Origin of the sequence: Methanoculleus nereidis, assembly GCF_032944295.1 — an archaeon.
GTDB classification, from domain to species: Archaea; Halobacteriota; Methanomicrobia; order Methanomicrobiales; family Methanoculleaceae; genus Methanoculleus; species Methanoculleus nereidis.
This window is the reverse complement of record NZ_JABFFQ010000001.1, coordinates 664287-721957: the sequence shown is the minus strand read 5'-3', so window position 1 is coordinate 721957 and position 57671 is coordinate 664287. Positions and strand designations below refer to the sequence as shown.

The window sequence follows — 57671 nt, the reverse complement described above, 5'->3', positions numbered from 1 at the left end:
CGAGGTTCGGACCGGTCATGAAGATGTAAACATCGTTGTTGTCAGTGTTGGTACCGGAGAGAGTAATCTCCTCACCAATGTAGTAGGTACCGGTGCCGGATGCCGTGACGGTGACCGCACCTGCCTCAACCTTCACCTTGACTTCGTCGGACTTGTCGCCCGGCGCAAGTTCTTTGACCTCGATGGTGTAGGTCTTCGCATCGGTCGACGTAGTGGTGTTGAACTCGACAGTCCGGGTTCCACCAGCAGTGGTATTAATGATCGCCTCGTTAGCGAAGGTGGTCGGATTCAGAATTTGATACACACCGATCTGACCGGGTACAATCATCGGGGTGGTAGAACCAGCGCCCACGGTGGTCGTGACGTTCAGGTAATACGCCTTGCTCGACTCGCCGGTGACCGTCACGGTGAACGCGTTGTTGCGGATGACGGTGTCCTTGTTGGCAGTGACGGCAAGCGACCCGGTGGTGACCTCAAAGGTCACGGAGTTGGTGCTGTAGCCCTTGTCGTAAAGCGCACTGCCGGACTTCCAAACACCCTGAGCGGTGTAGGTACCTGTCGTAGCGTTGCTCAGCGCGACGAGTCCAGTGTCCGCCTTCTGGGTGCCGCTAAGGTCCACATTGAGGGCCACGCCCTCGAACGTCGTCACCGTACCGCCGGCGGGTGTGGTAACCCGGACCTCTACATCAGCGTCTCCCGACGGAAGAGTTCCAACATTGTGCTGGATCTCGAACCGGATGCTCTGGCCCCGGGTTACAGCTTTCCCGTCCACAGAAGTGGTTCCAGTTCCCTGCAGAACATCAAGGCCCACTGAGGGAGTCTCAACGAGAACGGTTCCAGCGGCTGCAGTCGGATCTGTGAAGGGGGCGCCGGTGAAAGCATACCAGGCTCCGGTCGAAGACCCAACTGCCGCTGAAGTCAGATCAAAATCCGAGACGTCAGCTACCGCAATGGTCTTGCCGACGGTCGCGCTGGTCGCACTTGAGACACTGCTGTACCAGACCAGAGTCCCGGAAGTACCAGGTCCTGGACTGCCAAACAGAGCATCTACATCGAGGTCGTCCTCGCCTACATAGATTGTATCGCCATCGCTAACACTCCGTGCCGCAGCCGGTGCAACGACCAGCGCAGCCGCGAGGATCATGGCGACAATCATCAGTTTTGTCATACTCTTCATACTATACCTCCATTGTGATGACATGAGGGAATGTGAACGCGAGGTACTCGACAGACGTCGAATACGGGTTCACCACGCTCTATACTCCGAATCACGGAATATGTCACAATATTTGTGGAACACTTAATATATCCTTTGTGGTCGACCGGGGAACTGGCGTCCCGAAAAGGCACCACAATGCTGGAAAACGCCCCGAATGCGCCAGGATCACGCTTCATTCCCGGATCACCGGGATTCATAGGTATGCGAGGATAAAAGTTTTACTCCGGAAAAAAACGAGAACCCCGGACTCCAGCGGCGCCCACTCTACCCCGTAAGCCCCTGGGTTTCCGCGGCGCCGCAACCCGGTCGCCACCCCGGGAGGGAGCGCCGCGGGTGCCCGCCCCGACCGCACCCAGGCCAGCGGCCCCGGCCGGCGCCATCTGCCGGAGCATCTATATACCAGACCCTCCCCAGTGCGGAGCCTTTTCTACCCCGGCCCGCCAACTACTCTCTATGCGGATCATTCGGGCCCCCACACTCGCACGGGCACACGAACTGGCGGTCAGGACCGTCCTCGAGAAGGGATGGGTGCTGGAGACCGAGAACGACGAGGCGACGATCGAGTGCGAGGAGCTCGCGCTCGAGGTGGAATCACCGGAAAGCGTTCCCATGGCAAGCCCCGCCTCCCGGTTCCAGCAACGGTTCCTGGACGCCTACGCCGAGAACCTCCTGCACGGCTCCGACGCAGAGTTCGAGTACGACTACCACCGGCGGCTCTTCGACTGGGGGGAACAGCTCACGGTGAACGGCGAAGACGTCCACGTCGACCAGATCGACTACATCGCCCGGAAACTCGGGCAAGCCCCGAACTCCCGGCGGGCGGTCGCGATCACCTGGAACCCGGTCGTCGACGAGAACCTCGACGACTGCCCCTGCCTGCAGCTCGTCCAGTGCCTGCTGCGGGACGGCAAACTCCAGATGAAGGTCGTCTTCCGGAGCAACGACATTCTCTCCGCCGCCGGCGCGAACATGTATGCGCTCGTCCACCTCCAGAAGGCGATCGCGGATCGGCTCGGCGTGCCCTGCGGGCGCTACACGCATATCGCGCTCGTTCCCCACGTCTACTACCGCCGGGATCTCAACGATATAGAACCGTTTTGCAAATCAGGTACTGCAATCCGGCCCGTTGCCGAGGTCTGCCGCGCCTGCGGGAAGTGCCCCCGCTCGTCCGGAGCATGATCCCGGGCCGTCACTTTAATTAAGATTCACAAACAACATTTTAGAGCCCAATAGCCCGGTAGTGTAGCGGTCAATCATGTGAGACTCTGGATCTCGCGACAGCAGTTCGAATCTGCTCCGGGCTACTCGAATCTTTTTCTCCGATACCTGAAAACCCATGCACCGGAGGGTAGTATATGGCTGATTACAACCTCGGCTGCACCGTGCGGCTCGACGACGAACAAACGCTTGTCCTGCTCGCAGAGCTCTACGAAGAAGGCGCAATCCGGCACATCCAGGTGCAGGCCGTCCCTCTGCCGCAGCCCCTCTTCAGAAAACACCTCGCACGAGTCGCCGCGGCCGGCATCCCCGCCGTCGTCCACGCGCCCCACCACGGCCACGGCGTCAACCCCTGCGCCCCCGCCGCCTATGACGACCGGCCGGCGAACGAGATCGAGGTATATATAGAAGAGGCGATGAGCCAGACCCTTGAAGCCGCCGACACCCTCGGCGCGGAGACGATCGTTCTTCACGCGGGGAGATATGAACCGGGAGGCCGCTTTGCCGCCGTGGAAACATTCGCCGACTTCCTCGACCGCCACAACGATCCCCGCCTCACCCTCGAGAACCTCCCCGCCGTCTACGCCGGCTACCCCCTCCTCGGGAACACCGCCGGAGAACTCGCGGCCCTTGCGGGCACAAAGATCACCCGGTTCTGCCTCGACTTCCCCCACCTCGCCTGCACCGCAAACTACCGCCACCTCTCGTTCGTGGAAGAGTTAGAACGGTTTGAGTCCCTCGACGTGGCCCTTCACCACCTCTCGAACATCCGGCAGGGCTCGATCACCGACGAGCACCTCGCACTCGACCACCCCGACAGCGGTCTCAACCTTTCGGCGGTCTTTGCCCGGCTCCGCCGGCACCCCGATGTGCCGACGACCCTTGAGTACAAGCAGGACTCCGCGGACGTCTACGCCCGGCAGGTGAAGGTCTTTGCCGGGCTCTGGGATCGTGCCGGGGAGTGAATCACACCCATAGCACATCGGGGCCACCCTGAAGAATTGGCCCAACAGCAACAGTCGTAATCCCGCTCGGCCGGGGAAAGCAAAATCCTATATGCGGGGGCAATCCCATTGAAATATATAATGATCCTTGAGTATATCAACGCGGCACTCGAACACGCCAACTACGAGATTATCGAGGACGATGAACCGTATTATGGAGAGATCCCGGAACTTCCCGGGGTCTTTGCAACCGGCAGGACGCTGGAAGAGTGCAGGAGAAACCTTGCAGGCGTCATCGACGAATGGTTGATCATACGACTCCGGCGCGGCCTCCCGATACCTCCGATCGCCGGCCGCACAGTGGGAGAGATCGTCAGGGTTGATACGGGTGCCGGAGCATAGGATCAGACCCATCTCATGGAACCAACTCGTAAAGAACCTTCAGGCCCTGGGATTCGAGGGGCCGTGCCGGGGAGGCAGACACCCTTTCATGGTGAAAGGAGATCTCGTTCTAACCATCCCAAACCAGGTCAGAGATCAGCGTCGACCTGCTCGTGCGCATCCTCCGGCAGGCGGGCATATCCCGTGAGGAATGGAGCCGGCTCACCAGGTAGCGATCTATGTCACCTTTTTTGTGGTTGTGAGACTGAACGACCGTCCGGGGACCCCGGATGGCGATATTGACTATATGGGGAAATGGGACAGACGACCAGCCCGATCCGGCCCCCCGCCGCAGGAAACGTTAATGTGAGAGCGATTCCCGTCTAAAACCTACAGGACTTCCGGGCACGCCCCGGGAGGTGAGAGCGAATGAACCGTTTTGTCCGGCATGCGGTTGAGCGGGCGAAGACCGTTAAGGGGTTCGAGAGGGTCCGCTTCATCATCCTCTACGGCTCCGTTGCCGAAGGGCGGGCGAGGACGGGGTCGGACATCGACTTCTGCATCTATTACGACGCCGGCCGCGAGGAAGCAGCCCGGTTCAGGTTTGCAGCGCTCTCCGATCTTCCCGACGACCGCTATGACATCCAGATCTTTTCGCACCTGCCGCTCTATGTCAGGACGGAAGTCCTCCGCGGAAAGGCAATCCACTGCCCCGACGAGCGGTTCCTCTACGACGTCGCGTACCCGACGATCCGGGAATTCGACGACTTCAAGCACCGGTTGTACAACTACATCGGCAAGGAGGCGACGGTGTGACGGGCGAGATCCGGGATACGGCAACCCGTATCAAACTCCAGGAGATTGGTCAAAGAGCGCCTCCCATTCAGTCGATACGTCCAGCGTCATAAAAAGTGCATCTCCTTGTATACTGCAATCAACCCCGCTTCATCGAGTCGGCAGTCGATGAGATCAAGGAATTGCTGCCGGGAGAGATTGAGTTGTTCCGCCATGCGAGAAAGCAACTGGTCGCTAATCTCCTTTGTGCCATGGGAAACCCATGTACGGATTCCCGTGTCACAACCGTTGTAGCTAAATACCAGTTTGATATGTTTTGACATCCTGGCATCGAACCCCTTCTTCATGAGGCGGCGCACGATGGCCTTGTTTTTTCGGGGCACGATCAGGTCTCTCCGGGTACGAGTGCGATGAGCTTCCTCCTCAGGTCGCGGGCACCTCCAAGTAAAGCACTCTCATCCTGCAGAACGAAATCGTTCCAGTTTTCCTCAAACTCGTCAATAATGTCCTTCAAACCTTCAGAGAGATCCGAGGCGACGACCAGTAGTCGGTACTCGTGATTATACAGGATATATTCCCCTTCATCCATCTCAGCCGAGATCTCGACAGGATGCTTGAGTTCCCGGATGACTCCATTGATTCTGACATGAATAAGAGGAATTTGCCATGGAGGCAACTCTGTTTGCGCCTGGGAGGCCAACCTGGAGATGAGATCGCTGTAGGTCTCACGGGGATGGGTCTTGAGATGGTTGAGTTGATCCTTTACTCCCGTTGCGATCTTAATTGATGTCATCTCTGACATACTACCGTGTACCACCACAGTAGTATATATCAGGTTCGATCACCGGTACCTCAGACCTCAACGCCATCAAATCAAGCCGGTCGCGATCCCCTTCGTCTTGCGGGGTTAAAAGGGCCGAGCGGAAAGAGCGCGGCCAACAGGTGTGGGGATGACACGGCACAATCATTTTGGTCGTGGGTGACAGGGCAACTATCTAACGCATTCACCCGCCGCACAAGCCCGGAACGGGTAGATCCCTCAGGCTTCGCCGCAACCCGGGTCAGACCGTCGGATTCCTCCCGACGCCCTACCCCCTCATGCCAGAAGCGCCGCGATGATCCCGGTCAGGAAGATCCCGTCGAACGTCCCCGCCCCGCCGATGCTCGCCGTCGGCGCCCCCAGTTCCGCGATACGGTGGAGGTTCAAGAGGTCCGCACCGATCAGGGTGCCGAGCGTCCCGCTCACGTAGGCGATGATCACCGCCGCGGCCGGGACGCCGCCTGCAAAGAGCGAGAGGATCAGCGCCGCAAAGAGCGCCGCGAGCGGCGGGATGAAGAACGGCGTCGCGATCCCGAGCCCCGGCACCGGGCGGGCGACGATTTTTGTTACGACGGTCACGACCGCGACCCCGGCAAGCGCAAGGGCGAAGAGGTGGTAGCCTTCGCTGATCACAACCGACTCGTAGAGCAGGTAGAGCGATATCGCCACCGGGATGAGGGCGCCGCCGACGTTGATCGCGAGGACCGTCCGCTGCGCCTGCTGCGGGATGCGGTAGAGCCGCCCGTACATCACGGCGTAGCGGTCGTAGGCCGGCACCCCCGGCCGGCCCTCAAGCGTGCTCACCGGGATGTTGATGAAACTCCCGATGAGCGTCAGGAAGAGAATGAGGAGCGCCTGCCACCAGGAGAACCCGAGCCGCGTGAACGTCGCCCCGATCGCCGTCAGAAAAAGGATCGGAAAGACGATGACGGCGAGGAGAAAGAGAACGAGCAGTCCGAAGAAGAAAAGAAGCATCAGCGGGGAGAAGGGGTTGAAGACGACCCGGTCCATGTGAAGGGGTTGCCCTCCCTTCTAATATATGCTACCCCCGGCGGGAGCAGACGATCGCGGCGTGATCGTGGTGGTAGGGGTCGAGCCACCGGACGTCCGTCACGTCAAGATGCTCCTCGAGCCCGGCCCGCGCCCCGGCGAGCACCTCGGCCGGCTCCCGCCGGACGTCCACGCTCCGGGTCTTGAGCATCAGGATGAGGTGGCCTCCCGGTTTGAGGAAGGGGAGGTTCCGCTCCGCGATCTCGACCTGGTTGGGCTGCGCCACGTCCTGGTAGAGGATGTCAACCGCCTCCATAAACGGCGCATACTCCTCCGGCCGGTTCGCGTCGGCCATGATCGGGACGATGTTCCTCCTCCGCCGTGCAACCTCGAGAAGATCCTGCATCGGCCGGGGCGCAAACTCCACCGCGTAGACGGTCTCGACGTAGTCGGCGACGTGCGAGACCGTGGTCCCGTTCGCTGCGCCGAGGTAGAGCACCCTTATTTCGGGGGTGAGTTCCACACCGCCGCCGAGGGTGTAGAGCGCCGCAAGCTTGCTCCGGTAGGGGTCCCAGACCCGGTAACCATCGAGCGTCCGCTCCCCGTAGACCCCGCCCTCGCCGGGAGAGACCAGCACGTTTCCAAGCCACTTCATCATGCCTCGACCCCCGCCTCGTCGATCTGCGCCTGGGCACTTTTGAGGAACTCCGGCACCGCCTCGCCCCGGTAGTAGTCGAGCCGGGCGGCGATGGCGAGTTTCGCCGCGAGCACCCGGGCCACCCGTCCCCGCACTGGTCTCGGCGCGTTGTGGACCCGCCGGTGCTGGAAGATGATCCCGTGCTTGGGCGGCGGCGTGCCGCCCCGGAGGTGCGAGAAGAGCGCCCGCTCCGAGCCGATAACCTGGATGGTGCTCCCCGGCATCCTCGCAAGCGTCTCAAGCCCCCCGGCTTTGGAGAGGAGCCTGGCCGCGACCAGCCCGCCGATGAGAGCGCTCGTATTCGGCATCACCTCGTCGGCCCGGGCCGAGACCTCCCGCATCAGGCGGCTCCTCGTCCCGGCGAGACGGTCGATCTCGTCGGCAACGTCCGAGAGACCCCCTCTTGCTCCCTTCCGGATGATCCCGAGCATCTTCTTCGCCGGAAGGGAGCGGTACTTCCGGGAGAACGACGGGTTCGTGACCTGGTACCACTCCGCGGCACGCTCCTGGAGAAGATTGATGACGTTATCGAGCTCGTCGAGCATCCTCACCATCTGGAGGAGCTCGACGTCCCGGCCCTGGTATGATTGCGCGATCCTCTTCCGGGCAAGGGTGGTGCAGACCGACCGGAGCAGGTCGACGTACTCCTCCCGGGTCCGGACGACCCCGCAGTCCCGGGCAACCTCCCAGTCGATGGGAACAAATGAATCCATACCGGTGCGGAGCGTGGCCGCCCGCTCCGCGAGCGCGGCCGGATCGGTGCCGGCGGTCCGGCACCCCTCCTCGTCGACGTCCCCGAACCAGTAGCGCTGTAGCATGGTACGGTATTGGTGCCCGGCCGATATAAGAGCAAACCCCGCTGGCCGTCAGGCGAGGCCGAAGGAGTAGGCCATCACCGGGACCATGATCGCACCCATGCAGTAGACCCGGCGGACGTTGACGAGGGACGGAACGCAGCCGACCGCCGTTGCGAGGAGAAGGACGAGCCCCCCGAACGGGCCGCAGAGGAAGAGGGAGAGGCAGACGACAAACGCGATGACGCCGTAGTTGAGGTTCGTGACGTTCAGGCCGGAGAACCGACCGGCAGTGCGCGAGAAGAGAAGGGTCAGGAGGTAGGCGCCGACCGCGGCCATCGCGCCCGCGAGGAGGATGGCGGTTGCCGGCGGCATCTCCTCGAGCGCTCCGATCGCCGCCATCACCCCGTTCCGGGTCCGGGATACGGCGTAGAACGCCGCAAGCCCGAGGAAGGCGTTCACGGTGTTCGCGGCGCTGGTCGCGAGGATGTACTCCCGGGGGTTGGAGTCGTAACCGACGACCGAGGTCAGGAGGGCGTTTGCCGTGGCGCTCGAGAGGCCCGGGAGCCAGCCGACGAGAGCGCCGGCGGCGGAGCCGAGGAGAGAGCCCCGACGGACGGCGCTCCGGGAGAGGTCGAATCCCCGGAACTGCTGCTCCGGCATCGCCCCGTGCGACGCCTTGAGAAGGACCGCGACCCCGAAGAGGCCGGAGAGGAGAGGCATCAGCACCCCGGACTCCCCACCCGCCGGCCAGGCGAGGAACGCGTAGCCGAGAGAGAAGAGCCCGAGAATTCCCGAGACCGCGAAGACCGCAAGCGCCCACCCGGGGGATTCCGAGACGACGATGAGGTAGCCGGCGACGGCGAGAATGACAAGGCCGATGCCCCAGTCGATCGCTGGCTGGAGAGAGGGAAGCACCAGGACAAAGGCAAGCGCGAGTGGGAGCGAGAGGGCGACACCGGCGGCGCTCCCGAGGGCGGATATCCGGACGGCCTCCTCTCCCCGCCCTTCGAGGCAGAGGGCGTGCGCGGGAAGAACCGCAAGCGATGTATCGGCGTCGGGGATGCCGAGGAACGTGCTCGGGACGCAGTCGAGAAACGTGTGCGTAACGAGGGTGGAAAACATCGCGGAAGCGACGAACACCGGGTCGAACCAGGCGAGCAGGAGCGCCTGGAGCGAGAGGAGGACACCCGCCATGGTGTTTGCATGGATGCCGGGGACGAGGCCGCTCACGGCGCCGCAGCCGATGCCGAAGACGGTGCCGAGCACGATTCCGGAGAGCACGATAATTACCGGTTGGAACAGCCGGGGATAAACCAACCGAATCGTCTCCCACGATACAGTCATATTCCACCGGGACGAAGGTTGTAGCGATGAAGATCGCCATCACCCGGCTCGAGAACAAGGCGGCGGGAGACCGCGCCCTCTGCGCAACGTATGGTCACGACTGCTACACGGTCTCGCCGCTGCGGGCGGATCTGCGGCCTGAACGGGTCGATACGTTCGTCGAGGCCGTCCTCCGCGGCGAGTTCGACTGCCTCTTCTTCTCAAGCGCCCTCCCCGCCGCGATCGTCGGGCCGAAACTCGACCGGTGGCCCCGGGTGATCGCGATCGGGCCGAAGACCGCCGAAGTCCTCAAGGAGTCCGGAATCGAGGCGGAGGTCCTCCCCTCGTTCTACTCCCGCGACTTCGTCCCCTACCTCGGGGACTGGCTCCGGGGCCGGACGGTCGGGATCCCGCGGGCAGACGTCCCGAACCCGGGCCTTCTCGATGCGATCGCCGCGGCCGGGGGGATGGTCAGGGAGGAGCGGGTCTACGCGCTCGTCCCCACCGGAGCCGAACTCGCACTTGACGCCGCCGACGCCATCCTCTTCACGAGCGCCATGTCCTACCGGGAGGCACGCTGGCAACCCCGCGACGACCTGCTCCTCGTCGCCATCGGCGAGATCACCGCGGATGCCATGCGGGCCGGCGGGCATCCCCCGGCGGTCGTCGGGGACGGGTCGCTCGCAGGAACCTTTGAAGCGCTGAACCGCTACACGGAAGGCAGGTGAGACCGTTGACCGGCCAGAACTATTCCGTCCCCGACTCCGGGATCGTCGTCATAGACAAGCCCCGGGGGCCGAGCAGCCACCAGGTGACCGCCTGGGTCGGGGACATCCTCGGGCGCCGGGTGGGCCACGCCGGAACGCTCGACCCGCAGGTATCCGGGGTGCTCATCGTCATGTTCGGCGGCGCCGTCCGGCTCGCCCCGGTCCTCCTCTCACACAACAAGGAGTATATCTGCCTGATGCGCCTTCACGGCGACGCAACCCGGGAGGCCGTAGACCGGGTGGCGGCGGAATTCACCGGCCGGATCTACCAGCGGCCGCCGAGAAAAAGCGCGGTCAAAAGGAGCCTCAGGATAAGGAAGATCCAGGAGATCGAGGTCCTGGATATGGACGGCAGGCTCGTCCTCTTCCGGGTTCGGTGCGACGCCGGGACCTACATCCGGACACTCTGCGTCCATATGGGCTACGCGCTCGGGGTCTGTGCCCACATGGAGGAACTCCGGAGGATTCGCTCGGGATCCTTCGACGAGACCGTTGCCGTAACGCTCCACGCACTCGCTGATGCCGCGAGAGCGGCCCCGGAGGGGAACCCCGAACCCCTGCAGGGGATGATCCTCCCCCCGGCGGCCGCCGTCCAGGACCTCCCCCGGGTCGTCATCCGCGACACCGCCGTCGACGCCGTCTGCCACGGCGCGGTGCTCGCCGGGGTGGGAGTCACGGAGAAGGTGGGCGGGTTTGCAAAAGGCGAGACGGTTGCGATCGTGACAGAGCGCGGCGAACTCGTGGGACTCGGGAGAGCCCTCATCAGTTCCTCGACGTTGAAGCCGGGAGAACCCGGGTTCGTCGTCGCCCCCACCACCGTCCTGATGCGGCCCGGCACCTACCCCCGCGCCTGGAAGGCGCACGCCGGGGCGTAAACAGAGGTTCCCGGCCCATGCCGGGAGCTACTATTAATAGAGTATCCCGCCAACTAATGATGCACATTGCTGAGGTAGTCTAGACCGGTAGGGCGCGGGCCTGGAAAGCCCGTGGGGCGTTGAGCCCCTCGGGAGTTCAAATCTCCCCCTCAGCGTTTTAAAACAGAGTCGATTCTTTTATCGGATCATTCACAGAGGCAGCTCTGCAGCTGCCCGTCACGATCCTCCGGGTTGTGCTGTATTATTTACCGTTTAGCCTGAGGACCGTCAGGTCCGCCCCCTTCACCCCACAGGTTAACATGCAGAAAAGCTCCCGTGGAGAATGATACCATGAAGATCCGGGTGAGCAGGAATGGTCCATACATCGTGACCGGGAGTGTCCCGCTCATGGTGATGGAGATCTCTCACGATGATGAGGGCGACTGCCGTTCATGGCAAAAGGTACGGGAGTATCCCCTGCGGGAAGAATATGCCCTATGCCGCTGCGGGCATTCGAAGAACAAACCCTTCTGCGACGGGACGCACGCGAAGATTCACTTTGACGGTACCGAGACTGCCGGGGATGAACCATATCTTGAGAACCCCACCGTCATCAGAGGGCCGGAACTGGAACTGGCCGATTATGAAGGGCTCTGTGCGCACGCACGGTTCTGCCTGCGGGCCGGGGGGATCTGGAACCTCACGAAGCGATCCGATACCCCGGAAGCCCGGGACACGGCGATAGATGAGGCATGCAACTGTCCCTCCAGCCGGCTCGTTCTCCGTGACCGAAAGACCGGTGAGGCGATCGAACCCGCTCTTGAAAAATCCGTTGTCGTGATCGAAAACCCCGCCAGGGGCGAACATGGGCCGCTCTGGGTCCGTGACGGGATCCCTGTCGAGTCCGCCGACGGGAGAACCTACATGATCAGAAACCGGGTTACCCTCTGCGGGTGCGGGAGATCGCGGAACAAACCGTTCTGCGACGGGGACCATATCGGGCATTGAGAGGAGGGTGTCCTCCTCCCGGCAGAGACATTTCGGGGCGAGTTCATTCTGAAAAAGGGTATCCCGCGAATCCCCTGTGTCAGATCGACATCCCGATCAGCATCATCGAGAAGAGCACCAGATCGTAGACGGTGTGCGTGATCGCTGACGTCGTTGTGTTCGTATACCGCCGGATATAGGCGAATATAATTCCCGCAAGGAAGACCGAGATGAGGCCGTCCCAGCTGTACTGGAACGCGTGGAGCGATGCAAAGAGAAGCGCCGGGAGGAGGATGCCGAACCGGGGCTGGAGCAGGCCGCGGATGCTCACCTCCTCGCCGAACCCCGCCGCGATGGATGCCACGACGATCCCGGGCAGGGTGAGCGTTCCGGCAAAGAGCAGGTTGACGGCCTCCATATCGGTGACCGGAAGGCCGAGCCAGCCCACAAGCGCGGCGAGCACCGGGTCGATGAAGTGAAACGCGGCAACGAGCGCGAGAGCCGCGGCAACGGCGAGAACGATCTGCTTCCCCGTCGGGCGGACGAGCCCGAGCCGCTCCAGGGTCTCGCGCCCCGTCCGCCGGACGCATGCCCCGGCGATGAAGAACGAGCCGATGAGCGTCCAGAAGAGGGTATAGGCGTTCAGCGTGACCGTCTCCGCGAGGAGGTCGCCGGACTCGAGCAGGAGGTCGAGGAACGGCTCCGAGAGGAAGGGCGGAACCCCCGCGGCAAGGAGCGGTACGGGCGGGATGAGGATCATCGCAAGGATGACCACGAGCGCGACCGTATGGAGGAGTGAGTCCGGGTCGAACGGGAGATACCCCGCAAGCCATCCCCGGAACCGGCGTGAGAACCCGATGAGGCTTGCGGCCCCTACCGCAAGAACGCCGAGGAGGAGAAGCGCAACCCCCGCGGCCAGGTCCAGGTCGACCGTCTCCGGATCGATCTCCCCGGCCCCAAGCGCCTCCGCCGGCAGGATTGCTATCACCCCGAACCCCGCCGCAACAGCCGCAAGCCCGGCCACCAGGACCAGGAGCCAGAGGATGGCGGCCCACCGGAACGCAGGGTGCCGGGTGCCGGCGAGATAAACGAGCATCGCAAGAATGACGAAGAGCGCCACATCGAGCGCCGAGGTGAGGAACGCCCCCGCTTCCCCTCCGACGTCCCCGAAAGCCGCGGCCAGGATAATGAGGGCGAAGAAGGCGATCAGCAGTTCGGGGGCGTGGAGGCGGCAGAATTTCAGCGGCATGATTTCCTCGGTCCGTTGGTCGGAGATGCTATCCCTGTTGGTCCGGCGGCATGATGAACGTAACTCACCGCCATCGAAGCCTCCCGACGACGAACCAGCCCAGGACCCCCATAACCGCGAGGACTCCCGCCTGCAGCAGGAATAACACCGGCAGCGGCCACCGGCCCGCAAGGACCGCTCCCGCGAACGGCCCGGCCGAGAGCCCGACGGAGAAGAAGGTGTTATACATGCCGTAAGCGGCGCCCTGCGATCCCCGGCCCCGGTAAATGCCGGCGAGGATCGGCATCGCCGGCACCAGGGCACAGCTCAGCGCGACCCCCAGCGCGAAGATTGCGGCGGCGGTGAGCAGGAGGGTCTCTCCCTGCATGGCGGCGACGAGCGCGGCCCCCGAGAGAAGGAGCCCGCCGCCGATGAGATAGCGGCTGCCCCCGTACCGATCGTAGATCCTTCCTGCAGCCGGCTGGGCGAGAATGGCCGCAACCGCCAGCACCGCAAAGACGAGGTCGATCGCCGCCGGGGACGCCGAGAAGGCGGCGTGCAGGTAGACCGGGAGGTAGGGATCGACGACGCCGTAGGTTCCGGAGACCGCGACGATCGCGGCCGCACAGGCGGCGAGCGGGAGGAAAGCGCCCCGGGGCAGCATAGGGGATCGAACCGGACCGCCTTCCTGCCTGCAGGTGCGTAACGGGACGGCGAGAACGAGCAGGCCGACAGAGGCCACCAGCACCGCCGGGACGAGGAAGGTCGCCATGTAGCCCGCGTATTCGAAGAGCAGCCCCCCGGCGACCGGCCCGAGGATCGTCCCGACCCCGACCGCCGAGAGAGCGATGCCCATCTTCTCCCCGAGCCGGGAGGGATGGCAGGTATCGGCGAGGAGCGCAAGCCCGGCGGACCAGGTGGCCGCGGCCGATACCCCCTGGACAGTCCTGGCGACGACCAGGTGCGTGAACGTGGTAGAGAACCCGAAGAGAGCCGTCGCGAGAGCGAGGAGGAGCATCCCGACCACGATGAGGGGACGGCGGCCCACCCGGTCGGAGAGGAGGCCCATGGGGATGGAGAAGATGAGGAGCATGGCGGCGTAAATCCCGAAGACGACCCCGATGACCTGTTCGTCCACCCCGAGCCGGGGTGCGTACTGCGGGAAGACCGGGATGAGAAGACCGTAGATCATCATGTCCATGAAGATGACGAGCACGACCAGTACGAGAATTGCGTCCGGCGATGCGGCAATGCGGTTCCTGAGTGCTCGGAGCCGGTGGGGCCCCCTGGTTGTCATAGTGATCTATCCTCTCCCCGGAGATTGGTGCCGCCGGCATATATCGATACCAGAATAGGGATTTTGCCGGGACCGCCTCACCAGAATCCCCGGTAGTACGCGAGCTCGCGGGCATAGGGGCGGAACGCTTCGACAAGCGCCGCCGCTTCGTCGTCGGGCAGAGGACCGCTCCGCCCGGCGGCGGCAAGCGCCTGCACCTCTGCAGGTGTCGAACAGCCGACGATCGCGACAGAGATGTCCTGGGCGAGGGCGTACCGGACGAGGAGTTCCGGTGTCACTCCTGCACCGGGGACGAGGTAGTTCGACCCGCCGAGCACCTTCATTCCGATGACTGCGACCCCCTGCTCCCTCGCGGCGGGGAGCGTCGAGGAGAGGAAACCCCCGAGCGCCCCCTCCACCGGGTTGACGGGCATCATTACAGCGTCGACCGGCCAGTTCTCGACCGCGTGCGAGAGGACATCCGGGTCGTGGTGCCCCGTCACCCCGATATGCCGGACGATGCCCCTCTCCTTAGCCTCGACAAACGCCTCGAGAGCGCCGCCCGCCTCCTCGATCTCCCGGATCTCGGAGAAGGTCCGGACGTCGTGGATCTGCCAGAGGTCAAGGGTCTCGATGCCTATCCTCTGGAGGGTCTCAAGGAGATCCATCTCGGCGCCCGCGTGTGCCCGGCTCGCCGACTTGCTTGCCTGGAAGATCGGCGCCCGGAGGTCGGGACGACTCACCCAGACCTCGCCATAGTAATCCTCGCTCCCCGCGTAGGCCTTCGCCGAATCGAAGTAGACGACCCCCTGATTAATGGCCTCCATGATGACGGCATTTGCCTCCTCGTGTCTCCCGTACGTCCTGAGAACCCCCTCTCCCCCGAGTCCGACGCACGTGACTTCCCGCCCGGTCTTTCCGAACCGGCGCATCTCCAGTCCCGCCATGGCCCACTCCTATCCGCGCCCGGCTATAAAAGGTTTCAGCCGGGGAAAGGGTTATCCGCCGCAGCCTCCACCGAGAGGCATATGCCGACAATCGTCTGGTTCAACATCCCGGCCGCCGACCCCGGCCAGGCGCGGGTTCTGCGAGGGATGGAGTATACTATTGGATTCAAAACTACGTACCTACAAAAAGGGGTAACCGGATCGGGAGGGGATCCCCATACACTCCCAGCAGCCCAATCCGAACAGCACGAGCAGCCCGTGCCGGTTATCTCTCACCCCACCGCCTGGATCACCGCCACGCGCCACTCCATCCCGTGGAGCCCGGCCGTCGTCCAGGTGATCTCTTTCTGCACCGTCTGCCCATCGGCAGTAAATTCGTAGGTCGCGGTGCCGTAACGCTCGTCGGCGACCAGGTGGGCCACGTCGAGCAGCTCGGGGTAGTCCGCGTAGAGTGGATCTTCAAATGTCATCTTCCCGATCTGGGCCGGGTCGGTGTCGTAGAGCACCCGCCCGTCCGTCTGGATGACCATCACCTGGTACGGGGTGCCGTTCGCCGCCGGGCCGGCGACGCCGGCGATCAGGTCGTCCGGCCGGAATACAGTGGCGGCGAACCCGACGAACCGGCTCCCGTCGGTTTCGTCATCAAAGATCGGTGCGGCGATGACCGTTGCCGGGAACCCTTCTACAACCGTGATCATCTCGCTCAGGATCGGCCGCTTCGTCATGAGGATGTGACGGACATGGCTCTGGTTCCGGATCTTCGTGCCCTCGGCATCGCGGTACGCCGCCGGCTCGGCGGCAACGATCGTGCCTCCCGCGTCGGCTGCCACGCAGTCGACGATCGACGGATCGGTGTCGGAGAGGTTCGCGAGGATCCCGCGAGCGTCGTCGCCGGAGAGACCGGTCTTCCCGAGGTCGTATGCGGCATACGCCAGGCGGTCGTCCAGATCCTCGAGCGCCTCGGTGATCTCGGACTGCAGGCGGATGAGGAGTGCCGCAGCGTCTCCGTCGACCGCGGCGGCACTCGTCGCCGCCGACTGATCCGCCACGCAACCGGCGACCAGGATCGCCAGGGCGGCGATGATGCATAGATATACGTGAGAACTCATCAGGATTCCCTGAAATGGAAAGGATGCCGGAAGGCATAATTACTGCTATTTCGGCTTTGTTGCCCCTCTCAGATTAGTCTCACGCGAAGGCGCGAAGACGCGAAGGGAACCACCAACACCGTTGCCAATTTCGCGTCTTCGCGTGGGGTCACATTACCACCTCTATTGGTAACTGAGTGCTATTCAGAGGTTGTGTGAAGCATTTCAACTGAGCCGCTATTTCCGTTACCTTGGCGTCCGTTCCCGGAGGCGTTTCTCGCGCAGTTTCAGGCTGGCGACGGCGGCAAGAACTGTGACGACGATCGCGGCCACAATGCCGATCCCGAGCGTCGGATTCTGGTGATAGATGTCCAGGAGCGCGTCGGAGCCGAGAGCGAGGGCGAGGCTGGAGGCAAGCGACCCGATACAGACGCATGAAAAAACCCGGTACATATCCAGCCCGAGCAGCCGCCCGAGGATTGCCCCGTTCATTGCTCCTGTTCCCTGGAGCGGGAAGAATACCAGAAGGATGAGCCCGATTGTCGAGAACCGCCGGAGCCAGGGCCGGGCATCGGTGTAGTTCCGGCCCGCTGTCATCCCGCTCTCGAGCAGGCGACCGATGAGCGGGATCTTCAGGGCCAGATCGAAGTTCCAGACGACGAAGAGGGAGACGGCCACATCCATGAGGACTATCGCGAGGGTGACGAGCCACCAGGGATAACCCATCATGATCGCGATGGGAATGATCGACTCCTTCCCGGCCGGTGGGAAGAAGTAGGCGGCAAGCAGCCCCGAGATTACGAGGAACTGCTGGTAGGGCTCGATCAGGTAGAGCGCCACGAAAATAGCCAGAGCGATGGCGAACGGCAGAATGAATTTTATGGGGCCGGCAAGGTAAGGGTTTGTGAGTAGGTCTCTCCAGTCCTCCGGTCCGGGTATATTGGTCGTATCGTCTGCGCTCATGGGTCGATCTCCGGCAGGGAGATACTCAATTCAGGTTGGGGTTTTGGGGTTAATACGTTATCTGCAGAGGTTCCAGCAGGTTCAAGTTCATGAAGCGCAAGGATAGGTAGCATGACCCCTGTCCCCGTCACCCGGCCGCCCCGCGTCCTCCCAGCTGTCGATGCCGGCACCCGGGAGAGCGCCTTATGCACGATCGCGAACGTCGCGACCGCGCTCGAGACCCTGCGCGAGGTGAGAAAGCACGTCCGCGGCGACCATAAGCGGCGCCTCGACGACGTCGCGGTGATCCTCCGGGTAGCCGCGCTCGATGCCCAGGCAACCTACGCGATCACCGACGAAGAGGCCCGGGCCTTCATCCGGGACTGCCGCTCGAGGTGAGGTCGCCGGGCAGCACCGGCTCAGTGAGGACGTGGGCGAAACGTTCCCACCGGTCCGTCCCGCTCCCGACGTAGTCACGGACGAGCCGGTATCCCTCGCTCAGGGCCACCGGGTAGGCCCGGAACTCCTCGATGAACCGGAGGTGGGCCTTCGCCGTCTCGGGGTCGAGAAGCAGGACGTCCTGGAGGAACCCGTACGCTTCCTCACGCGAGAGCGCACCGCCGATCAACCCGCGGGCCACCCGGGCATTCCCCAAGAGGACCAGGTCCATAGCCGCAGTGCTGACGGCGTCGACGAGAGCGGCATCGGACGGGTCGAACCCGGCCAGTGGGAAGAGAACCTCCTCCAGGAACCCCACCCGCTCAGAACCGGGAAAGATCATCTCCTCCCCAAGCCGGGCGGCTCCTTCGGCGACCGTCGTGAGCGGTGATGCGAGCGGGACGACCGAGTGCTCGATCCAGCCCCTGGCACGGACGAGGCCCGCTTCCCGGATCGCCCACATCGTGTGGTGGCCGGGGTAGCCCTCGCGGCAGGCGTAGGTGAGGGGGCGGTCGATGGTGACCGGCAGGTCGGCGCTCACCCGGACGAGGCTTGTCCCGTCCCCGAGGTAGCGGTTGCAGGCTTCCCACGGCTCCCCGGTGACATACGCGGCCTCGAGACGCACCCCCGCCGGGAGCGGCAGATGTTCAGCGGTCCGGCGGCGGCTCTCGGCAAATGCGGCTGCAAAGACCTGTTCCAGCCGATCGGGCGGGATGATGAACGAGTCCATGAATGTCCGGTAGCGCCCGGGAAGGTCGCCGGTCCCGGGGAGGTCGGCGTCGAGTGCTGCGTGCAACCCCTCGTACCAGGCCGGCTCGTCCTCCGGCGCCGCGACACCGAAAAGCGCCTCCGCTTCGGCATCAAAGGAGATAGTCATCCCCGCGAGGAGCCCGGCGCGGGCCTCGAGCGCCCGGACCATGCCCTGGAGACAGGCGTGGCGCATGCGACCGGCGCCCTCCAGTCGATCGGGATCGATCCGGTCCAGGGTCGCGAGGAGATCGGCGGCGTACCCGGCAACACGGTCCGGCGGGACCGTGACCATGAGCGCCTCCTCCCGCACCGCCGCCGGACCGAAGTACGCCTCAACGAAATTCGGATCGTGCACCCCGAGCCAGAGCGCGCACTTGACATAAAACCGTGCGACGGCATCCAGATCCCTGGCCTCGGCAGCGCTTCCTCCGGTATGATTGAATGATTCCATCTGTCAGTTCCTGGAGGATGTATGCGTTCTAAGAGTAATTAATCGGCATGATTTGCCTCCGCTCTTCCCCGACCTTGCCTGCAGAGGGTTTAACCGGTCCGGCACCAACCTCTGGTGTGATGAACGAGTCGCTCCGGCAGGTCGTCCACCTCGTCTTCGGTCTCGGGATCGCGGGTTTTGTCCACCTCTTTGACCGCAACCTTGTCCTCTCGGCACTCGTGCTCACCCTCTTCGCGGGGTTCATCCTCTCCGACGCCATCGCCCGGGGCTACACCATACCGGTTGTTTCAAGAGTCATCGCGGGTCTTGAGCGGCGGGACGCTGTCCCGGGCAAAGGGGCGCTCTTCTTCGCGCTCGGAGCCCTCTTCTGCCTGGTCTTCTTCGGTAAAGAGATCGCTTTCATCGGGCTCGTGGTGCTCTCGCTCCTCGACAGCGTCACCACCCTCGCCGGCGCCCGATTCGGCAGAACCCGGATCTACAACCACAAGTCTCTGGAGGGGACGCTTGCCGGGATCGCGGTGACGGCGATCGTTCTCTGTCTTCTCGTCCCGCCGCCGATCGCCCTCACGACGGCTGCGGCCACGGCCCTCGCCGAACTGGTGAGCCCCGTGGACGACAACCTTGTCATCCCGGTCGTGGCCTGCCTCGTTCTTGTGCTGCTGCTATAAGTGCGTTGAACCGCCCGGTTCGATTATTGTATAAAGGTCCATCCCGATCTCTCTATCACCAGAGGTGAAGATCGGTGAAGCGCATCATTGCAGCAGCCATGATCGTCTTCCTCCTTCTCCCGGGATTCGCGGCCGCCGCTTCCGGGAGCTACGGCAGCCCGGGGGGAGAGCAGGTCGGGAACGGCGAGACGAACACGACACCGCGAGGAGAGCAGCGGGTGAGGGCGGAGGAGAATGCAACCTCTAGCGCAGAAGAGAGCATCCCTGACCGGGAGCGGATGAGGATAGGGGAGAACGAGACCTCCGGGGACCGGGTGCGGGCTTCGGAGAATACGACCCCGCAGTGGGAAGAGAATGTTCCAGACCGGGACCGGGTCCGGCTCGCCGTCCACGCCCTGCTCGGCGCTGAGAACCGGACCGGCGGCATAGGAGAGAACGTCTCCGCCATCGCCCGGGAGATCAACAACTCGGTCCAGAAGACCTTCGAGGCCGAAGAGCAGATCCGGACCCGGCACGCCTTTATGCGGTTCCTCTTCGGGGGTGATGCACAGGCCGCACGGATGATCGAGGAGGAGGCGCAGCAGAACCGGGAGCGCGCCACGGAACTCCGGCGCCTGGTCGAGAACTGCACCTGCGACGACGAGACCCGGACGATGCTCCGGGAGCAGGTCGGGACGATCGAGCAGGAGCAGGACCGGCTGAGAACCCTTGCGAGCGAAGAGATGCAGGTTCGGGGCCTCTTCTCCTGGCGGTAGGAATCCCTGGCCTTTTACTCCTCTTTTTTTGACCTCCCGCAGAGGGCGAGCCGGTCGCACTCCGGGCAGGTGGTGAAGACCCCGCAGGAGGCGCAGTCCTCGCCGGTGCAGGGCTGCACCCGGATCGTGACGTTCGCCCGGGGGAACTCCCGCCGGATATCGTCCTCCACCTGTTTCACGATGCCATACGCCTCCTCGAGGGTCGCGGTCCGCGGAACGACCATATGGAGATCCACAAACCTGTTCGGCCCCGACCGGCGGGTCCGGAGCCGGTGGAAATCGATGACGTCCGTGCAGTACCCGCTGATGATCTCCCGGATCCGCGCCTCCTCGTCGGCGGGGAGACTCCGGTCGACGAGATCCTCGAACGAGCGCCGGATAAGGTCGAATGCCGTCCGGAGGATGATGGCGGCGACCACGAGCGCGATGAGGGCGTCAAGGACCACCAGACCCGTCAGCCGGATCAGGACAAGCCCGACGACGACCCCGGCGGAGGTGTAGACGTCTGTCCTGAGGTGCCAGGCGTCGCTCTCGAGCGCGATCGACTCGGTCTTCTTCGCCACCGTCATCAGCCGGGAGGAGACGTAGAAGTTCACCCCGGCCGAGAGCAGCATGACGGCGATGCCAAGCCCGAGCCCCTCGACGTTCAGCGTTCCTTCCCCGCCGAGGAGATTTCTCACCGCTTCGTTGATGATCAGGACGGCGGCCGCGAGGATCAGGACCGCTTCGAGGAGCCCCGATATGCTCTCGTACTTCCCGTGCCCGAAGGTGTGGCACTCGTCGGGAGGCCGGGCCGACTGCCTGACCGAGAAGTAGGCGATGACAGCGGCTATCAGGTCGATGGCGGAGTGGATTGCCTCGGATATGATACCGACCGATCCGATGGCGAAACCGACGGCAAGTTTCGCCACGACCAGAAGTGTGTTCGACGCGACCGAGAGACGTGCGGTCTTCTCTTTCAGAACGCCATCCTGTTCTCCCGGAATGATGGCTTCCATGATTGATGAGTGTTCGCCCTCCACCGGGATAGGGTTTGCGTGCCGGAGGATCCCGGAGGGATCTCCGGAGGGCATTCCCTCTCAATCGACCGTCAGGATGATGAGCGAGTCGGTCCCTTCCCGCCCCGGGGACACTCCTTCGGTCAGCACCACGCGCTCCCCGGGCTCGATAAGCCCCGAGTCCCGGATCGAGTCGAGAATCGCCCCGTGCCAGTACTCCTTCTCGCTCCGGATCAGGAACGGGCAGACTCCGTATGAGAACGCCAGGAACTTGAGGGTGCTCGGGTTTCGGGTGAACGCGAGGATCCAGGCCTCGGGTTTGAACCGGGAGATGTTCCTCGGTGTGCTCCCGGAGCGGGTGGGTGTCAGCACGTACCGGATGCCGAGCGCGTCCAGCGCTTCGATGACGTTTAAGGAGACGACGTCGTTGACGGTGATCTCTTCCCGCCCCTTCCCCCGCCGGAAGTAGTCGAGCGGGGCGCACCCTGCCCCGACGCTTGCGCGTTCTTCCTCGGTCGAGCGGGCGATCTTCGCCATCATCGCGACTGTCTCGACCGGGTACTTCCCGATGGACGTCTCCTCGGAGAGCATGACGGCGTCCGTCCCGTCGAGGATGGCGTTCGCGACGTCGGTCACCTCCGCCCGGGTCGGCCGGATGTTGTCGGTCATCGACATCAGCATCTGGGTGGCGGTGATCGCCGGCCGGCCGAGAATGTTGGCCTTCTGGATGATCCGCTTCTGCACCGCGGGTACCTCCTCGATGGGAGTCTGGACCCCGAGATCGCCCCGGGCAATCATGACCCCGTCGGCCTCCCGGAGGATCTCGTCGAGGTTTGCGAGCGCCTCCTGCCGTTCGATCTTCGCGATCACCTTGATGGACTTCCCGGACCGCGCGGCATACTCCCGGGCCTTCCTGATCTCCTCCGCCCGCTGGATGAAGGATATGCTGAAGGTGTCGAGCCCCTCGGCGAGTCCGAACTCGATGCACTCGAGGTCACGTTCGGTCAGGGCGCTGACCGCGAGGATCCCCCCGCCACCCACAAGGCTCATCCCCTTACGCGAGAGGAGGGGGCCGCCGACGACCACCATCGCCCGGACAGCACTCCCGGCAACCTCGTCGACCCGGATCTGGAGGAACCCGTCGCTGAGGAAGATGGTGCCCCCCGGCGAGACCAGCTGCGGGAACTGCTCGAAATCGACAGGGATCACGGAGGGGTCGTCCGATGCCGGGGCAGCGACGAGGGTGACGGTCTCGCCCTTGTGGAGCATCATGGGCTCTTCTGCGAGCATGCCTACCCGGATCTTCGGCCCGGGGAGGTCGAGCAGGATCGTGACCGGGAGGTCCGCATCCTCCGCGGCGGCACGGATGTTTTTGATGTTCTCCCGATGCTCGTCGAACGATCCGTGGGAAAGATTGAGCCGGGCGACGTTCATGCCTGAGAGGATCATCCGGGCGAGCACCTCCCGGGAGCGTGATGAGGGCCCGATGGTACAGACAATCTTCGTTTTGTGGTCGGGCAGGCACATCCACTTCCGTTTCACCTGCTCCGATATCTGCTGCAGCACCTGTTCGAGCATCATGGGGTACCCAAAAGGTACCGACATCGGATTAACCTTCGCCCGGCGACCGCAGACCTCCCGGAAAAACGAATGTCCAGCGCCTGCCCGTCCATCCGAGCGACATTCTGCTCCCTTTTACTCCGGGATGCTCTCCCTGACGGGTCCGGGGCTCGCCTGGTCCTGCACGGGGATCACCGCGAGCGCCTGCCCGCTCTCGGCACTGTATTCCCCGATACGGTGGCGGACGTGTTCGACCATACCCCCGGTGGTGATGATGAGCGAGTTCTCCCCGATGAGGGCTTTTAAGATGCACTTGTCGATGACGCCGTAGGTGTAATCGAGGAGGATCCGCTCCCGGTTGGCGAACTCTTTCGCGCGGGTGCCCATCGCCCCGACATGTTCGACCGTTCCCTGCTCGATGAGCCGCAGGATCGCGTCCCCGCCGGTCCGGTCGGCGTTGCAGAGGTAGATTGTCCCGGCCCCGTCCCGGGCCGGTGCGTGGCCGTGCATCTGCCGCTCGATCCGGTCGGTGAACTCGAGCACGCTTTTCGGGGGGACGCCCCCGTCGATGACGCCCCTGAGATCGAGCTCGTTGTAGAGGTCGAGGAGGGCGGGGGGTTTCAGCCGGGCGGCTGCGAGGAGGGCGTGGTCCGAGAAGACCTCTTCGGGTGGACCCCTGGCGAGCACCCGTCCCCGTTCCATCAGGAGGACCGAGTCGGCCCAGCGGTAGGCGAGTTCGACGTCGTGCGTGGATATCAGCACCGTCCGGCCGCCGGAAGCGAGTTCGTCGAGGAGTTCCATCACCTCCTCGGAGCTTGCGGGATCGAGGGTGTTCGTCGGTTCGTCGAAGACGAGCACCTCTGGTTCCATCGCGAGGATTCCGGCGATGGCGACCCGCTTCTTCTCGCCGCCGGAGAGGTGGTGGGGCGGCCGCCTCTCGTAGCCCCGGAGCCCCACGTAGCCGAGCGCATCCCCGACCGCCCGCCGGACGGCGTCGGGAGGAAGACCGAGGTTCACCGGCCCGAAAGCCACGTCCGCTTCAACGGTCGGGGCGATGATCTGGACGTCGGGGTTCTGGAAGACGAACCCGACCCGGCGGCGGAGATCACGGAGGCTTCTGTTATCGTAGGCGAGCGGTCTGCCGCCGAAACGGACCTCCCCCGAGGCGGGCCTGAGCATGCCGTTGAGCATCAGAAGAAGCGTCGACTTCCCGGCACCGTTCGGGCCGACGAGGGCGGTCTTTGAGCCGGCGTCGATCCGGACGCTCACCCCGGCGAGGGCGGCGGGGCTGTTCTGGTAGGTGTAGGTGACGTTGTCGGTTTCAAGCAGCGGTGTCGTCATACGAGTACCGGACCTCCGGTAGAGAGCGAGACGCCGAAGACGGCCGAGAGATAGAGCAGGGCCGTCGCGAGGGCGGGGATTGAGACCGGCCGGGAATCGGCGGGGATGCCGAGCCTGCCGTCGTAACAGCGTGCGTCCATCGCGAGCATCAGGGCTTCGCCGCTCTCCCAGGTCCGGATGAAGAGCACTCCGGCAAGCATCCCGAAGGACTGCACCGACTCCCGGAACCGGCCGTAGCCGAGACGCATCACCTGCGAGCGGTAGATCTGGCCGGCCTCCTCGATGAGGATGAAGATGAACCGGTAGGTGAGCAGGGAGAGATCGATGAAGGCGGCGGGCACCCGGAGTCTCCGGAGGATGTCGAAGATCTCGGTCATCGGCGTCGTGAGCGCGATGAAGTAGAGCGAGCACATGCCGCCGAAGACCCGGGTGAGGAGGAGAAGGGCGAGGTTCGCGCCGTCCGCCGTGACCGCGAGGGGCAGAGCGGGGACCTCGAGGAGCACCGCCCCGCCTGCGGTGATGAAGAGGATCACGGCGATGCTCATCACCGAAAACGAGACCGGGACGAGGAGAAGCCGGGCGTAGAACCGTGCCGGGATCTTCGCGAGGGCGAGGATGGCGGCGCTCATCGTGGCCGCGACCAGCAGGGGTGCGACGGGGCCGGGCGACGAGACGCAGAGGAGGATGCTTGCGAGCCCGATGAAGAGCTTGAGTCCCGGGTTCGTCTCCCGCAGACCGTTTGTCTGGGCAAAGTCTTCGAGCACCTCGTACATTCTCTCACCCTGTTTGCCGGATTACCAAAAAATCAGGCGGTTCTCCTGCTGCCTCGCCAGTAGCCGAAGACGTAACCGATGATCACGGCGCCGATGGCGGCCTGCAGGGCGAAGAGGAGCGACTCGACCTCCCCGCTCGGGGGTGCCCAGAGGGGCCCGGTCCAGGGCTCGTAGCCGGAGGCTTCGATGAGTCCGGCGGCCTCGCCGTCCGCCCCGCCCCATGCCTCCTCCCCGTCGCCGAGGGTGGCCTGGATCGCGGCGTCCTGGAAGAGAAAGACGGCGGCAAAGACGACGATGAGCGCGGCGACCGCGAGCTCCATCCCATACTTCATGCTGCGGCCTCCCGGAGTTTCGTAACGGTGCTCTCGGAGAGGAGGTTTAAGCGGGTGAGGATCTCGGGCTTGAGCTGGACGATGTACTTGAAGACGAGCATGATGACCGCGCCCTCGATGATGGCAAGCGGCACCTGGGTGACGGCAAAGATTGCGGCGAAGGCTGAGAATGCCCCGAGGAACCCGGCGGTTCCCGGGAAGGCGAGGGCGAGCTGGACCGAAGTGACGACGTAGGTGACGAGGTCCGCGAGGGCTGCAGCGCAAAAGACCGTCGCGTAGGTGTTTGCGCCCGCCCGGGTCCCAGCCTTATAAATGAAGTAGGCGACGGCCGGCCCTGCGATCCCCATCGAGAATACGTTTGCCCCGAGGGTGGTGATCCCGCCGTGCGCGAGGAAGACCGCCTGGAAGATGAGGACGATCAGCCCGAGGACGGCGGCGATGCAGGGGCCGAAGAGGACACCGCCAAGTCCGGTCCCCGTGGGGTGGGAGCAGCTCCCATTGAACGAGGGGAGTTTGAGCGAGGAGAGAACGAAGACGAAGGCGCCTGCGACGGCGAGGAGCGGCAGGGCTTCCCGTTTCTCCTGCACCAGTTTGTTGAGCTGGTACAGTCCGATAACGATGAAGGGCAGGGAGACGAAGAACCAGATCTCCCACCAGGGGCTTGGTAAGAATCCTTCCATGATGTGCATGATATCACCTATGGACTGCAGCCGCGTCGGCGGCACAGTCAAACATGCTTGTTGTAAGGCAAATTTATTTGATTTAAGTGGTTGTCGCAGGTCATATTTATCTTCTGCGGTATTCAACACTACAGGAACGTTATGCGCCAGATTCCACGAGTAATCGTCGCGGGAACCCACAGCGGCTGCGGCAAAACCACGCTTGCAAGCGGCCTGATGGCGGCGCTCGCCGCCCGGGGACTCGCCGTCCAGCCCTTCAAGGTGGGCCCGGATTTTATCGATCCTACGCACCATTCGGCTATCTGCGGCCGGACCTCACGCAACCTCGACCCGTTCATGATGGGGGAGGCAGGCGTACGGGAGACGTTCGTCCGATCCTCTGCGGGGGCTGATCTCGCCGTCATCGAGGGTGTCATGGGGCTCTACGACGGTCTCGAAGGGACCGATATCGCGAGCACAGCGCACGTCGCAAAGATCCTTGACGCCCCGGTCCTTCTCGTAGTGGATGCAGGGGGTGCGTCACGGAGCGTCCATGCCATGGTCCGTGGCTATGCGGGGTTCGACCCGGCCGTCCGGGTCGCCGGGGCCATCTTCAACCGGATCGGGAGTTCCCGCCACCTGGCCATGATCGAGGAGACGAAAAGCCTCCCGATCTACGGGGGAGTCCCGCGGCGACAGGATCTCGCGGTCGAAAGCAGGCACCTCGGGCTCGCGATGGCAGCCGAAACCGGGGCGATGGCCGGGTTCGGTGCAGTGGCAGAGGAGGCGTGCGACATCGACGGCATTATCGATCTCGCCCGGTCGGCCTCATCCCTGGCGCCGGCGGAGAACCCCGGCCGGTCTGAGGCTGAGGTCCGGATCGGCGTCGCACGCGATGAGGCGTTCTGCTTCTACTACGCCGACAACCTCGATCGCCTCACGCGGGCAGGGGCGGACCTGGTCTTCTTCTCGCCGATGACGGACAGGCTCCCGGATGTGGATGCCCTCTACCTCGGAGGAGGCTACCCGGAGCTTCACGCGGGGGCGCTCGCTGCCTCACGGTGCCGGGAAGACATCCTCCAGGCGGTCGACGACGGCATGCCGGTCTACGGCGAGTGCGGCGGACTCGCCTATCTCACCGAGCGGCTCGCAACTGACGAGGGTGACTACCCGATGGCAGGTGTCTTCCCCGCAGCAACGGAGATGACGGGCCGTATCCAGGCTCTCGGCTACGTGGAGGCCCGGGTTGTCGGCGCTACACCGGTCCTTGCACCGGGGTCAGCCTTCCGGGGCCACGAATTCCATTATTCACGTCTCGACTGTGCTCCCGACGCACGCTTTGCCCTGGAGCTCCTCCGGGGCCGGGGGATCGACGGCGGCCGGGACGGGCTTATCACACAGAACGCGGTCGGGCAGTATACCCACGCCTACTTCGCAAAGGGATTCGCCGAAAGACTGGTCGAGGCGGCCGGGGCATACCGGCGATCGTAAGGGGGTCCGCAAGGCCCCCCTACGATTACCGCCCGACGGGAAAAAGGAGGATCAGGTGGTTGTATTGGCGGTGACGATGACCGTCCCGGTGGACCCGGACGTCTGTGATTGGTAGGTGTAGTTGCCCACGGTAGTGAAGGGGTAACTGTACGAATCGCCCGGTTGGAGCAGATCGGAGCTGAAGAACGACATATCCCCAGTCCCCGTTACAGTCTGGTTCGACGAGGCGTCGTTTGTCCATCCGACCGTGGTGCCGGATGGAACGGTGATCGTGTTCGGCACGAAGCCACCGTCGGTGATGGAGACGATCTCGTCAGCAACGGCTGCCGCCGGCGGTCCCGGCGGGGTCTCTGTCGCGCCCGCGGGGGTCGTCGCCATCGGGGTTCCGTCTCCCGCCGGTGTCGTCGCCGTTCCTACCGGTGTCTCGGTCCCCACCGGGGTTTCTGTCTCCATCGGCGTTGTTGCCGTTGCCATCGGTGTCTCGGTCTCCATCGGTGTCGTCGGCGTTGCCATCGGGGTTTCCGTTTCCATCGGGGTTTCTGTTTCCATCGGGGTTTCGGTGAGTCCCGGTGTTGTGCCAGGGGTCACCGTTTCGTTCCCCTCTGGCTGCACACACCCTGCGATCATGATGCTCGCGATCACCATGAGGGCAAGGATACCAAACATGCTCTTCATGTGGTGGACGATGCTTCTTGGCGTAAATAAACTTTACCCCGGTTCTGAAGACGAAAATGGAGAGCGGAAACCCACCTCCGAACAGCTACGCCAGCCCATCCCGGGATCCCGCATCTTCTCCTGACCCTTGGGCCTGAAGCCCTCATAGAGCATTCGGAAAGCCGCTATAGCGGCCGCTACGCTCACATTGAGGTTCCCAGGTCAGCACCCCCGGTCCAGGTCGGGCCGCCCCGGATCGATGGTGAACGGAGTGGCAATCTCGCCCCGGAGCGTTTCGATGAGTCCGGTGGAGAGGGCGCCGCACCGGCAGGGCTGCCATCAAGAACCTGTTCCGTCACCGTGGCCCTCCGGGGCTGTATCAATCGCTCCCGGCACTCGCGCAGGCTGCTGTGAAAGGCCGGCAGATAGACGTGAGAGCCGCTGCTTGCCGTCGGCAGGCAAAAAAAGGGTTGGGTTGGATTACTTCCGCATCATGAAGAAGTATCCGGCCGCTACGATGATGACGACAACCGCGAAGATCGAGAGGATCATCGTCATGGGCAGCCCTTCGCCGGGCTGCTCACCGGGCGGCGTTGTGGTCTGCGTCGCCGGGGCCGTGGTCGCGGTCTCGGTTGGGGTGACCGGCGTCGTCACGGGCTCGGTGAAGAGCGCGAAGGTGCTGAAGTGAGTCACCGTTGCTGTCACGGTCTTCGAGCCCGGCGAGACGGTTACCGGGAGGTCCTCCCAGAGATCGGTCTCCGGGTTGTACCACTTCACCGTCAGCTGGTTGCCCGGGAGGTAGAGAGTCTCCCAGACATCGTCGGGGATATCGAACGTCAGGGTGATACCCGGTTCGAAGGTGGCACCTGCAGGTCCAGCCTCATAGGCGTAGCCGGCGAACTGGAAGACTGCTCCGGTCGGAGCCGCCGGGACATCGCTGCCCGTGAGGGGTTTGAGGCTGATGCTGGAGAGCGGGTTGCCGTCTGCGTCGAGTGCCTTCGTGCCGATCGGGATGAGCAGGCTCCCGACGTTGTCCTCGGCGTTAACCCTAATGGATTTGAGGACGGTTCCTGCGCTGTTGGTCAGCAAGGTGCCTGTCGTGGTGTAAGAGACAGGGGCTTTGCTGCTGCCGCCGCCACCGCCGCCACCGTGGTGGGGAGGAGCGGTGGGCGTGGGCGTCACGTGCGGAGTGATGGTGAGCGTATGCTGCCCGTAGGCCTGCATCGTGCCGTTGGCGCTCTGCCCTACCATGTAGACCTGGTAGGTGTCGGGTTCAAGGCCTGTCGTCGAGATCGTGGCCTGGTTGGTGTTCGCCACTACATACTTCCCGCTGCTCGGGCTGACGTAGACATTACCAGCGAGCTTCTGGGTTGCGGCGATACCGTTGTAGGTGAGGTTCAGGCGGAGCGTATCCCTACCGAGCGTCGACATGTCGATAAGTGCGTTGCCGTCATAGGCGACGTTGCGGAGAACAACCACGCCGAGACGCTCACAGGGTGTATCATACCTGAACTGCGCGGTAAAGGTCGCGTTCTGCTGCACACTCGTGGGGGTGATCGCGCCCTGGTCAGGGCTCTCCATTACCATAATCGGCATCGCGCCGAGGAGACCGATCCGGTCGCCGTCCATGGCGATTGCAGCAAGGGCGTAGTCGCCGGGAGCGGGCGTAATTGCCGTCAGGCCCTGCGTACTCAGCCGGTAGCCGGTGTGCAGGTCCACCTGGTTATCTGGGTGGCGCAGCGTTGCCGAGATGTTGCCCGCGTTAGTGATGTTGTTTCCTGAGTGTTCGGGTATGGAGATTGTGCCGTCGTCATCCACCGTGACCTTCGCCCAGCCGCCATCGATGAAGATGTAGGCAGCCTTCTTGATAAGTTCGGTGTAGTTGACCGAGTGCATGCCGCCTCTTCCGCCGCGGATCAGCTCATCAATGTACGACTCGTTTGCCTCACCGAGGACGAGGGTGGCATTGTGGACGTGCGGCACCTTCACCAGGAAGTCGAGGTCCGTGTTCGGATCGAGAACCCAGGCATTCTGGTAGGTCTCGCTTCCGGAAATGGTTTTGTTAGCGTTCTTGTCCACGACCACATAGGTGTCGGGGGTGACCCAGCCGACGTTTGTAACATTCTTTTGCAACTGGTTCAGGGTAGGGAGGGTTACAGTGCACCCGTAGAGGGTGATGGAACTTACCGCAGTCCTGCTGACATCCTTCACCGCAGTGTAGGTCGTGTCGAGGCCGGAGACCTCGCCCACCTTCGTCGAGTTCACCCAGATCATGTAGTCGTAGTAGAGGTGGAATGCGCGGCTGTCGTAGTTGCCCGCACGGTCGTAGGCGCGGAACGCAAGGTCGCGGTTTCCGTCATCTATCTGGATGGTATCTGACCCGGAGGCGTCGTCGCTGGACCAGAGAACCTCGCGCGAGTTAACGTCCATGAGGGTGACATTCTTGAAATACCGATCGGTGGCAACCCATGTCAGGGTAAGATCCTCCTCGGCCTCGATGTAGCCGTCACCGTCACTGTCAGTGATCGTGAAGGAGTTGATCACCGGCGCGGTGGCGTCGAGCGTGAATGTCCAGTTGAGGCACCGCTCATCGCCGAAGTTGTCGGTTCCGCTGACGTTCACCCAGTACTCGCCGTCAACGAGATCGTTGGGCAGGTCGCCCTTCGCGTAGTCGGTGGTGGTATCGAGGGTCAGCCGCGTCGGCCCGTAGGTCGCAGAGCCGAGGTACATCGTGATGGGCTCGGTCTTGTCTATCTGGGACATGAACGCCTGAGCCTGGGCCGGGGTGGCATTGATGTAACCGGTCGGCTCGGGATTCGAGAAACCGACGTCCACGACGTTGATGACCTGTGACGAGGTGTTGGTGTTCCCTGCGTCATCGGTCGCGGTGACCGTCAGGGTGACGCCGTCCTCAATCGGCCAGGTGACCTGTTCGCTGAAGGTACAGGTCGGGGCCAATCCGTTGAGCGTGAGATCGTACGTGACCGCTGCATGGGTCGTGTTCTTCAGGGTTGCCTGCGCGGTGCCCATCCCACCGACATCGTAGATCGTCCCGGCGATGTTGAACGTGGGCGAGACAGTCACCGGCGTGGTGATATTGATCACCGGGAGCACTTCATCCTTGGTGGAGAAGGTGGCGTTGTGGACAGCCGTAACACTCAGATAGTCATCAGGCGGGAGGTTTACACTACTAACGACAGAGGGAACAAGTCCAACTGTCATTACGCTTCCATCGTTCACCCTTGCCCTAAAGGTGATGTCCCATAGCCAGGTCTCAGTAGGAATTCCCACATCATTCGCAAGCTGAGGAGAGAACCCACTTGAGAGATCTCTTGGTGTTACTCCAGAGCCTGCCTCAGGATTCCTGACAAACGTTGTAGCTTCGGCAATGGACTCATTATAGAATACAGATAACTCCAAGCCTCCTACAGCGGGATCGTACGAGCCATTGAGGAAGATGAACACGTGACCATCTTCCCCTCCTCTGATCTGTAAAGCGTCAGTTGCAGCAAGTGTCCCGCTACCGGCAGCACTCGCTGTACCGACACAGAGAGCAATGAATAACGGCAGAATTATGCACGCTATCCTGAACTTCGTCGGTTTCATGAATTCTCCTCTCTTTTTAGCTATTATTATTCCTTTCCATTTAATATGACTACAGCAAGGACCGCAAAGAGTGTAATTAAGACGGGTAATGCCGCCTTTGGTGTACTCTCTGGCAGATCCTGCGATTCAGGGGTTTCCCCGAACTGTGTCGGTGATTCCTCTTGCAACGCAGTCGATGTTGTGACTGTCACGGTCATTGTCGGCTCATTCTCTGCTGTCTGCCCCGTTTCTCCCAGCGCGGGGGTCACCGTCGTCTGGGGCGTTCCGGCCGGTGTGGAGACAGGAGTCACGCTCCCGGGCGTAGGCGTGCCAGGGGTTCCCGGAGCAGGAGTCCCGGGAGTAGGGATTGTCCCACCAAATGTCGGGTTGGTGAAGGCAATGGGGTCCCCACGTGCATTCCCGAGTTCCCTGACGGCGATCGCGATGGGACCCGTCCCTTCAACCTGTACGGATGCAACAGGAACATCTCCCGTCAGCCCATCAGCCGATATCCCTGCAATGACAGTCATCCCTGCGTCGTTCTGGATGTTACTCGCCACCAGAAAGCCTGAAAGACCTTCGACCGAGGTGACCGAGACGTCGGGACCGTACGAGAGAACAACGTCAAAGCCTCCAAGGCCGATGCTGTCGTCTACGCCCGCGACGATGAGCTGCCCGTCGGCGAGGCGCACTTCCGCTGCCTGTACCGCTGTGAACAATACGCACAGAACCGCTACAAGAATGAGTGTGCGTGAAAAAATGGGTTTCATAAGTTGCCCCTCTCTTATAGGACAGGGTCGTAGTATTCGTCTACGTTGCCCGCAATCTGATGGAGGATATATAATGCGTCATTTACGTTGATTACGTGATCATCGCGATCATAGACGTTAGGATAATCGTAGGTTTCAAATCCTTCGATGTTCCCTGCAACAAAGTGCAAAACGTAAAGAGCGTCATTTACGTTGATTTTACCATCTTTGTAAGCATCACCCAACAATCCACCTTCAAACTCGATCTCAACCGTGTTGCTGCCGACCGGCGCGTTATAGATGACCAGGGTGGCATTCGTGGTAGAGTAGGTCCTCATGGTGGGATCGTACTCGAACGTACCGTTGATCAACTCATACGCCGTCTCCACACCGTTCACCTTCACTACCGGTTCGCTCATCAGGTACCTCATCGGGAACTCAAGCGCAATGCCGAGTTCGCCGCCGTTCCCAAGAACCGTCACGTTGTAGGTGGTGTTCTCGCTCCGGGCCGCGTTGAGCGGCTCGGGCTCCACCCATGCCACGCCGGCGATGCTCCCTGCGCCTCCCTCAGAGAAGACCAGGGTCGGGTCAATGAGGGACGACGGGAGCGTTATGTTGTAGAGCGCCGTCGCATCCGGCGTGACCCGGGCCGTGGTGTGGATCGAGGGGTAGTCGGTCTCGTTCACGACAAGCGGGTAGGTCCCTTCAAGGATACTGGTGAAGGTGTGGCTCGCACTGTTGGTAACCCTGTCCGCGCCGAGAGCGATGCTGTCGGCGGTGACCGGTGCACCATCCTCACCGACGACGTTGACGGTAACATTCCCTCTGCCCAAAACCTGGAAGGTCTCGTTGACCAGGTAGACATCGGTGTCATCATAGAGCGGCCGGATACGGAGGTCGAGATCCAGCGCCCCATGATCCTCGGGCGTTATCGTGAACTCGTAGGTCATCTCCATGCCCTGCTCCCAGCCGACCGACTCGATGAAGAGCGCGAGCCGGTCGCTGTCCGTCGAGCTGTTCAGAACCTCAAACGCGCCTGTGGTGCCGTTTTCTCGGATGACCGAGTTGTTATCGAAACTGAACCCGGCTATCGGGATCTCGATCATCGGGGAGTACACGTTCTCGCTCGACGTGACCGTGATCGTCAGATCTGCCTCCCCGCCGGCAACCATCGGTGTCGAGGTGATGTCAACCGTGTAGGGATTCTCCTCCTCGATATCAGTGAGCATACCGATATCGGTCGAGACCTGCAGGAGCCCGGCCTCTTCTTCGTAGCCGAAGGACTGGATCACCGGGTTTGACCGGATCGTGTTGTCGATCTCGTTGATCGGGGCGGACTGCGAGTGGTCGATGCTGACCAGGATCGGTCCGCTGGCGTCGCTGGTCGTGGCGGTGAGCGTATGGGACTTCACCGTGGAGTAGCCGTTCTCGAAGATGTCACGCTTCAGGGTTCCGCCCTCCATAAGGTCGTCCATCTGAGCGGATGTGAGCGGGTAGGTTCTCCGGGGGTTCGCCGCATCCACACTGAAGGTGCCGATAGACGTCCCGTCGATGGCGATATCAACCGTGCCGGTGGTGACGGTGTTGGGCTGGCACTGGACCAGCGCATCAACGGCTACCTGAGTGGCCCAGGTGTAACCCCAGCCTCCGCCGTTCTCGTACTGCTCGATGAGCCAGTTGACCCCTTTCTGAATTGTCTCATTTTCGGCAGGGACCCCGGTCGCGTTCAGCGCAAGGATAGCATACGCAGTCGCTTCTGTCTTTCTTCCATTATCATACCAGCCGTACGAATAGCCAACAGGCCAGGAGCCGTCGTTACGGTCCTGCTCCCCGATCAACCAATCCGTCAAAGCCGCCTTGGTATCGTTAATATCGTCGCTGCTGACATCATCAGACGGCAGCGCGAAGACCTCAAGCCCCCAGAGGGCGAGCGCCCTCGCCATTGCCTGATCATCGCCTGCCGGCCAGGATCCTTCCCTCTCTTTCTCGACGAAGTACCGCGTGGCATTCCTCATGTTGTCTTCCATGTAGCCGCGGTGCTCGGCGTCCAGCTCAACCGTCTGGTTGATCATGTCATGGATGAGCATGATGAACGCGGTGTTCGACTCGGGCGTCCACGAGTGGCAGACGTGAGCGCTCCACGTCCAGGTGCCGCTGCTCGGGTCGTCCGGGTTGTCGTGGAACCACTTGATCAGGCTCTCGAAGTTCACCTTGTCGCGTTCAAATGTGCTGCCGTTTGTGATATTTCCTTCAAGGAACCGGTTTAAGTCCTCACCAGGCATATTGATCCGGGCGAGGGTGTAGCCCGCGTAGGAGCTCGATGACGACTCCGAGGGCTCGCCGCCCCAGAGGCTCCAGCCGCCGGCACTGCTTTCATAATACTCTCCGGTGTTCTGGCCTACCTCGCCGCCCACAACGAGTTTCTTAACACCGTTATAGACCGAGGAGTTTGCATTCTCCCGGATGTCATCCCAGTCCGCGGGCTTGTCCGCGCGGTCGAGGTAGTAGTTCTTGACATTCAGCGACGCCAGCATCCGGCTCGTCGTCTGCTCGACGCATCCGTATGGATAGCCGATGAGGTAATCGAGACCGGAAAGGGTGCGCCCGCGGGCGCCGGACTGGACAATGATCTTTGTTGCGTTGTCGTAGGTGTTGTTGGTCTGGAGGGTGTTGAAGGTCAGTTCGCCGGGCTGGCCGCTGTTTACAGACGTGGCGTTGACGGACGAGACCTTTATCGAGGGGATCCAGATAAGGATCGCCGTTCCGTCCAGGGAGTCGGACTCCCCGTTCGCGGCGATATCGAACTTGATGTCACCTGCAGCGATCTGGCCGGGCGTGTTCGACTGTATCCGGACGCTCATGTAGTTCCATTCAGAGGCATACGCGTACCGGGTCTGATTTCTGCCGCCCTCGACCGTGACATGGTCCGGGGCGGTGACGTTGAACCAGATGGTGCCCGTATGGCTTGCATTCACGTAGGTACCCATGGAGAACGATGAACCGGCGGCTGCCCTGCCGTCCCAGGGACCGTAGACATAGCCGTCGGTGAACTCGAGGGTATACTCCTGTGCAGTAACGGTCGTTGTATAATCGGCCGTCCCGGAGACGGGCTTATCGCTTGTTACGTTGACCCGCACGGTGTAGGGCCCGGCCATTTCCGGGGTCCATACAAGTCCCTGCTGGAACCTGCCCCAGGCAGGGATGATCTCGCCAGGGTAACTCCAGGATTCAGCCGTAATGCCGTCCCCATCGATAATGCTGACATTGATATCAAGCGGGGACGTCGTGAAACCCCGGCGGTTCACGACAGATGCGGTGATGTGACTCTCCTGGCCGGTGATCACCTGGTTCGATGGCACGGCAACCCGGGCATCGATGACGTTGCTCTTCTCGGTCGTGACGACGGCGTTCATGATTCCCGATACCGTGATGTTTTCACCAGACGTGGAATTCAGGAATCCGTAGTTGTTGACGTTGAGGGTAACCGGCGTCGAAGCGCCCGTGTTGTCAACCGCCTCCAGGCGCACCGTGAAGAGGGGGGCGCTGCCCGATACGCCATCGAGAGTGGCGTTCACCGCTGCAACGCGGATGCGTCCGCTCTGGGAGTAGACGGAGCTGTTATGCAGGCCCGAGAAGAATGGGCCAAGAGTGACGTTTCCTGCCTCAGTGTCAAGGGTGACCACCGAGGGGTTCCAGCGCAGGTCGATATCGAACCCGCCCAGGTTGCTAACATCCTGCACCCAGACGGTCAGTTCTACGGTCTCCCCACTGGCGCAGGTGCTTTCCGCCGGGTCCACAGAGAGCGTGGCAGCAGAGCAGACGCCGCAGAGGAGGGTGAGGAGCAGGATGCTCCATACCATATGTCTCATTTCTTTTTCCTCCTTTATTCCTCACACGATCCTGAAGTACTCGTCCCTCAGATCGGCGCAATACTGGGCGATGAACATCGCATCGCCGACCTCTACGGCGTTGTTCCTGGTGACGTCGGTCACGAGGAACTTCGTCCGCTCATCGGGCTTCGACTTATCGGGCTTCGACTTAAGGCCGACGACTTCCTGGAGAACCGTCAGGGTATCGGCCTGGTTGACCTCACCGTCAGAGTTTGCGTCACCGTAGAGCAGAAGATATGCGTCGCCGTTCACGACATCGGCCGGGATCACGAGGGGGTTCTCGTCCCAGAGCTGTGCATCCAGGTTCAGGGCTGTCTCGTCGTCGGTAACGCCGACGACATTGAACCGGACGGTCGCGACGGTGACGTTCCCGTCAACACCGGATACGGTTGCGCCGTTGAACTGGACGCTTCCGCTCGCGATGTTCTTCGCCGTCAGGGGCAGGGCTCCGGGGATGACGTCCTGCGCCTCAAGGACAGAGCCGTTGAAAGTGAGCTCCATCTGGTAGGCCGCAAGGCCGGAGACCTGATTGACGGTTATCGGGAGGTCGTAGGTCGTGCCGGGCACGAGCACAAGGTCTCTGGGCAGCTCGATCTTGGTCGCCGGGTTGGCATACGAACCGACCGTGGCGTTTGCGCGGTTGTTTGCAAACGTCGTCTCGTAGTCGGTCGCACCCGCCCGGTTGACCTCGGTATCGATCGTGTACTCGCCGGCGACAAGTGTCTGGTTCTGCCAGATCATCGTCGACGCACCGGGCTCGAGCGCCGGAACCGCGATCGTCGCTTCCGGCTTGCCGGTGATGCTGTAGTAGAGGTTCGCCGCGTTGCTCCCGACCTCACCGTGATTCGTCACCCGAACACCGATCGTGGTGGTGCTCGCCGGCGTGGTGTACCTCGGTGCGAGGATCTCCACGGCCAGGTCCGGGGCGGTGATCCTGACAGGATACACGAGATAGTTGTTCTGGTAGTTCAGTTCCTCGACCGTCCGGTTCGAGTTGACCTCTACCCCGACGTTGACGTCGACCGGCAGCCGGTAGTCGCTCGTGTTAATCCCGAACTCACGCGCGTTGCGCGATACCGTCGTGGTGAGGACATCCGTCTTCTCACCCTGAGCGAGACTCTTCATGAAGTAGGTGCTCTCGCTGTGGGGCCCGACCTCAGCCGTGCAGGCCATCTTGTTGGTTGGGTCATAGACGTAGTCCGCCGTCCCGATGTTACTGATGAGGAGGGCGACGTTGGAGATCGTGATGGTGTCGTCCCGCTCGAGTTTCACAACCTGCGGCGCGGATACGTCCGGCACGAAGTCGGGGAGGAGCGCGGTTGTCACGCCCATATAGCCGTAGTCTTCCTGTACCAGTTCGCCGTCGTGGTAGCAGAGCACCATGTAGGGGAGATCCGACTCGTGAATGAGGGCCTCCCGCAGTGCCTGCTGGCCGGCGGTCGGTGCGGTGAACGTCAGGGTTACCTTACCGTCAGCATCCGTGTAGCCGGTCGCGATCACCGTGTAGGGGTCAGGGTAGTAGTCGGCCGCGAGGAGGATGTTGGCATCCCTCGGGTCGTCGTAGTATGAAGACCATTCCCAGTCCCCTGCCGCTCCCAGTGCAAGCACGACGCGTGCATTGGAGATCGGGGTTCCGTCATCGGCCGATGCGTTGAAGACGACCGGAACCGACGCCCCGGCAAGGACTGAGTCCGGCATCTCGTAGGAGACCGACCTCTCCGGGTTGCGGAACGTGGTGTAGATGTACTTGTCAATGCTCTGGGTATTCGGGTTCAGGAGACCATAGTAAGCCTCGTAGTTCCCGTCCGTTGCAGGGGTTACCCGCTGGGTTCCCGTGCCGGTGAACTCCACAACGGCAGCCGCTTCGGTCCCGGCATATTCCCAGATCGACGTTTCGGAGAATTTGTTGACGGTGAAGGCGCCCACCTCATGGATGGATTCGTCGGCAGGGCCGTAGCTCCTGGCGATAACGTCGTAGGCATCGCCGTCCCGGGTAACACTGGCACTGCGCGTCTCAGTATCCGGGTAAAGCGTCCCGATATACGCCGGTGCAGAGAGAGTGTTTCCTATCATACCGGGGTTGACGGGGCCATCTGTGTACATGTCAAGCGGGTTGTACCCCTCCCACACGTCCACGTACCCGGAGATTCCCGGGGTGAGAACGAGGTAGTCCAGCCGCGTTTTTCCGGCCGTCTCGACGGTGAAGGTGCAGATCCCGTCCGCATTGGTCACGCCGCTCTGAACACCGTTCTCCGTGTAGAGGTAGACGGTCTGTCCGGGCGTCAAAACGGATACTCCCATGATGGGGTCATAGGTGTAGACGTATGCGGTGATGGTCGCCTCATCGCCGGGGACCGACGCGTAGGTGTCCGGGTCCCAGGTCGCCGGCCAGTCATAGAAGCCATAGATGGAGGTCAGGTTCCCGTCGTAGACGTCCTCGTATACCGGGGGAGTGCTCCGGTGCATGAACCAGGGCTCAAGCGTCCCGTAGACGAGAACCGGGGTCTCCTCCATGTAGTAATCATAGTCGGTAGCGAACCGGACGACTGCAATGTAGCCCTCCTCCGGCATCGTGAAGTTGTAGGTCCCGAGGCCGTTCGTGAGGCTGGCGGTACCCGAGTAGGTCCCCGGCTTCATCCCGTCGATCTCGGCGAGGAACGCCTGCATGTCGCCCTCCTCAGGGGCAGAGAGCGCCCGGGCGCCTGCCGACGAGAGCGAGAGGATCTCGGTCTCGGTCAGCGTGGTGACATAGACGTCAAATTCCTGGCTTATGGTCTTCGCTCCATGGTGCGGGAAGGCCATGATACCGAGGTTGACATTCTCTCCCGGCGGGCAGATGGCGCGCTCCGGGAGCGGGATGACCTCCTGGTACATATACCCCTCTTCGCCAACGTAGATGCTTCCCGCGTCCCTGTCGTTGATCTTCATGTAGTAGTAAGTCTCATCGGCAGGTTGAGTGGCAAGGTCAAGCGAGTAAGATATGACACCGCCCACCGGGACAAGCACCGTGTCGACGACACGAATTCCACTGGAATTCCTGACCACGAAGGTGACGCTCTCGTCATAGGCCGAACCGTCGGCGGTGAGAAGCGGATACTTGATCTCGACGGTCGCGTTGTAACCCACCGAGTAGTATGCCGACTCAAAGATGGGGATGACCGGCGGCGTCGGGGTCGGTGAGACCGCATTCTTGTACGCATAGTCCTGTAACTGGAGGTTGCCGTAGGTAATCCGGGCGTACACGTACTTGTTGACGGGGACATCAGAGATGTCGACCATCTGGCGGACATATCCGTTCGGATCGGTTATGAGCGTCATATTTTCGATGTACGTGGGGTTGTTGTCGTTATAGGAACCAAACCATGCACTGAATTCAAGTTCTTCTCCCGCAAGGGGCTCTCCCGCGGTGGTGTTCCAGAGGACCGCCATGACCGGGAGCGTATCACCCGTTATGTAGTACGCGGTGAGGGGGCCGCCGATGAGCTCGTGCTGGATCCCATCCCACGGCTCGGCCCCATCGAGGCCGCCGGTGGTATTCACCGCTTCGTAGGCGTTGATCCTGCCTGCACCGTAGGCGTTGTTCGGCTGCATCACCGGCAGGATGGCCCCGTCTTCACCGATGTGAACCGCGGTCTCCATCAGGGTGGCCTTGACGTCGGCAGGCGTAAGCGAGCTGTTGCCCGAGAGCATCAGCGCCGCCGCCCCGGCTACGGCCGGACAGGCCATCGATGTGCCCTGCATGGAGGCATACTGGCTTTCCGGGTATGCCGAGATGATACCGACACCGGGAGCCATGACATCGGGCTTGATGTAGGGAACTGCTGCCCCGTTCACCGGCCCCATGCTGCTGAAGGATGCGCGGTAGTCCATCAGGTAGTCGGTGGCGCCGACGGTGAGGGCGTCTTTTGCGGTTCCCGGTGTGCCGATGGTGGCGGTGCCGAAGTCACCGTTGTTCCCGGCGGAGACCGCGACGACCGTCCCTCCGGCAACAGCGGTGTTAATCGCGGTATCAATGACGGTATCGCCTCTGGACTGGTAGCACTCACGAAGGCTGATCTCCTCGATCCGGACCTCGGCCTCTCCCGTGTTGGTGACATCGATCGTCCAGATCCCGTCCCAATTCTCAGAGTTCGAGGCGTAGGGCGCCTTGAAGGAGTAGCAGTTCACCTTCTGGTCGAAACCGAGCCAGTCGATCTCAGCGCCGCTGGCGACGTTGCCGTTAGCATCCGTGATGGTGATGGTGAGGTTCTCCAGGGGGTCCACGAAGTAAGAGTCGGCCGCATAGGCGTAGTAGTACGGATCCTCGACCCTGACCGATCCGATCACGAACTGAGGCTCGTACAGGGTGTCGGGGTCACCGCGCGACTCTGACGAGACCTCGAGGGTTACGGTAAGACTCTCGCCTCCGGGAAGCCATTCATCCTCTATGCCCTGACTGGTGGACATGTAGCTGCCGAGGCTCATCGAGACTACGTCGGCGTCGTTCTCGACCGCCCATTGGAAACCCTCAAGGATCGTGCTGAACGGGCCGGTACCTGCATTGTTGAGGACTTTCGCCCCAATCAGGTTCGCCCCGGGTGCGACGCCCAGCGCCACCTCATACTCGTCGCCGTAGTCATCGACCGTGACGATGCCGCCTGCCGCCGTGCCGGCGCAGTGGGTGCCGTGGCCATAGTCATCGTAGGCGGAAGCGTTGTCACCGTTGACGAAGTCGGCAAATGCAACAACACGATCACCGAACGCCGGGTGGCTACCATCGATACCGGTATCGATGACGGCTATCGTCACGCCTTCACCGGTGTTCCCGCTCTTCCAGACAGACGGGGCCTCGATATAGTCCACGCTCCAGACGGTGGCATACCCGGTCTCCGGCTGCGATATCTCGTCGGGGCTGATCGTCGATGAGACCTCAGCGACAGGGTCGCTTAGCGTGACGGTCAGGTCCGGCTCAATGTGGTCGACCCCCGGAATCGCAGCAAGCTTATCGAGCGTTGCCGGATCGGCCTCAAGCCAGACAGCGTTTGCTATCCAGTAAGACCGGGCGGTCTTCGCGGCCGCAGAGTCGACCGACCTGACTGTTTGCAGCACCTGCGCCTGGCGGCTCAAAGCATTGGCCTTGAGCTCTCCAAACGATGTGAGATGCTTTGGCTGTTCATCCATGACCAGGAACACCGGAACCCGTTCCCCCGCCTGGACGGAGGGGGGGTCCCGCACGATCTGGTCGTCACCCGGCAGGGCACTTACCGTGCCCGCCAGGAAGAATACAAGGAGCAGAACGATTAATCCTGCTTCTGACTTCGACAGTTTCATCTTGATCACCCGAAAACGATCAATGGGAGATAAAGCATTTATTCAACATATAATTGTTTGGTTTTAATCTCCATCATTACAGATAAGAAATAAAAAATATTCGAAATCTCGGCCGCGATTCAGGCTATTATCCACCGGAAAGATACCTTTCAAAGAGAAAGACATATATAGAAACTACAGTTCTCCCGCAAATGATATGCCACGAAATATGGCGACCTCAATCATTTTGGCTATTTATTTCAGGACAATTTCTTAAAAAAAACAATAATTTGGTGTTTTTAGACCACCCCCACACTCACACCCGCGCGGAGGGCTGGAGCCGGCCGGCCTCCGGTCTGTCCCGAAAAAGAGGTTAAACCAGGTCACAACAGAGCAAACCAGATGTCCCGGAGGCCGACGTTGTACTGGGCGATGAAGAGGGCGTCCCCGACGTCGATCACGCCGTTTGTGTGGACATCGGTCTTACGGAACTCTTCGGTGCCGGGGCCAGGCATATCCTTCAAACCCACGACCTCCTGGAGGACGAGGAGGGTGTCGGCCTGGTCGACCTCGCCATCGTCGTTCGCGTCGCCGAAGAGGACCGGGGTGGCTCTGATATACCCCGGTCTCGTGGCGGTCAAGAGCCCTCCATCCACCGAGAGCGTGACGGTGTAGTTGCCGGGGAGGGTGTAGGTATGCACCGGATGCTGCTCTATAGAAGTGCCGCCGTCGCCGAACGACCAGTACCAGGACGATGGATTCTCCGTCGTGATGTCGGTGAACCGAACGGTGAGGGGAACCGGCCCGGCGGTCACATCCGCAGAAAAGGCCACCCCGGACATGACCACGAGATCGAAGCGGGTGGAAGTGCCGGGTGTGTAGACCGCCGTCCCGGCGGACATTCCATTCACGAGGAAGACAATCGCTTTTCCGGCATCGCCCTCCTCCCCACCAACGATCAGCCGCTCATTAAAGAGGGCCTCACCGCCGTAGACCCCGGCGGTCTCGAGGGTAAGCGACCCGCAATCGCGGTCGTCGATCCGGGCCGTGATGACGGTCCCGGCCGGTGCCGGGCTCCCGTCGACGGTGACCGAGCCCCAGAACTCCGCCGGGAGGAGAGGGACGGCGGACACGGGCCCGGCAAGGGCGAAGAGAAGGAGTATAACGAGGATCCGCCTCACCCACATCACGCTCCGATGGCACAGAGGGTGCCCGGCCCGGTCATGTAGAGCCAGTAGCCCCGGCCGGGGTAGACGGACCGGTTATCGGCATACTCCCCGCTCCCGTCGTTAACGATTGCCGTTTCAAAGACCTGGGTCCCGGCATCGAACCCGATCAGAGTCGTCCATTGCCCGTCTACGGAGAGGAGGGCATCCCGTGCCGCAGGAGGGGTCGTGCCGGTGATCCCGACGGCGTTCCACCCTGCGACGAGGGTGCGCTCCGACGGCGGGAGCGGAAGCTCTGTCGAGAGGGTGAGCGGGACCGTCGCAGGCCCGGCAGAGTAGATCCAGATCCCTTCGAGAGGGGCGATCCGGTCGGTCTCCTGGAGGGGTATCCAGGTTCCGCTGGCGGTGTCGTAGCGGAGGGCCGAGTGCCTGTCGGTATCGACGCCGGCAAATATCGCCGCGGTGTCGTTCCCGGCCGCAAGCGGCCGCGGGATCGAGATGAAGTTCCAGCCCGGGGAGAGGGTGAGGCAGGGGCCGTCTACGCCGGGAGTGAACAGGAGGCAGTACCCGCTCTTCGGCACGACCTCTCCTTTAGCGTTGCGTTCAAGAAGACCAAGAAGCACCGGGCTCTCCGCTTTCCCCTCCGGCACGATGCCGTCAAGGGAGATCCGGAGACGGACATCCTGCCCGTAATCGAGTTCGAATGCCGAGAGCCCGAAAGACCTGGAGTACCGGGACCCGGTATAGACCGTCACCCTGTCAAGCTCGATATCGTAAGACCAGTACGGGTCTTCGAGATCGGTGGAGAACTCAAGGCCCGCCAGGTGTTCGGCCCAGGGCGTATCGATGACGGCGGCAAGGGCGAGGCTCCCACCGGGAGAGAGTTCGCCAAGTGGAGGGCTCATCCGGATGCTCTCTATCCTGTAGGTGGCCCCTGCCGGGGTGACCGGGTGGATGATGTTATCGCAGACGTTGAACGGCATGGTTTCCGAGACCAGCCCGTCCGGGGAGACGACCCGGACGCTGTAGCTACCCGGCTCGAGCACCGTTGCCAGATCGAAACTCCATTCTCCCCCGTCGGTTACAACGACCTCCCCGGAGAGAATACGGACCCCGCCCTCCTCTGCGGTTATCTGGTAGGCCAGCGCCGTGCCTGCCGGGTAACTGGTACCACCGGTGATTATGAAGGGCTCTCCGTGTGCCTGATCGTCGATCCGGTCGATCCAGATCCAGGACTCCTTCACTACCGAGAACATGGACTTGGTATAGATGTCATCGACATACCGGGGGTCAAAGGCGCCGAGTAGCGTGTTCACCGCGTCGGACACCGGGGGGTTCGTGATGTCCACAGGACCCATGCCGGGTGCAAAAAGAAACCCGGTATCGTTGGCAAAGACCTCAAATTCGTTGCGGGTCAACGGATGCTGGACGACAACGTAGTATGGACTGCTCTGGACGAATTTTCCGGTCTCGGTGCCCTCAAGGACGTACTCGAAGGTGCCGTCAGCATCAACCCGCACCGGGACACCGAGTATCCGGCAGTCCGGACCGATGATCCAGACCTGGACGGAGCCCGGCGCTCCCGTTGCAGTCCCACCTATCCGGTACTCGTCGCCCGGGACAAGAGTGGGGCCGGAGGCCTCTGCGGTGAGGGTAGGAGATTGGAGCAGGAATGAGGCCGTTGAGTACCGGGCGTCGCCGAGATCCCCCCTGGCGCAGGGCTGCGAGGCGGCGTAGATGGTGAAGATGCCGGCATCGAGGATCCGGTCGAGATCGGCGGTGTTCCACCGGTAAGACCAGGTATCGTCGGGCGCGACAGTTGCCCGGGTGAAGGTGCTGCCGTCGCCGGTCCGAACCTTCACGCTGGTTTCCTCAAGCCTGACGCCGTTGCCGTCAAGGTTCGGGCCGGTCAGGAAGAGGTAGGTGGTGTCGCTCTCGGTGTTGGTCCCGGAGAAGACGATCTCCTCGCCAATAGTGTAGGCACCGATGCCGGATGCCATGACAGTGACAGAGCCCTTCTCGACCCAGACCGTGACCTCATCGTAGAGGGTCGCGTCTGCCAGGTCCTCGACGCAGATGGAGAAAGCCCGATTGTGGGTGCTCTGGTTGGTGTTGAACTGGACGGACCGGGTGCCGGCGGCGGTGGTTGTGAGGCTCGCCTCAGCGGGAGTGATGGTGGTGACACCGACCTGGCCGGGGGCGATCACCGGGTACTCTCCGGGGTCAAGGCCAGCGACATCCCTGACAGAGAGACGGTAGTCCCTGTTCGGCTCACCGGCGACGGTCACGGTGAAGCTGTTGCCGCGAATGACGGTCTCTTTATTGGTCGACAAAAAGAGTTGTGAAGTGATGACCTCGAAAGCCACGGTATTGGTGTCAAAACCCTTCCCGTAGAAGTCGGAAACGGCGGGCCAGACAGCCTGTGCGGTGTAAGTCCCTGCCCCGGCGTTCTGCAGCGGTATGGGAGCGGTGATGTTCTGCTGGCTGCCGGCGAGACCCACACCTCTGAGATCCACGCCCTCGAACACCGTCAACGTACCCCCGCCAGGGGTGGTGACCCTGATCTCCATGGCAGCGTCCGGGAGGGGTCCGACGTTGTGAACGATCCGGAACTGGATGTCGTTTGAGCGGGAAACGGACCGCCCGTTCACGGAGGTGGTTGTGCCGTTCAACAGAACATCAAGACCCGTCGCGGGGATCTCGATGAAGACAACACCGGCAGCCCGGCTCGGATCGAAGAGGGGGGTGCCGTCGGTGAACGCATACCAGGTACCGGTCGCCGTTCCAACCGCAGAAGCGGTCAGTTCGAACTTCGAGACGTCGGCTACCGCGATGGTCTGCCCGACGGTCCCGGAACTCGGCGTTGATATGCTGCTGTAGTAAACCAGTGTCCCGGACGAGACACTGAGGGTTTCATAAGATGCCGTCGTCTCACATCCCGGCTGATCGGGCAGGTCTCCTTCTCCGGAAAGGACGACCGGAGGGGCATTGAAGACAGGACTCAGGTCGAGGCTCTCTTCACCAACGTAGATAGTATCACCGTTGTAAACACTCCGTGCTGTAGCCGGGGACGCAGCCAGCATGGCCAGGAGGACCACGGCAACCGCCGCCAGAAATGCCGTTCGTTTGATCATGGTAGATCTCCACTCCGCATGATGCGTCACCGAAAGAGGTTGAAACCGGCAGGACATGCCGCCTGCGGATGGTTTGAACACAATACAGAACGCCAAACCGTTAGAACCCGTCATCCCGTGCGCAGAAGTTCATCCTGCGCCGTGTAAAATAAACGTTCCGCTATTGTCCGGCACAGGAGGGACGGGAAGGTGAAAAATACACGGACCAGGAGAGATATGATCCCCCAGGGCCCCGTCACCCGACCTTCAGCACCACCAGCGTGATATCGTCGAACTGTGGTTGACTGCCGGCGTGGGCGGTGACATCCTCCACGATCGCATCGATGATCTCCCGTGCCCCGCGGTCCAGCAGTCCCGAGATGAGTGCGGTAAGACGCCCCATGCCGTACTCCTCCTCATGCTCGTTTGTGGCCTCGGTCACTCCGTCGGTGTAGAAGACCACCGTGTCGCCCGGATGCAGTTTGAGCTCCACGAGCTCCAGCTCGATGTCATCAAAGATCCCGAGTGCGATCCCCTTCCCCCTGAGGAGTTCTGCCGCGCTCGATCCCTCCCTGAAGAGGAGAGGAGGGTTGTGCCCCGCGTTCACGTAAGAGAAGGTTCCTTTTCGGGTATCCAGGATGCCGTAGAAGAGCGTGACGAACATGCAGGTCTTTGAATCCATGCAGATGTAGCGGTTCGCCTCAAGGATCGACCCGGCGGGGTCCAAGCTCTGCGAGGCGCTCGCCCGGACGAGGGTGCGGGCGAGCGCCATGAACAGGGCGGCCGGAACGCCTTTTCCCGAGACGTCGGCGATCTCAACGCCCCAGCAGCCTTCCCCGACCGGGATGTAGTCGAAGAAGTCCCCACCCACCTCCCGGGCGGGGAGGTTGAAGCCCGCGAGGTCGAACCCGGGGAGCACCGGCGCCGACTCGGGCAGGATGCTCTGCTGAATCTCCTTTGCAATCTCGAGTTCCTTCGCGATCCGCTCTTTCTCTGCGGTCGTCCGCCGGAGGTTCTCGATATGTTCCTTCAGTTCCGTTGCCATCCGGTTGAAAGAGTGGGCAAGGTCCTCGAACTCGTCCCCGGTCTCCACATTCACCTTGAACCCGAGATCGCCACGGCCTATGGCCTCCGAGCCCTTCTGCAGTTCCTCGATGGGCCGGGTGATGTGACGGGTGACGGCGAGAGTCAGGAGGGCGACGATCACAAGCAGTGCCAGGAACGCCCCGGTAAAGACGGTCTTCATCCGGTCCTGCTGGCCGCTGATGTGCGCCGCAGTGTCCTCCGATGCCTGGAGGATACTCTCCCGGGTCGTCCGGATCGGCGCGAGCACCTCGTCAACCGGCATCACCACCCCGACGCTCCAGTTCACGCTCCGGATGGGAGCATACGCGATGAACCGCTCGCCGTCCTCAAACCCGGCCCGGGCAACCCCAGTCTCCCCCGCGATCATCTCCCCGATAACCGCGACCAGGTCCGGGTTCTCGCTCGCGAGCAGGTTCTCGGTGACGAACGATTCGTCCCACCGCATATCTCCCGACGTGAGGCCGGGCCGGCTGATGACGTTCCCGTACTGGTCGATCAGCATGGCATACCCCCGGTCACCCACCTGGGTGCCGACGATCTGCTGGTTGATCGTTTCGATCGTCACATCCGCACCGACCACCCAGACCCAGCCCCTGTCGGGGTCGTAGACCGGCCGTGAGCAGGTCACCATCAGGCCGTGCCCGATAAGGTCGACGTACGGCTCAGACCAGACCAGTCCGCCCCCCTCATTCGCCTGCACGAACCAGCTCCTGAGCCGGGGATCGCACGTGGCATCGAGCCCGGTCGTCCAGGGGTAGATCATCGCCATCCCGGAGCTCGTCCCGACGTAGACGCCGGCAAGATGCCGGTTCGTAGCGGAGACTGGAATGAAGATGTCGTCCATCATCCCCGCAGCATTCCGTTCCTCGCTGAGAAGGCCGGCATCGATGCCGGGCGAGAGGAAGAGGACGGAGGTTGCGCGCCGGTCTGCTGGCTCTTCGTCCTGCAGGTAGAAGTGCCGTGGCCGAACCATGGATGGGTTTTCCATGACGGTCGCGGCGTACCGTTCCATGACCTCAAGGTCCCCGATCACCTGTTCGAAGACGATATTGCTGATGTAGGCCTGATCCTGCGCAAGTCGGAGAAGCGACTCCTCGGCGTTGCGCTCGAGCGCCGCGGTGCTGTCGTTCATAGCACGTGTCCCGAGATCGGTGCTCCGCTCAAGCGCGTAGCGGCCGACGTCGTCCATCTGCACGAAGGCAAGAGAACCGGCGAGGAGGAGGGCGACCGTCGAGAGAGTCAGGAATACCAGAAGGATCTTGGTTCGAACCGAGATCCTGATCCGACGGCGCTCCTGCTCACTCTCGCTCATCAGTATGGTTATTTGCAGGATGGGGATAATATGCGTTCTGGATTCTCTCCGCCACCTCTGCTACACTATACCCGCCCCGCCTTCTCGTTGCAAAAGAAAAGTGTGCGAGGTTACGCGCACATATTCGATCAGGAACAGCGATACGGCAGAAGGGCAACACCCAGAACAACTGCTGAGAGGGTGGTCGCCATGAAGAGTCCTGGAGTTGCCTCTGGCGTGACCGGGGGTGCTTTGACGGTATCGTTCGAGAAGGCCGGCAGCACGGCCATCGCCTCCCCCTTCAAACTCCCGCTTCTCTTCCCTGCACACCGTCCGCCTTCCGGAGCAGGAATACAAACGCCGCCCCTTCTTCCGGATGGCCCGGCACCCGGTCCTCCACCCACATCCTGCCGCCGTAGCGGTCGATAAGGATCTGCACGAGGTACAGTCCGAGCCCCTCGCCGACGCCCCGCTGCTTCTTCTCGTAGCGGTGGAAGATCTCCTCTTTCTGGCCGTCCGGGACGCCTCGACCCGTATCCGCTACCGTCACCCGGACGAAACCCCCCTCCTCTTCCGTCCTGACGGTTACGGTGACGCCGGGACCCCCGTGTTTCATGGCGTTGCCGATCAGGTTCGTGAAGACCTCGGGAAGGAGGTCGTCGGCAAGGACCCGCCGGGAAACACCCTCGTAGGAGATGGGGATATCCGGGAAGTGATCGATCTCCGCCCTGATGATCGCGTCGAGATCCATCGGCTGGAGGAGAGGTGGCCCGGCGTGAATCTGCCGGATTTTCGAGACGGTCCCGAGGATCTCGATGCTTTTTGCTATACTCCGCTTCAGGCTCGCCATGTAACAGGCCGCCTCCCCTTTCACGGAGCCGATGAGCAGTTCAGCGTACAGGTTCGAGACGTTCTCAGTGTTCCCGATGTCGTGGGTCAGGATATCCAGGTAGAGGTTCGCCTCCCGGTGGGCGGACTCGAGGTCCCGGTGGATCCGGGCCAGATCTGCGGCGTGGCGCTTAATTTTCTCCTCCGTGCGCCTCCGCTCGGTGACGTCGCGGACGATCCCGCCCCGGTAGAGCGGCCGGCCACCCGGGTCGAGCGTCACCGTGAAGTGGTCTTCGAGCCAGCGATACATGCCGGCTTTCGTCCGGAACCGGTACAGGAGGAGCCCCTTGCCTGAGGCGGCAGCGGCGTTCAGTTCCGCTTCAATCGACGGGCGGTCGTCGGGATGGACGCGGTCGATGACTTCTTCGATGTCCATCGCAGCCATCTCCTCCGGGGTGAAGCCGAGGATCTCCTTGATGGCCGGGCTCATGTATTCGTAGCAGTCCGCCTGCAGGTTGCGCCGGTAGGCCGCATCGAGCGAGTTTTCGAGGACCGCCCGGAACCGCTCCTCGCTCTCCCGGAGAGCCTCTTCCGCCCGTTTGCGCTCCGAGTCGTCGTAGACATAACCCTGGGTCTCGATCAGTTCGCCGTCCGCACTGAAATGCCCGACCATGTTCTCCACGACATGGATACGGGTGCCGTCTCGGCGCTTCCGGACCCTGCCCTCGTTCTCGACCTTCCCCTCATTCCGGAGGCGCGCGAGGAGCAAGTCACGATCACCGGGATCTTCGTAGAGGTCCCGGATATTGGTGCTCAGTGCTTCTTCCACGGAGGCAAATCTGAATATCCTGGCAAACGCCGGGTTGCAGGCGAGTATCCGGCCATCTAGTGTGGTGAGGAAGTCCCCGGTGAGATCATCCTCAAAGAGCCGCCGGTAGCGCTCCTCGCTCTCCTGGAGAGCCTCCTTCACCGACTGCAACGTGGCGTTCTCACGGCGGAGCGTTGCGTTCTCGGCCAGGAGTTCTGCCATGCGTTCATGGACCGGCCGTTCTCCCGCTGCAAAGGCCCGCTGCCCCCCCGTTCCCGCTCCGGTGCGGGACGAACTCCCTGATTCTCCTGAATGTGCTGCCATCCGAACTCCCGGGGCTGTATCACTACTGGTGATCAACCTGGGTTTGTCTGAAATGTATTAATGATACCCTCACAGGCAGGAGTGCGTCTCTTTGTTGCGGGCCCGCGCAAACCGGGAGAAGAGCCGTAATCACAACGGGTACTTATGCCTGTACAGCCAATGTACTGTACGTACAGCCCGCAACATGCCGCTGAGGGAAAATTATGAGGTTTGAGGAGATCAACGGGAACGTCTTCTACAACGGCGACTGCATCACGGGGGCAAGAACGCACATCCCCGACGGTTCAGTCGACCTGATCATCACCGACCCCCCCTACGGTATCAACGGCGACCGGTTGCACCACCACTACAACCGGGACGAGAGGTTCGTCGTCGGGGGCTATGTCGAGGTTCCTGCATCCGATTACGGCGAGTTCAGCCTGAGATGGATCCGGGAGGCCGAACGGATATTAAGGCCGGGCGGGTCAATCTACATCGTTTCGGGCTACACGAACCTCTACCATATACTCTACGCGCTGCGCGAGACGTGCCTTCGCGAGGTCAACCATATCATATGGCGCTACAACTTCGGCGTCTACACGAGCAGAAAGTACGTCTCCTCCCATTACCACATCCTCTTCTACGAAAAACCGGGCGGTGAGAGGACGTTCAACCTGGAGTCGCGCTACGGGGTCGGGGAGAAGGGGCCGGACAACGGATCGCTGAACTACCGCGACCGCGAAGACGTCTGGTACATCAATCGCGAGTACAAACCCGGGCAGGCGAAGAACAAGAACGAACTGCCAACGGAGTTGCTCGTAAAGATGATCCAGTACAGCAGCAACGAGGACGACCTCGTCTGTGATATGTTCCTCGGCGGTTTCTCGACCGCAAAGGTCGCCATCGGCCTCAACCGGCGGGCAATCGGGTTTGAGGTCTCGGGGGAGGTATTCGACCTGAAGATCGCGGAACTGCGGGATACCCGACCGGGCTACCTGCTCTCCACGCTGCGAACCCCAGGAACCGGGGAGCCGGTGAACCAGGGCAGGCCCTGGACGGATGCCGACCGCACAACCCTGGTCTCCCGCTTTACCGGGCTCATTGCATCCGGCGAGACCAAGAAGGATGCCATTGCGACGCTGGGGAGGGAACTCGGCCGGGGCAGGTGGGCAATCGAGAAGATGCTGAAGCAGCAGGGCGTCCGGCCCGGTGCCAGACGGGGCGACGAGACCTGAGCCCGGCCCGGGCATCACGAAGGGCACGGCCGTGGGATACGGACAACGCTAACGTGTTTCAAAACAAATACTTACAATAGCGAAATTAACGCAGGATAGGAGAGATCGATGGCAACATCCACCGCACGACCGTTCCTCAAGTGGGCGGGCGGAAAAGCCCAGCTGCTCGACGCGTTCACCCAGAGAGTTCCCCGGGAGCTCGCCGAGGGGACCCTTCCGGTCTTTGTCGAACCGTTCATGGGCGGTGGAGCGGTCTATTTTCACTTCAATAGCATCTTCGGGTTCAGGGAGTGCCACCTCTTCGATATCAACGCGGAACTTGTCCTCGCCTACAGTGTCGTAAAAAACAACGTCTCCAGCCTCATCGGGTACCTGCGCGAGGTTGAGGACGAGTTCCTCTCAAAAGACGAGCCCAGGCGCAGGGACTACTACTACGCCATGCGGGATGCGTTCAACCGCGAACGCGAGGAGATCTATTTCGGGCGTTACGGTGAGGAATGGATCGAACGGGCGGGACAGTTCATCTTCCTCAACAGGACGTGTTTCAACGGCCTTTACCGGGTAAATTCCCGGGGCGCGTTCAACGTCCCGTTCGGCAGGTACAAAAACCCGCGGATCCTGCACGAGGAGGTGCTCCGTGCCGATTCAATTGCGCTCCGGAATACGACCATCCACCTCGGCGATTTCACGCAGTCGGAACCCTGCATATCACAGGACTCCTTCGTCTACTTCGACCCACCCTACCGTCCCCTGAACCGGACGTCATCGTTCACGCAATACTCGAAGAACAGGTTCTCCGACGAAGAGCAGAGGCGTCTTGCGGCATTTTACGCACGATGTGACGCACAAGGCGCAAGGCTCATGCTGAGCAACTCCGACCCGAAAAACGTCGACCCAGAAGACAGGTTCTTCGACGACCTCTATGCCGGGTACCGTGTAGACCGGGTCCCGGCGAGAAGGGCAATCAACTGCGACGGGACGAAACGGGGAGAAATCCACGAGCTCATCGTCACGAATTACCGCCCGGCGTGACACAGGGAAACTGTCCCAAAACTATAAGTCCTCCCGGAAGTATGCGATGCTCATGGCATTCCGGGAGATCGATGACGACCTCTGGGAGATTGTCTGTAGACACCTCCCGCCCCAGAAGCCCCATATAGGGAGGCCCCGGCGTGATCCACGGCACCTCTTCAACGGTGTCCTGTATGTCCTCACTACCGGGTGCACCTGGAGCGACGTGCCGGCGAGTTACGGGACGAAATCGACGGTGCACCGCTACCACCTCGAACTCTGCGAGCGAGGGGTGTATCAGGCGATCTTCCTCGATCTCCTCCGGTCGGGCTACGACTTCCGGAAGAAAGAGAGCACCGCGGCGGGTCTCGCGGCTCCCGTGCCGGGGTCTTAAAACTCCCCCGCCACCACCACGAAGAGGTCACCCCGGGGCGCCGGGGGCTGTGCCGCCGTGCCGACAGCGATCCGTTCCGCCGGGTAGCCGAGATCCTCGCAGACGGCAAGCCGGATCCGGGGCGGGAGGGCGGCCGCGAACGCCCCGACGTCGAAGGCCGGGTCGGCGATGAGGAAGACGACCCGGCCACGCATGGTCTCCTCCCGGGCCTCCGCTATCGCCCGGGCGTGATCCTTACCGTGGGCCGAGACGACAGCGGCCCGCGTCAGCGGAACTTTCAGCCGGGCGAAGGCGATCTGGAGGGAAGATATCCCGGGGACGACGTCGCCCGGGAGGTAGCCGAGCCCCGCAAGCATTGGGTCCCCCGTCGAGAGGACGACCGCGTGGTCCGGGAGGGAACGGAGGCTCCGGTAATCCGTGATCTCGTGCACCTCGCACCCCGGCGGGATGGCGTCCCGCGCAAGCGCGATCGCCCGGACCGAGCCGTAGACGAGCGACGCGTCCGCGATGACCCTCGCCGCCTCCGCGGTCAGCATGCCGGGGCCGCAGCCCACGCCGACGATCCTCATGGCGACTCTCCGATGACCCGGCCGGAACGATCGACGATCACGACCCGGACGCGGGGGTAGCGGACCCGGAACGACGCAAGTTCCCGGCCGGCCACCTCCTTCCAGAGCAGGGTCGCCGAGAGTTCCTCCACCGTCACGCACCCGGTCCCCTCGAGAACATCGGGGTCCATGAACTTCAGGATCAGGCCGGGAAGCCCGCAGATGACCGCGTCGCCGTCGACAGCCCCGAGTGCCTCTTCGAGTTTGTTCCCGACCAGGATCGCCTCGTGCTCCGGGAAGAGGAGACGGGAGTAGCGCAGCCCGAGCCGCCCGGTCGTCAGCACGACTGCTCCAGGAGCCCGGGCAATACGGTCGAGCACCCCCTCCGTCATGTGATCGTCCCAGGGCTCCACGAACCCGGTCGTCCCGAGGACCGATATCCCGCCGTGCACCCCGATCTTCGGGTTAAGCGTCTTCTGTGCCACCTCCGCCCCCCGGGGGACCGTGAGGATGACCGTCGTCCCGGAGAGATCCGCCTCTTCCACCGCCTCATCGATAGAGCGGCGGATGCAGTCGAGCGCCGGGGCGCTGATCGCCGGTGTCCCCCGCAGGTGGCGGGGGGTGTCGCGGGCAAAACTCCCGATACCCTCGCCGGGGACGAACTGGACCCCGCCCGAGAGAGAGGGGGCCGCCATCGCAACGAATTCAAGCCCCGCGGTCACATCCCCGGTGTAGTCCCCGGCGTCCTTCCGGCAGGACGCCTGCCCACGGTAGCCGTCCACCGGGAGCCTCACCGCGATGCCGCAGGGGAGGGTGACGTCCACCTCCTCGACGGTGTCGCAGGCGAGCGAGAGAACCGCCGCCTTGCAGGCCGCGGCCGCCGTCGTCCCGGTCGTGAACCCCCGGCGGAGGACCGTCCCCGACGCCGTCAGGACTGCGAGACCCCGCCGGACATCCTCAAGGAGGGCAGGGGAGCGGCACGCCGCCACCCACGCCTCGGGGTACTCAAAGTCAGTAACCGGGTCCCGCATGGCCTGCACGCTCGGCGAGGATCGTGATGATCTCGTTCATTGCCGCCACCGCGACCGGCGTTCCGCCCCGGGTGCCGGCGTTCGAGACCGACGGCACGTCGAGGGCACGGAGCGCCTCCTTCGACTCCGCCGCGTTCACGAACCCCACCGGGGTTCCGACGACCAGCGCCGGCCGGACTCCTTCCCGGATCATGTCGCAGACGACGAGAAGCGCCGAGGGGGCGTTCCCGATGACCACGATCGCGCCCTCCACCCGGTCGCGCAGGGCGAGAAATCCCGCGGACGTCCGGGTGATCCCGCGCTCGCGGGCGATATCCTCGCCGTAGTCGAGGGCGCAGACGACGTCGCTTGTATGCCCGCGTTTCAGGATGCCCGCCTGCACCATCCGGATATCGACGATGACCGGTGCCCGGCGCTCCAGTGCAGAGACCCCGGCTCCGACAGGGTCGCCGTAAAAGCGCATCAGATCGGCCATCGCAAAGTCGCCGACCGCGACCGAGCACCGCTGCCGGATCCGGTCCTCACGTGTGGCGTTTCCCACCTGCTCCCGGGCCAGGTTCCGACTCTTGCTCGCTATCGCGTAGGCCTCCGGCGTGACCGCCGCAAGGTCAGTATACGTACTTCCGGTGGTATCCCCGGGGCGTGATGATTCCTCTCCCATCAGTCTCATCCCTCCAGATCCTCGTCTCTTCTCCGCCGACAAAGACGATCGAATGCATGTCCACGAAGGCGAAGTGGTCTTTGAATTCCCCAAGCGTCGTGATCAACCGCCCCTCCCCCTCCCGGTAGGCGTTTTTGATCACACCGACCGGCGTGGCATCCGGGAGGTGACGGCGGGCGATAGCGACCGCCGCATCAAGGTTGTGCGGCCTCCCCCTCGAGCGGGGGTTGTAAAGGACGACCGGCACCCGCATCCGGAACGCGAGGTCGAGCCTCCGCTCGATCTCCTCCCAGGGCGTCAGGAGGTCCGAGAGGCTCATCGTGACGTAGTCGCCCGAGAGCGGCGAGCCGAGCCGTGCCGCCGCCGAGACCGCTGCCGTGATCCCGGGGACGACCTCGACCGCGACCGTCGAGCCCGACCGTTCGGCCACCTCGAGGACGATGCTCGCCATCCCGTAGACCCCGGCGTCGCCGCCGCTCACCATCGCGACGATGCGGTCCTCTGCAAGGGCAAGCGCGCGTGAAGCCCGGTCAACCTCTTTGCCCATGCTGCTCCGGATGACCTCTTTTCCGCCGAGCATCGGCATCACCAGATCGAGGTAGAACCCGTTGCCGATGACGCAGTCAGCCTCGCCGAGAGCTTTTAAGGCCCGGGGCGTCATATGCAGCAGGTCACCGGGACCGGTGCCGACAATGTACAGTCTTCCTCCGCTATCGTGCGATTGCAACGGTAACACTTCCATACGTTTGCTTGGCAAGAACCAGTTCTTTTCGCTTCGCGATCGCGAGCGCCGCGGGTTCCGCGACCCCGGCAAGCCCGATCAGCGAGGCGCGGGAGGGCGACGGGGCCTCCTCTGCGTTCAGCGTATCGTCGCCTAAGAAAACGAGGTTGCCGCCGAGATCCGCGACGGCGGAAAGGAGTCCCGCCTCTCCGCGCTTCTGTGCGGTCGTCGCGTAGACGAGAACCTCAACGGGCGCGATCCCGGCCTCACGAAGTGCCTGCCGGATGGCTTCTTCCACATCGGCGGCCGGAACACCCTTCCGGCACCCGACGCCGACGACATACTCGCCTTTCCGGACGAGAAAGGAGACACCCGGTCCCGCGACGACGATCCCGGGGCCGGTGACGGCGTAGAGGGGCACGTCGGCGTCCAGCACGGCGGCGTTCACCGCCCGGGTGGAGTCACGGTTCACGATCTCGCACTCCGTGCGGGCGGCTATTCCCTCGACAGATTCCCTGCCCCGGGTCTCGGTAGCGGTCGTGATCACCGGTGTGACCCCGAGAGCGGCAAGTTCCCGGGCGAGGTCGTTTCCGCCGTGGTGCCCGCCGACGACCGGGACGGCGTAGCCGAGATCCGGGCCGACCACCACCACCGCGGGGTCGCGCCACTTGTCGGCGAGGAGGGGAGCGATCCCCCGGACGGCGATCCCGGCCGACATCAGGGCAACGATCCGGCCGTAGCCGGCGAAAGCCACCCGGAACGCGTCCGGGCCGAAAGGAAGGACGTCGGCGCCGAGAGCGTCCGCAATCCGGCGGGCGTCGGGGAGGAACCGCTCAAGCGCGATCACGACAGTCCCGGTCATGAGTAGAGGACCGACCTCCCGAATCCGGACGTTGCCCCCTCGACCACCTTCCCGATGACGATCAGCGCCGTCCGCTCGATCCCGGCAGCCCGGGCCTTTTGTGCGATGTCGGCCACCGTCCCCCGGACGATCTTCTGGTCGGGCCAGGATGCGTGGTAGACGATCGCCGCCGGGGTCTCGGGCGGGCACTCCACCCGGGCAAGGACCTCTTCCATCCGCTCGGTCCCAAGGAAGACCACCATTGTCTGCCCGAGCCGGGAGAACTCGGGGATCAGGTCCGATTCAAGCGTCGCTCCCGCCGGGCGGGTGACGACCAGGCTCTCGGAGACGTCACGGAGCGTGAACTGGGTCTTGAGGGCCGCCGCGGCCGCAAAGAGGGACGAGACCCCGGGGACGATCTCGGCCTCGATCCCGCGCCGGGAGAGTTCCGCCATCTGCTCCACGATCGCCCCGTAGAGCGCCGGGTCGCCGGAGTGGAGTCGGACGACGAGTTTTCCGGCCCGGACGTGCTCCTCAATGGCGCCCACGATCTCCGGAAGCGCCATTCCCCAACTGTCGAGTCTCACGCCCGCGCCGGACTCCGCAACAAGCGCCGGGTTCACGAGCGAGCCCGCGTAGATGAGGACGTCCGCCCGCCGGAGGAGGTCCATCCCCCGGACCGTGATGAGATCGGGAGCCCCGGGCCCCGCACCCACGATATAGAACTTATGCATGCGGCCGCCTCGCAAAGAGGATCGAGAAATAGTCGCTCTTCTCGGGAAGTTCGCCTCCCCGGTAGACCCGCTGCTCCGGCATGAACATCCGCTCCACGAGGACGAACTCCGAGTAGCCCTCCTCCGAGAGGGATGCCGCGAGCGCCGCAGGCCGCCGGACCTTCATGAAGATCCGGGATTCCGGCCCGTTCCCGTCCGAGACGAAGAACCCCCCGGCCACCGGGACGTTCGCCACCGAGGCGAA

49 protein-coding genes and 2 tRNA genes (2 of these 51 cut by a window edge) are annotated in these 57671 nt (G+C 62.7%); 16 read left to right on the top strand and 35 right to left on the bottom strand.

Annotated elements, in window-relative coordinates; translation table 11 throughout:
* Positions 1-1156: the 5' portion of an MEMAR_RS02690 family S-layer glycoprotein gene (locus tag HL657_RS03805; protein ID WP_317295619.1), read on the bottom strand. The gene continues 1133 nt to the left of window position 1, outside the view; 1156 of the gene's 2289 nt are visible here — the first part of the coding sequence; it begins with the start codon at positions 1154-1156; the stop codon falls past the left edge of the window.
* Positions 1157-1672: 516 nt separating this feature from the next.
* Between HL657_RS03805 and HL657_RS03800 the strand changes: the two genes are divergently transcribed.
* From HL657_RS03800 to HL657_RS03780, 5 genes are all read left to right on the top strand, one after another.
* Positions 1673-2398, top strand: a complete 726-nt coding sequence (locus tag HL657_RS03800) for a thymidylate synthase (protein WP_317295486.1) — start codon at positions 1673-1675, stop codon at positions 2396-2398.
* Between the two features lie 52 nt (positions 2399-2450).
* Positions 2451-2523: transfer RNA gene (locus HL657_RS03795), tRNA-Gln, on the top strand.
* 51 nt (positions 2524-2574) lie between these two features.
* The gene (locus tag HL657_RS03790) at positions 2575-3402 is read left to right on the top strand and encodes a TIM barrel protein (RefSeq protein WP_317295485.1); all 828 of its coding nucleotides are present in this window, start codon (positions 2575-2577) and stop codon (positions 3400-3402) included.
* A 120-nt stretch (positions 3403-3522) separates the two neighbouring features.
* The gene (locus HL657_RS03785; protein WP_250986771.1) at positions 3523-3783 is read left to right on the top strand and encodes a type II toxin-antitoxin system HicB family antitoxin; all 261 of its coding nucleotides are present in this window, start codon (positions 3523-3525) and stop codon (positions 3781-3783) included.
* Positions 3784-4191: 408 nt separating this feature from the next.
* Complete coding sequence (locus HL657_RS03780) at positions 4192-4578, top strand: nucleotidyltransferase domain-containing protein (RefSeq protein ID WP_317295484.1); 387 nt, start codon at positions 4192-4194, stop codon at positions 4576-4578.
* A gap of 86 nt (positions 4579-4664) precedes the next feature.
* Here the strand turns inward: HL657_RS03780 and HL657_RS03775 are convergent, their stop codons facing one another.
* The 6 genes from HL657_RS03775 to HL657_RS03750 form a co-directional block, all read right to left on the bottom strand.
* Complete coding sequence (locus HL657_RS03775) at positions 4665-4940, bottom strand: hypothetical protein (protein ID WP_317295483.1); 276 nt, start codon at positions 4938-4940, stop codon at positions 4665-4667.
* A gap of 2 nt (positions 4941-4942) precedes the next feature.
* Positions 4943-5359, bottom strand: coding sequence for an HAD family hydrolase (locus HL657_RS03770; protein WP_317295482.1), 417 nt, complete (start codon positions 5357-5359; stop codon positions 4943-4945).
* 294 nt (positions 5360-5653) lie between these two features.
* A complete protein-coding gene (locus HL657_RS03765; RefSeq protein ID WP_317295481.1) occupies positions 5654-6388 on the bottom strand; it encodes a DUF1614 domain-containing protein in 735 nt (244 codons plus the stop codon).
* 31 nt (positions 6389-6419) lie between these two features.
* Entirely contained in the window at positions 6420-7022 is a 603-nt protein-coding gene (locus HL657_RS03760) for a fibrillarin-like rRNA/tRNA 2'-O-methyltransferase (RefSeq protein WP_317295618.1), read from the bottom strand.
* The gene (locus HL657_RS03755; RefSeq protein ID WP_317295480.1) at positions 7022-7882 is read right to left on the bottom strand and encodes an NOP5/NOP56 family protein; all 861 of its coding nucleotides are present in this window, start codon (positions 7880-7882) and stop codon (positions 7022-7024) included. Before HL657_RS03755 ends, HL657_RS03760 begins: the two co-directional genes overlap by 1 nt.
* A 48-nt stretch (positions 7883-7930) precedes the next feature.
* A complete protein-coding gene (locus HL657_RS03750; RefSeq protein ID WP_317295479.1) occupies positions 7931-9142 on the bottom strand; it encodes a tripartite tricarboxylate transporter permease in 1212 nt (403 codons plus the stop codon).
* 89 nt (positions 9143-9231) lie between these two features.
* Between HL657_RS03750 and HL657_RS03745 the strand changes: the two genes are divergently transcribed.
* From HL657_RS03745 to HL657_RS03730, 4 genes are all read left to right on the top strand, one after another.
* On the top strand, positions 9232-9912 hold the full coding sequence (locus HL657_RS03745) for a uroporphyrinogen-III synthase (RefSeq protein WP_317295478.1): 681 nt from the start codon (positions 9232-9234) through the stop codon (positions 9910-9912).
* A gap of 5 nt (positions 9913-9917) precedes the next feature.
* Positions 9918-10826, top strand: coding sequence for an RNA-guided pseudouridylation complex pseudouridine synthase subunit Cbf5 (locus tag HL657_RS03740; RefSeq protein WP_317295617.1), 909 nt, complete (start codon positions 9918-9920; stop codon positions 10824-10826).
* Between the two features lie 68 nt (positions 10827-10894).
* Positions 10895-10981 (top strand) — tRNA-Ser (locus HL657_RS03735).
* Positions 10982-11156: 175 nt separating this feature from the next.
* Positions 11157-11813, top strand: coding sequence for a CDGSH iron-sulfur domain-containing protein (locus HL657_RS03730; protein ID WP_317295477.1), 657 nt, complete (start codon positions 11157-11159; stop codon positions 11811-11813).
* A gap of 79 nt (positions 11814-11892) precedes the next feature.
* Here HL657_RS03730 and HL657_RS03725 read toward each other — a convergent pair whose 3' ends face one another.
* From HL657_RS03725 to HL657_RS03705, 5 genes are all read right to left on the bottom strand, one after another.
* On the bottom strand, positions 11893-13041 hold the full coding sequence (locus tag HL657_RS03725; protein WP_317295476.1) for a CPBP family intramembrane glutamic endopeptidase: 1149 nt from the start codon (positions 13039-13041) through the stop codon (positions 11893-11895).
* Positions 13042-13105: 64 nt separating this feature from the next.
* Positions 13106-14317 carry an MFS transporter gene (locus HL657_RS03720; protein ID WP_317295475.1) on the bottom strand — a complete coding sequence of 404 codons (1212 nt, stop codon included), beginning with the start codon at positions 14315-14317 and terminating at the stop codon, positions 13106-13108.
* A gap of 77 nt (positions 14318-14394) precedes the next feature.
* A complete protein-coding gene (locus tag HL657_RS03715; RefSeq protein ID WP_317295474.1) occupies positions 14395-15243 on the bottom strand; it encodes an aldo/keto reductase in 849 nt (282 codons plus the stop codon).
* 272 nt (positions 15244-15515) lie between these two features.
* The gene (locus tag HL657_RS03710; RefSeq protein ID WP_317295473.1) at positions 15516-16352 is read right to left on the bottom strand and encodes a cache domain-containing protein; all 837 of its coding nucleotides are present in this window, start codon (positions 16350-16352) and stop codon (positions 15516-15518) included.
* Positions 16353-16577: 225 nt separating this feature from the next.
* Positions 16578-17294, bottom strand: a complete 717-nt coding sequence (locus HL657_RS03705) for a small multi-drug export protein (RefSeq protein ID WP_317295472.1) — start codon at positions 17292-17294, stop codon at positions 16578-16580.
* A 111-nt stretch (positions 17295-17405) separates the two neighbouring features.
* On the opposite strand from HL657_RS03705, the gene HL657_RS03700 reads away from it, so the two are divergent.
* On the top strand, positions 17406-17672 hold the full coding sequence (locus HL657_RS03700) for a hypothetical protein (RefSeq protein WP_317295471.1): 267 nt from the start codon (positions 17406-17408) through the stop codon (positions 17670-17672).
* Here the strand turns inward: HL657_RS03700 and HL657_RS03695 are convergent.
* Positions 17647-18912 (bottom strand): hypothetical protein, encoded by a 1266-nt coding sequence (locus tag HL657_RS03695; protein WP_317295470.1) that lies wholly within the window; start codon positions 18910-18912, stop codon positions 17647-17649. The genes HL657_RS03700 and HL657_RS03695 overlap by 26 nt on opposite strands.
* A 119-nt stretch (positions 18913-19031) precedes the next feature.
* Here HL657_RS03695 and HL657_RS03690 point away from each other — a divergent pair, with 119 nt between their 5' ends.
* Entirely contained in the window at positions 19032-19580 is a 549-nt protein-coding gene (locus HL657_RS03690; RefSeq protein WP_317295469.1) for a diacylglycerol/polyprenol kinase family protein, read from the top strand.
* Between the two features lie 74 nt (positions 19581-19654).
* A complete protein-coding gene (locus tag HL657_RS03685) occupies positions 19655-20335 on the top strand; it encodes a hypothetical protein (RefSeq protein WP_317295468.1) in 681 nt (226 codons plus the stop codon).
* Between the two features lie 14 nt (positions 20336-20349).
* Here HL657_RS03685 and HL657_RS03680 read toward each other — a convergent pair whose 3' ends face one another.
* The 6 genes from HL657_RS03680 to HL657_RS03655 form a co-directional block, all read right to left on the bottom strand.
* The gene (locus HL657_RS03680; RefSeq protein WP_317295467.1) at positions 20350-21333 is read right to left on the bottom strand and encodes a cation diffusion facilitator family transporter; all 984 of its coding nucleotides are present in this window, start codon (positions 21331-21333) and stop codon (positions 20350-20352) included.
* A gap of 81 nt (positions 21334-21414) precedes the next feature.
* Entirely contained in the window at positions 21415-22938 is a 1524-nt protein-coding gene (pyk, locus tag HL657_RS03675) for a pyruvate kinase (RefSeq protein WP_317295466.1), read from the bottom strand.
* A 90-nt stretch (positions 22939-23028) separates the two neighbouring features.
* Positions 23029-24234 carry an energy-coupling factor ABC transporter ATP-binding protein gene (locus HL657_RS03670; protein ID WP_317295465.1) on the bottom strand — a complete coding sequence of 402 codons (1206 nt, stop codon included), beginning with the start codon at positions 24232-24234 and terminating at the stop codon, positions 23029-23031.
* A complete protein-coding gene (gene cbiQ, locus HL657_RS03665) occupies positions 24231-25007 on the bottom strand; it encodes a cobalt ECF transporter T component CbiQ (protein WP_317295464.1) in 777 nt (258 codons plus the stop codon). Before cbiQ ends, HL657_RS03670 begins: the two co-directional genes overlap by 4 nt.
* Before the next feature lie 32 nt (positions 25008-25039).
* Complete coding sequence (locus HL657_RS03660; protein ID WP_317295463.1) at positions 25040-25339, bottom strand: energy-coupling factor ABC transporter substrate-binding protein; 300 nt, start codon at positions 25337-25339, stop codon at positions 25040-25042.
* On the bottom strand, positions 25336-26028 hold the full coding sequence (locus tag HL657_RS03655; protein ID WP_317295616.1) for an energy-coupling factor ABC transporter permease: 693 nt from the start codon (positions 26026-26028) through the stop codon (positions 25336-25338). Before HL657_RS03655 ends, HL657_RS03660 begins: the two co-directional genes overlap by 4 nt.
* Positions 26029-26160: 132 nt before the next feature.
* On the opposite strand from HL657_RS03655, the gene HL657_RS03650 reads away from it, so the two are divergent.
* Positions 26161-27489, top strand: a complete 1329-nt coding sequence (locus HL657_RS03650; RefSeq protein WP_317295462.1) for a cobyrinate a,c-diamide synthase — start codon at positions 26161-26163, stop codon at positions 27487-27489.
* Positions 27490-27540: 51 nt separating this feature from the next.
* Here HL657_RS03650 and HL657_RS03645 read toward each other — a convergent pair whose 3' ends face one another.
* The 9 genes from HL657_RS03645 to HL657_RS03605 form a co-directional block, all read right to left on the bottom strand.
* On the bottom strand, positions 27541-28164 hold the full coding sequence (locus HL657_RS03645) for a cupredoxin domain-containing protein (protein WP_317295461.1): 624 nt from the start codon (positions 28162-28164) through the stop codon (positions 27541-27543).
* Positions 28165-28623: 459 nt separating this feature from the next.
* Positions 28624-31365, bottom strand: coding sequence for a hypothetical protein (locus HL657_RS03640; RefSeq protein WP_317295460.1), 2742 nt, complete (start codon positions 31363-31365; stop codon positions 28624-28626).
* A 410-nt stretch (positions 31366-31775) separates the two neighbouring features.
* Positions 31776-32498, bottom strand: coding sequence for a hypothetical protein (locus HL657_RS03635; RefSeq protein WP_292382512.1), 723 nt, complete (start codon positions 32496-32498; stop codon positions 31776-31778).
* Positions 32499-32512: 14 nt separating this feature from the next.
* Positions 32513-36346, bottom strand: coding sequence for a hypothetical protein (locus HL657_RS03630; RefSeq protein WP_317295459.1), 3834 nt, complete (start codon positions 36344-36346; stop codon positions 32513-32515).
* A 21-nt stretch (positions 36347-36367) separates the two neighbouring features.
* The gene (locus tag HL657_RS03625) at positions 36368-41677 is read right to left on the bottom strand and encodes a S8 family serine peptidase (RefSeq protein ID WP_317295458.1); all 5310 of its coding nucleotides are present in this window, start codon (positions 41675-41677) and stop codon (positions 36368-36370) included.
* A gap of 362 nt (positions 41678-42039) precedes the next feature.
* Positions 42040-42843 carry a PKD domain-containing protein gene (locus HL657_RS03620; protein ID WP_292382519.1) on the bottom strand — a complete coding sequence of 268 codons (804 nt, stop codon included), beginning with the start codon at positions 42841-42843 and terminating at the stop codon, positions 42040-42042.
* On the bottom strand, positions 42843-45956 hold the full coding sequence (locus HL657_RS03615; protein ID WP_292382521.1) for a DUF3821 domain-containing protein: 3114 nt from the start codon (positions 45954-45956) through the stop codon (positions 42843-42845). Before HL657_RS03615 ends, HL657_RS03620 begins: the two co-directional genes overlap by 1 nt.
* A 235-nt stretch (positions 45957-46191) precedes the next feature.
* Positions 46192-48333, bottom strand: coding sequence for a SpoIIE family protein phosphatase (locus tag HL657_RS03610; RefSeq protein ID WP_317295457.1), 2142 nt, complete (start codon positions 48331-48333; stop codon positions 46192-46194).
* 280 nt (positions 48334-48613) lie between these two features.
* Positions 48614-50272, bottom strand: a complete 1659-nt coding sequence (locus HL657_RS03605; protein WP_317295456.1) for a PAS domain S-box protein — start codon at positions 50270-50272, stop codon at positions 48614-48616.
* A gap of 203 nt (positions 50273-50475) precedes the next feature.
* On the opposite strand from HL657_RS03605, the gene HL657_RS03600 reads away from it, so the two are divergent.
* The 3 genes from HL657_RS03600 to HL657_RS03590 all read left to right on the top strand — a co-directional run bounded on the left by HL657_RS03600 (position 50476) and on the right by HL657_RS03590 (position 52891).
* Complete coding sequence (locus tag HL657_RS03600; RefSeq protein WP_317295455.1) at positions 50476-51486, top strand: DNA-methyltransferase; 1011 nt, start codon at positions 50476-50478, stop codon at positions 51484-51486.
* A gap of 108 nt (positions 51487-51594) precedes the next feature.
* A complete protein-coding gene (locus tag HL657_RS03595; RefSeq protein ID WP_317295454.1) occupies positions 51595-52518 on the top strand; it encodes a DNA adenine methylase in 924 nt (307 codons plus the stop codon).
* 52 nt (positions 52519-52570) lie between these two features.
* On the top strand, positions 52571-52891 hold the full coding sequence (locus tag HL657_RS03590; protein WP_317295453.1) for a transposase: 321 nt from the start codon (positions 52571-52573) through the stop codon (positions 52889-52891).
* On the opposite strand, the gene HL657_RS03585 is transcribed toward HL657_RS03590, so the two are convergent.
* The 7 genes in view from HL657_RS03585 to HL657_RS03555 are tightly spaced (each overlapping or abutting the next) and all read right to left on the bottom strand, a layout consistent with a single transcriptional unit that may run on beyond the window.
* Complete coding sequence (locus HL657_RS03585) at positions 52888-53460, bottom strand: cobalt-precorrin-7 (C(5))-methyltransferase (protein WP_317295452.1); 573 nt, start codon at positions 53458-53460, stop codon at positions 52888-52890. The two genes, HL657_RS03590 and HL657_RS03585, sit on opposite strands and share 4 nt — an antisense overlap.
* Complete coding sequence (locus tag HL657_RS03580; protein ID WP_317295451.1) at positions 53457-54470, bottom strand: cobalt-precorrin-5B (C(1))-methyltransferase; 1014 nt, start codon at positions 54468-54470, stop codon at positions 53457-53459. The genes HL657_RS03585 and HL657_RS03580 overlap by 4 nt, the downstream gene beginning before the upstream one ends.
* A complete protein-coding gene (locus tag HL657_RS03575; protein ID WP_317295450.1) occupies positions 54451-55131 on the bottom strand; it encodes a precorrin-8X methylmutase in 681 nt (226 codons plus the stop codon). Before HL657_RS03575 ends, HL657_RS03580 begins: the two co-directional genes overlap by 20 nt.
* Complete coding sequence (gene cobJ / locus HL657_RS03570) at positions 55079-55873, bottom strand: precorrin-3B C(17)-methyltransferase (RefSeq protein ID WP_317295449.1); 795 nt, start codon at positions 55871-55873, stop codon at positions 55079-55081. Before cobJ ends, HL657_RS03575 begins: the two co-directional genes overlap by 53 nt.
* Positions 55842-56714: a cobalt-precorrin 5A hydrolase gene (gene cbiG, locus HL657_RS03565; protein ID WP_317295448.1), complete on the bottom strand. Its 873-nt coding sequence runs from the start codon at positions 56712-56714 to the stop codon at positions 55842-55844. The genes cobJ and cbiG overlap by 32 nt, the downstream gene beginning before the upstream one ends.
* The gene (locus tag HL657_RS03560) at positions 56711-57427 is read right to left on the bottom strand and encodes a cobalt-precorrin-4/precorrin-4 C(11)-methyltransferase (RefSeq protein ID WP_317295447.1); all 717 of its coding nucleotides are present in this window, start codon (positions 57425-57427) and stop codon (positions 56711-56713) included. The genes cbiG and HL657_RS03560 overlap by 4 nt, the downstream gene beginning before the upstream one ends.
* Positions 57420-57671, bottom strand: partial view of a cobalt-factor II C(20)-methyltransferase gene (locus HL657_RS03555; protein WP_317295446.1) — the 3' portion only. Its footprint extends 366 nt past the window's final position; the window shows 252 of its 618 coding nt (coding positions 367-618); its start codon lies off the right edge, out of view; the stop codon is at positions 57420-57422. Before HL657_RS03555 ends, HL657_RS03560 begins: the two co-directional genes overlap by 8 nt.

What these genes read in the sequence shown, in the direction of transcription:
- HL657_RS03800 (WP_317295486.1), top strand. Translation starts at nt 1,673, where the DNA reads ATGCGGATCATTCGGGCCCCCACACTCGCACGGGCACACGAACTGGCG.
- HL657_RS03790 (WP_317295485.1), top strand. Translation starts at nt 2,575, where the DNA reads ATGGCTGATTACAACCTCGGCTGCACCGTGCGGCTCGACGACGAACAA.
- HL657_RS03785 (WP_250986771.1), top strand. Translation starts at nt 3,523, where the DNA reads ATGATCCTTGAGTATATCAACGCGGCACTCGAACACGCCAACTACGAG.
- HL657_RS03780 (WP_317295484.1), top strand. Translation starts at nt 4,192, where the DNA reads ATGAACCGTTTTGTCCGGCATGCGGTTGAGCGGGCGAAGACCGTTAAG.
- HL657_RS03770 (WP_317295482.1), bottom strand. Translation starts at nt 5,359, where the DNA reads ATGTCAGAGATGACATCAATTAAGATCGCAACGGGAGTAAAGGATCAA.
- HL657_RS03765 (WP_317295481.1), bottom strand. Translation starts at nt 6,388, where the DNA reads ATGGACCGGGTCGTCTTCAACCCCTTCTCCCCGCTGATGCTTCTTTTC.
- HL657_RS03760 (WP_317295618.1), bottom strand. Translation starts at nt 7,022, where the DNA reads ATGAAGTGGCTTGGAAACGTGCTGGTCTCTCCCGGCGAGGGCGGGGTC.
- HL657_RS03755 (WP_317295480.1), bottom strand. Translation starts at nt 7,882, where the DNA reads ATGCTACAGCGCTACTGGTTCGGGGACGTCGACGAGGAGGGGTGCCGG.
- HL657_RS03745 (WP_317295478.1), top strand. Translation starts at nt 9,232, where the DNA reads ATGAAGATCGCCATCACCCGGCTCGAGAACAAGGCGGCGGGAGACCGC.
- HL657_RS03730 (WP_317295477.1), top strand. Translation starts at nt 11,157, where the DNA reads ATGAAGATCCGGGTGAGCAGGAATGGTCCATACATCGTGACCGGGAGT.
- HL657_RS03725 (WP_317295476.1), bottom strand. Translation starts at nt 13,041, where the DNA reads ATGCCGCTGAAATTCTGCCGCCTCCACGCCCCCGAACTGCTGATCGCC.
- HL657_RS03720 (WP_317295475.1), bottom strand. Translation starts at nt 14,317, where the DNA reads ATGACAACCAGGGGGCCCCACCGGCTCCGAGCACTCAGGAACCGCATT.
- HL657_RS03715 (WP_317295474.1), bottom strand. Translation starts at nt 15,243, where the DNA reads ATGGCGGGACTGGAGATGCGCCGGTTCGGAAAGACCGGGCGGGAAGTC.
- HL657_RS03710 (WP_317295473.1), bottom strand. Translation starts at nt 16,352, where the DNA reads ATGAGTTCTCACGTATATCTATGCATCATCGCCGCCCTGGCGATCCTG.
- HL657_RS03705 (WP_317295472.1), bottom strand. Translation starts at nt 17,294, where the DNA reads ATGAGCGCAGACGATACGACCAATATACCCGGACCGGAGGACTGGAGA.
- HL657_RS03700 (WP_317295471.1), top strand. Translation starts at nt 17,406, where the DNA reads ATGACCCCTGTCCCCGTCACCCGGCCGCCCCGCGTCCTCCCAGCTGTC.
- HL657_RS03695 (WP_317295470.1), bottom strand. Translation starts at nt 18,912, where the DNA reads ATGGAATCATTCAATCATACCGGAGGAAGCGCTGCCGAGGCCAGGGAT.
- HL657_RS03690 (WP_317295469.1), top strand. Translation starts at nt 19,032, where the DNA reads ATGAACGAGTCGCTCCGGCAGGTCGTCCACCTCGTCTTCGGTCTCGGG.
- HL657_RS03680 (WP_317295467.1), bottom strand. Translation starts at nt 21,333, where the DNA reads ATGGAAGCCATCATTCCGGGAGAACAGGATGGCGTTCTGAAAGAGAAG.
- pyk (WP_317295466.1), bottom strand. Translation starts at nt 22,938, where the DNA reads ATGTCGGTACCTTTTGGGTACCCCATGATGCTCGAACAGGTGCTGCAG.
- HL657_RS03670 (WP_317295465.1), bottom strand. Translation starts at nt 24,234, where the DNA reads ATGACGACACCGCTGCTTGAAACCGACAACGTCACCTACACCTACCAG.
- cbiQ (WP_317295464.1), bottom strand. Translation starts at nt 25,007, where the DNA reads ATGTACGAGGTGCTCGAAGACTTTGCCCAGACAAACGGTCTGCGGGAG.
- HL657_RS03660 (WP_317295463.1), bottom strand. Translation starts at nt 25,339, where the DNA reads ATGAAGTATGGGATGGAGCTCGCGGTCGCCGCGCTCATCGTCGTCTTT.
- HL657_RS03655 (WP_317295616.1), bottom strand. Translation starts at nt 26,028, where the DNA reads ATGCACATCATGGAAGGATTCTTACCAAGCCCCTGGTGGGAGATCTGG.
- HL657_RS03650 (WP_317295462.1), top strand. Translation starts at nt 26,161, where the DNA reads ATGCGCCAGATTCCACGAGTAATCGTCGCGGGAACCCACAGCGGCTGC.
- HL657_RS03645 (WP_317295461.1), bottom strand. Translation starts at nt 28,164, where the DNA reads ATGAAGAGCATGTTTGGTATCCTTGCCCTCATGGTGATCGCGAGCATC.
- HL657_RS03640 (WP_317295460.1), bottom strand. Translation starts at nt 31,365, where the DNA reads ATGACAGTTGGACTTGTTCCCTCTGTCGTTAGTAGTGTAAACCTCCCG.
- HL657_RS03635 (WP_292382512.1), bottom strand. Translation starts at nt 32,498, where the DNA reads ATGAAACCCATTTTTTCACGCACACTCATTCTTGTAGCGGTTCTGTGC.
- HL657_RS03630 (WP_317295459.1), bottom strand. Translation starts at nt 36,346, where the DNA reads ATGAGACATATGGTATGGAGCATCCTGCTCCTCACCCTCCTCTGCGGC.
- HL657_RS03625 (WP_317295458.1), bottom strand. Translation starts at nt 41,677, where the DNA reads ATGAAACTGTCGAAGTCAGAAGCAGGATTAATCGTTCTGCTCCTTGTA.
- HL657_RS03620 (WP_292382519.1), bottom strand. Translation starts at nt 42,843, where the DNA reads ATGTGGGTGAGGCGGATCCTCGTTATACTCCTTCTCTTCGCCCTTGCC.
- HL657_RS03615 (WP_292382521.1), bottom strand. Translation starts at nt 45,956, where the DNA reads ATGATCAAACGAACGGCATTTCTGGCGGCGGTTGCCGTGGTCCTCCTG.
- HL657_RS03610 (WP_317295457.1), bottom strand. Translation starts at nt 48,333, where the DNA reads ATGAGCGAGAGTGAGCAGGAGCGCCGTCGGATCAGGATCTCGGTTCGA.
- HL657_RS03605 (WP_317295456.1), bottom strand. Translation starts at nt 50,272, where the DNA reads ATGGCAGCACATTCAGGAGAATCAGGGAGTTCGTCCCGCACCGGAGCG.
- HL657_RS03600 (WP_317295455.1), top strand. Translation starts at nt 50,476, where the DNA reads ATGAGGTTTGAGGAGATCAACGGGAACGTCTTCTACAACGGCGACTGC.
- HL657_RS03595 (WP_317295454.1), top strand. Translation starts at nt 51,595, where the DNA reads ATGGCAACATCCACCGCACGACCGTTCCTCAAGTGGGCGGGCGGAAAA.
- HL657_RS03590 (WP_317295453.1), top strand. Translation starts at nt 52,571, where the DNA reads ATGGCATTCCGGGAGATCGATGACGACCTCTGGGAGATTGTCTGTAGA.
- HL657_RS03585 (WP_317295452.1), bottom strand. Translation starts at nt 53,460, where the DNA reads ATGAGGATCGTCGGCGTGGGCTGCGGCCCCGGCATGCTGACCGCGGAG.
- HL657_RS03580 (WP_317295451.1), bottom strand. Translation starts at nt 54,470, where the DNA reads ATGCGGGACCCGGTTACTGACTTTGAGTACCCCGAGGCGTGGGTGGCG.
- HL657_RS03575 (WP_317295450.1), bottom strand. Translation starts at nt 55,131, where the DNA reads ATGGGAGAGGAATCATCACGCCCCGGGGATACCACCGGAAGTACGTAT.
- cobJ (WP_317295449.1), bottom strand. Translation starts at nt 55,873, where the DNA reads ATGGAAGTGTTACCGTTGCAATCGCACGATAGCGGAGGAAGACTGTAC.
- cbiG (WP_317295448.1), bottom strand. Translation starts at nt 56,714, where the DNA reads ATGACCGGGACTGTCGTGATCGCGCTTGAGCGGTTCCTCCCCGACGCC.
- HL657_RS03560 (WP_317295447.1), bottom strand. Translation starts at nt 57,427, where the DNA reads ATGCATAAGTTCTATATCGTGGGTGCGGGGCCCGGGGCTCCCGATCTC.